At 62.3% G+C, this 54,371-nt stretch carries 61 protein-coding genes, 1 tRNA gene and 1 riboswitch (2 of these 63 running past the window's edge); of the genes, 34 read left to right on the top strand and 28 right to left on the bottom strand.

Features of this window, described 5'->3' with window-relative positions:
- The 5 genes from LCM4573_RS11380 to lipA all read left to right on the top strand — a co-directional run.
- Positions 1-949 carry the 3' portion of a pyruvate dehydrogenase complex dihydrolipoamide acetyltransferase gene (locus LCM4573_RS11380; RefSeq protein WP_071006404.1) on the top strand. It extends 416 nt beyond the left edge of the window, so 949 of the gene's 1,365 nt are visible here — the last part of the coding sequence; its start codon lies off the left edge, out of view; it ends in the stop codon at positions 947-949.
- Between the two features lie 63 nt (positions 950-1,012).
- Complete coding sequence (locus tag LCM4573_RS11375) at positions 1,013-1,651, top strand: SGNH/GDSL hydrolase family protein (RefSeq protein WP_071006403.1); 639 nt, start codon at positions 1,013-1,015, stop codon at positions 1,649-1,651.
- A 76-nt stretch (positions 1,652-1,727) separates the two neighbouring features.
- Positions 1,728-3,173: a dihydrolipoyl dehydrogenase gene (gene lpdA / locus LCM4573_RS11370; RefSeq protein ID WP_071006402.1), complete on the top strand. Its 1,446-nt coding sequence runs from the start codon at positions 1,728-1,730 to the stop codon at positions 3,171-3,173.
- An 80-nt stretch (positions 3,174-3,253) separates the two neighbouring features.
- Positions 3,254-3,502 (top strand): GlsB/YeaQ/YmgE family stress response membrane protein, encoded by a 249-nt coding sequence (locus LCM4573_RS11365; protein ID WP_071006401.1) that lies wholly within the window; start codon positions 3,254-3,256, stop codon positions 3,500-3,502.
- Between the two features lie 30 nt (positions 3,503-3,532).
- Positions 3,533-4,507 (top strand): lipoyl synthase, encoded by a 975-nt coding sequence (gene lipA / locus LCM4573_RS11360; RefSeq protein WP_071006400.1) that lies wholly within the window; start codon positions 3,533-3,535, stop codon positions 4,505-4,507.
- 46 nt (positions 4,508-4,553) lie between these two features.
- Here the strand turns inward: lipA and LCM4573_RS11355 are convergent, their stop codons facing one another.
- The gene (locus LCM4573_RS11355; RefSeq protein WP_071006399.1) at positions 4,554-4,739 is read right to left on the bottom strand and encodes a hypothetical protein; all 186 of its coding nucleotides are present in this window, start codon (positions 4,737-4,739) and stop codon (positions 4,554-4,556) included.
- Between the two features lie 122 nt (positions 4,740-4,861).
- On the opposite strand from LCM4573_RS11355, the gene LCM4573_RS11350 reads away from it, so the two are divergent.
- The 3 genes from LCM4573_RS11350 to LCM4573_RS11340 are packed head-to-tail and all read left to right on the top strand — an operon-like array spanning position 4,862 to position 6,492.
- Positions 4,862-5,431 carry an AAA family ATPase gene (locus LCM4573_RS11350; RefSeq protein WP_071006398.1) on the top strand — a complete coding sequence of 190 codons (570 nt, stop codon included), beginning with the start codon at positions 4,862-4,864 and terminating at the stop codon, positions 5,429-5,431.
- A gap of 14 nt (positions 5,432-5,445) precedes the next feature.
- Positions 5,446-6,036 carry an AAA family ATPase gene (locus LCM4573_RS11345; protein ID WP_071006397.1) on the top strand — a complete coding sequence of 197 codons (591 nt, stop codon included), beginning with the start codon at positions 5,446-5,448 and terminating at the stop codon, positions 6,034-6,036.
- 9 nt (positions 6,037-6,045) lie between these two features.
- Positions 6,046-6,492 carry a type II toxin-antitoxin system RatA family toxin gene (locus LCM4573_RS11340; protein ID WP_071006396.1) on the top strand — a complete coding sequence of 149 codons (447 nt, stop codon included), beginning with the start codon at positions 6,046-6,048 and terminating at the stop codon, positions 6,490-6,492.
- Between the two features lie 3 nt (positions 6,493-6,495).
- On the opposite strand, the gene LCM4573_RS11335 is transcribed toward LCM4573_RS11340, so the two are convergent.
- Both LCM4573_RS11335 and LCM4573_RS11330 read right to left on the bottom strand, forming a co-directional pair.
- Complete coding sequence (locus LCM4573_RS11335; protein WP_071006395.1) at positions 6,496-6,996, bottom strand: CinA family protein; 501 nt, start codon at positions 6,994-6,996, stop codon at positions 6,496-6,498.
- Complete coding sequence (locus LCM4573_RS11330) at positions 6,993-8,186, bottom strand: bifunctional 2-C-methyl-D-erythritol 4-phosphate cytidylyltransferase/2-C-methyl-D-erythritol 2,4-cyclodiphosphate synthase (protein WP_071006394.1); 1,194 nt, start codon at positions 8,184-8,186, stop codon at positions 6,993-6,995. The genes LCM4573_RS11335 and LCM4573_RS11330 overlap by 4 nt, the downstream gene beginning before the upstream one ends.
- A gap of 168 nt (positions 8,187-8,354) precedes the next feature.
- On the opposite strand from LCM4573_RS11330, the gene dusB reads away from it, so the two are divergent.
- The 10 genes from dusB to LCM4573_RS11280 all read left to right on the top strand — a co-directional run bounded on the left by dusB (position 8,355) and on the right by LCM4573_RS11280 (position 20,996).
- Positions 8,355-9,374: a tRNA dihydrouridine synthase DusB gene (gene dusB / locus LCM4573_RS11325; RefSeq protein ID WP_071006393.1), complete on the top strand. Its 1,020-nt coding sequence runs from the start codon at positions 8,355-8,357 to the stop codon at positions 9,372-9,374.
- Positions 9,371-10,507, top strand: a complete 1,137-nt coding sequence (locus LCM4573_RS11320; RefSeq protein WP_071006392.1) for a nitrogen regulation protein NR(II) — start codon at positions 9,371-9,373, stop codon at positions 10,505-10,507. The genes dusB and LCM4573_RS11320 overlap by 4 nt, the downstream gene beginning before the upstream one ends.
- Positions 10,504-11,955 (top strand): nitrogen regulation protein NR(I), encoded by a 1,452-nt coding sequence (gene ntrC / locus LCM4573_RS11315; RefSeq protein ID WP_071006391.1) that lies wholly within the window; start codon positions 10,504-10,506, stop codon positions 11,953-11,955. The genes LCM4573_RS11320 and ntrC overlap by 4 nt, the downstream gene beginning before the upstream one ends.
- Before the next feature lie 169 nt (positions 11,956-12,124).
- Entirely contained in the window at positions 12,125-14,398 is a 2,274-nt protein-coding gene (locus LCM4573_RS11310; protein ID WP_071006390.1) for a PAS domain-containing sensor histidine kinase, read from the top strand.
- Positions 14,388-15,752, top strand: coding sequence for a sigma-54 dependent transcriptional regulator (locus LCM4573_RS11305; RefSeq protein ID WP_071006389.1), 1,365 nt, complete (start codon positions 14,388-14,390; stop codon positions 15,750-15,752). The genes LCM4573_RS11310 and LCM4573_RS11305 overlap by 11 nt, the downstream gene beginning before the upstream one ends.
- A gap of 52 nt (positions 15,753-15,804) precedes the next feature.
- Positions 15,805-17,181 (top strand): Trk system potassium transporter TrkA, encoded by a 1,377-nt coding sequence (trkA, locus tag LCM4573_RS11300; protein ID WP_071006388.1) that lies wholly within the window; start codon positions 15,805-15,807, stop codon positions 17,179-17,181.
- 23 nt (positions 17,182-17,204) lie between these two features.
- Positions 17,205-18,068: a D-amino-acid transaminase gene (locus tag LCM4573_RS11295; protein WP_071006387.1), complete on the top strand. Its 864-nt coding sequence runs from the start codon at positions 17,205-17,207 to the stop codon at positions 18,066-18,068.
- 109 nt (positions 18,069-18,177) lie between these two features.
- Positions 18,178-18,420 carry an RNA chaperone Hfq gene (gene hfq, locus LCM4573_RS11290; protein WP_046792193.1) on the top strand — a complete coding sequence of 81 codons (243 nt, stop codon included), beginning with the start codon at positions 18,178-18,180 and terminating at the stop codon, positions 18,418-18,420.
- A gap of 75 nt (positions 18,421-18,495) precedes the next feature.
- Complete coding sequence (gene hflX, locus LCM4573_RS11285) at positions 18,496-19,830, top strand: GTPase HflX (RefSeq protein ID WP_071006386.1); 1,335 nt, start codon at positions 18,496-18,498, stop codon at positions 19,828-19,830.
- 146 nt (positions 19,831-19,976) lie between these two features.
- A complete protein-coding gene (locus tag LCM4573_RS11280; protein ID WP_071006385.1) occupies positions 19,977-20,996 on the top strand; it encodes an acyltransferase in 1,020 nt (339 codons plus the stop codon).
- A gap of 111 nt (positions 20,997-21,107) precedes the next feature.
- Here the strand turns inward: LCM4573_RS11280 and LCM4573_RS11275 are convergent, their stop codons facing one another.
- The 5 genes from LCM4573_RS11275 to LCM4573_RS11255 all read right to left on the bottom strand — a co-directional run bounded on the left by LCM4573_RS11275 (position 21,108) and on the right by LCM4573_RS11255 (position 24,700).
- A complete protein-coding gene (locus LCM4573_RS11275) occupies positions 21,108-21,998 on the bottom strand; it encodes an arginase family protein (RefSeq protein WP_071006384.1) in 891 nt (296 codons plus the stop codon).
- 18 nt (positions 21,999-22,016) lie between these two features.
- Positions 22,017-22,394 carry a VOC family protein gene (locus tag LCM4573_RS11270; protein ID WP_071006383.1) on the bottom strand — a complete coding sequence of 126 codons (378 nt, stop codon included), beginning with the start codon at positions 22,392-22,394 and terminating at the stop codon, positions 22,017-22,019.
- Between the two features lie 113 nt (positions 22,395-22,507).
- Entirely contained in the window at positions 22,508-23,197 is a 690-nt protein-coding gene (locus LCM4573_RS11265) for an isoprenylcysteine carboxylmethyltransferase family protein (RefSeq protein WP_071006382.1), read from the bottom strand.
- A 75-nt stretch (positions 23,198-23,272) separates the two neighbouring features.
- On the bottom strand, positions 23,273-24,106 hold the full coding sequence (gene mazG / locus LCM4573_RS11260; RefSeq protein ID WP_071006381.1) for a nucleoside triphosphate pyrophosphohydrolase: 834 nt from the start codon (positions 24,104-24,106) through the stop codon (positions 23,273-23,275).
- Positions 24,107-24,121: 15 nt separating this feature from the next.
- Positions 24,122-24,700 (bottom strand): nucleoside deaminase, encoded by a 579-nt coding sequence (locus LCM4573_RS11255; RefSeq protein ID WP_071006380.1) that lies wholly within the window; start codon positions 24,698-24,700, stop codon positions 24,122-24,124.
- 245 nt (positions 24,701-24,945) lie between these two features.
- Here LCM4573_RS11255 and cysG point away from each other — a divergent pair, with 245 nt between their 5' ends.
- From cysG to LCM4573_RS11230, 5 genes are all read left to right on the top strand, one after another.
- A complete protein-coding gene (gene cysG / locus LCM4573_RS11250; RefSeq protein ID WP_071006596.1) occupies positions 24,946-26,400 on the top strand; it encodes a siroheme synthase CysG in 1,455 nt (484 codons plus the stop codon).
- The gene (locus tag LCM4573_RS11245) at positions 26,397-26,711 is read left to right on the top strand and encodes a DUF2849 domain-containing protein (protein ID WP_071006379.1); all 315 of its coding nucleotides are present in this window, start codon (positions 26,397-26,399) and stop codon (positions 26,709-26,711) included. Before cysG ends, LCM4573_RS11245 begins: the two co-directional genes overlap by 4 nt.
- A 7-nt stretch (positions 26,712-26,718) precedes the next feature.
- Positions 26,719-28,392: a nitrite/sulfite reductase gene (locus LCM4573_RS11240; RefSeq protein WP_071006378.1), complete on the top strand. Its 1,674-nt coding sequence runs from the start codon at positions 26,719-26,721 to the stop codon at positions 28,390-28,392.
- On the top strand, positions 28,392-28,904 hold the full coding sequence (locus LCM4573_RS11235; RefSeq protein WP_071006377.1) for a DUF934 domain-containing protein: 513 nt from the start codon (positions 28,392-28,394) through the stop codon (positions 28,902-28,904). Before LCM4573_RS11240 ends, LCM4573_RS11235 begins: the two co-directional genes overlap by 1 nt.
- A gap of 144 nt (positions 28,905-29,048) precedes the next feature.
- Positions 29,049-29,864 (top strand): ferredoxin--NADP reductase, encoded by an 816-nt coding sequence (locus tag LCM4573_RS11230; RefSeq protein WP_071006376.1) that lies wholly within the window; start codon positions 29,049-29,051, stop codon positions 29,862-29,864.
- A 707-nt stretch (positions 29,865-30,571) separates the two neighbouring features.
- On the opposite strand, the gene LCM4573_RS11225 is transcribed toward LCM4573_RS11230, so the two are convergent.
- The 5 genes from LCM4573_RS11225 to gcvT all read right to left on the bottom strand — a co-directional run bounded on the left by LCM4573_RS11225 (position 30,572) and on the right by gcvT (position 36,006).
- A complete protein-coding gene (locus LCM4573_RS11225) occupies positions 30,572-31,015 on the bottom strand; it encodes an SRPBCC family protein (RefSeq protein WP_071006375.1) in 444 nt (147 codons plus the stop codon).
- Positions 31,016-31,108: 93 nt separating this feature from the next.
- The gene (locus LCM4573_RS28065; protein WP_157895499.1) at positions 31,109-31,246 is read right to left on the bottom strand and encodes a hypothetical protein; all 138 of its coding nucleotides are present in this window, start codon (positions 31,244-31,246) and stop codon (positions 31,109-31,111) included.
- 218 nt (positions 31,247-31,464) lie between these two features.
- On the bottom strand, positions 31,465-34,329 hold the full coding sequence (gcvP, locus tag LCM4573_RS11220; RefSeq protein ID WP_071006374.1) for an aminomethyl-transferring glycine dehydrogenase: 2,865 nt from the start codon (positions 34,327-34,329) through the stop codon (positions 31,465-31,467).
- On the bottom strand, positions 34,326-34,688 hold the full coding sequence (gcvH, locus tag LCM4573_RS11215) for a glycine cleavage system protein GcvH (protein ID WP_071006373.1): 363 nt from the start codon (positions 34,686-34,688) through the stop codon (positions 34,326-34,328). Before gcvH ends, gcvP begins: the two co-directional genes overlap by 4 nt.
- A gap of 169 nt (positions 34,689-34,857) precedes the next feature.
- Positions 34,858-36,006: a glycine cleavage system aminomethyltransferase GcvT gene (gene gcvT, locus LCM4573_RS11210; RefSeq protein ID WP_071006372.1), complete on the bottom strand. Its 1,149-nt coding sequence runs from the start codon at positions 36,004-36,006 to the stop codon at positions 34,858-34,860.
- Between the two features lie 159 nt (positions 36,007-36,165).
- A riboswitch (glycine riboswitch) is annotated at positions 36,166-36,253 on the bottom strand.
- A 162-nt stretch (positions 36,254-36,415) separates the two neighbouring features.
- Between gcvT and LCM4573_RS11205 the strand changes: the two genes are divergently transcribed.
- Both LCM4573_RS11205 and LCM4573_RS11200 read left to right on the top strand, forming a co-directional pair.
- On the top strand, positions 36,416-36,790 hold the full coding sequence (locus LCM4573_RS11205; RefSeq protein ID WP_071006371.1) for a hypothetical protein: 375 nt from the start codon (positions 36,416-36,418) through the stop codon (positions 36,788-36,790).
- A gap of 74 nt (positions 36,791-36,864) precedes the next feature.
- Complete coding sequence (locus LCM4573_RS11200; protein WP_071006370.1) at positions 36,865-37,854, top strand: copper chaperone PCu(A)C; 990 nt, start codon at positions 36,865-36,867, stop codon at positions 37,852-37,854.
- A 60-nt stretch (positions 37,855-37,914) separates the two neighbouring features.
- On the opposite strand, the gene LCM4573_RS11195 is transcribed toward LCM4573_RS11200, so the two are convergent.
- Complete coding sequence (locus LCM4573_RS11195) at positions 37,915-38,331, bottom strand: DUF2000 domain-containing protein (RefSeq protein ID WP_071006595.1); 417 nt, start codon at positions 38,329-38,331, stop codon at positions 37,915-37,917.
- Between the two features lie 149 nt (positions 38,332-38,480).
- On the opposite strand from LCM4573_RS11195, the gene LCM4573_RS11190 reads away from it, so the two are divergent.
- Complete coding sequence (locus LCM4573_RS11190) at positions 38,481-38,966, top strand: Lrp/AsnC family transcriptional regulator (RefSeq protein WP_071006369.1); 486 nt, start codon at positions 38,481-38,483, stop codon at positions 38,964-38,966.
- Positions 38,967-38,973: 7 nt separating this feature from the next.
- Here the strand turns inward: LCM4573_RS11190 and LCM4573_RS11185 are convergent, their stop codons facing one another.
- The gene (locus LCM4573_RS11185) at positions 38,974-39,249 is read right to left on the bottom strand and encodes a hypothetical protein (RefSeq protein WP_071006368.1); all 276 of its coding nucleotides are present in this window, start codon (positions 39,247-39,249) and stop codon (positions 38,974-38,976) included.
- A 115-nt stretch (positions 39,250-39,364) separates the two neighbouring features.
- Between LCM4573_RS11185 and crcB the strand changes: the two genes are divergently transcribed.
- The 5 genes from crcB to LCM4573_RS11160 all read left to right on the top strand — a co-directional run bounded on the left by crcB (position 39,365) and on the right by LCM4573_RS11160 (position 42,770).
- Complete coding sequence (gene crcB, locus LCM4573_RS11180) at positions 39,365-39,742, top strand: fluoride efflux transporter CrcB (protein WP_071006594.1); 378 nt, start codon at positions 39,365-39,367, stop codon at positions 39,740-39,742.
- A gap of 37 nt (positions 39,743-39,779) precedes the next feature.
- On the top strand, positions 39,780-40,769 hold the full coding sequence (locus tag LCM4573_RS11175; protein WP_071006367.1) for an RluA family pseudouridine synthase: 990 nt from the start codon (positions 39,780-39,782) through the stop codon (positions 40,767-40,769).
- Positions 40,769-41,440 carry an HAD-IA family hydrolase gene (locus LCM4573_RS11170; protein ID WP_071006366.1) on the top strand — a complete coding sequence of 224 codons (672 nt, stop codon included), beginning with the start codon at positions 40,769-40,771 and terminating at the stop codon, positions 41,438-41,440. The genes LCM4573_RS11175 and LCM4573_RS11170 overlap by 1 nt, the downstream gene beginning before the upstream one ends.
- Positions 41,433-42,224 carry an ATP12 family chaperone protein gene (locus LCM4573_RS11165; protein ID WP_071006365.1) on the top strand — a complete coding sequence of 264 codons (792 nt, stop codon included), beginning with the start codon at positions 41,433-41,435 and terminating at the stop codon, positions 42,222-42,224. Before LCM4573_RS11170 ends, LCM4573_RS11165 begins: the two co-directional genes overlap by 8 nt.
- 138 nt (positions 42,225-42,362) lie before the next feature.
- Positions 42,363-42,770 (top strand): hypothetical protein, encoded by a 408-nt coding sequence (locus LCM4573_RS11160; protein ID WP_131818955.1) that lies wholly within the window; start codon positions 42,363-42,365, stop codon positions 42,768-42,770.
- Between the two features lie 7 nt (positions 42,771-42,777).
- On the opposite strand, the gene fghA is transcribed toward LCM4573_RS11160, so the two are convergent.
- From fghA to lipB, 7 genes are all read right to left on the bottom strand, one after another.
- Positions 42,778-43,611, bottom strand: a complete 834-nt coding sequence (fghA, locus tag LCM4573_RS11155) for an S-formylglutathione hydrolase (protein ID WP_071006363.1) — start codon at positions 43,609-43,611, stop codon at positions 42,778-42,780.
- Positions 43,612-43,629: 18 nt separating this feature from the next.
- Entirely contained in the window at positions 43,630-44,289 is a 660-nt protein-coding gene (locus LCM4573_RS11150) for a DUF1345 domain-containing protein (protein WP_071006362.1), read from the bottom strand.
- Between the two features lie 12 nt (positions 44,290-44,301).
- Positions 44,302-44,748 (bottom strand): YaiI/YqxD family protein, encoded by a 447-nt coding sequence (locus LCM4573_RS11145; RefSeq protein WP_071006361.1) that lies wholly within the window; start codon positions 44,746-44,748, stop codon positions 44,302-44,304.
- A 116-nt stretch (positions 44,749-44,864) separates the two neighbouring features.
- Positions 44,865-45,053, bottom strand: a complete 189-nt coding sequence (locus tag LCM4573_RS11140; protein ID WP_071006360.1) for a YegP family protein — start codon at positions 45,051-45,053, stop codon at positions 44,865-44,867.
- A gap of 144 nt (positions 45,054-45,197) precedes the next feature.
- Positions 45,198-46,325 (bottom strand): S-(hydroxymethyl)glutathione dehydrogenase/class III alcohol dehydrogenase, encoded by a 1,128-nt coding sequence (locus LCM4573_RS11135; RefSeq protein WP_071006593.1) that lies wholly within the window; start codon positions 46,323-46,325, stop codon positions 45,198-45,200.
- A gap of 111 nt (positions 46,326-46,436) precedes the next feature.
- Entirely contained in the window at positions 46,437-47,360 is a 924-nt protein-coding gene (locus LCM4573_RS11130) for a DMT family transporter (protein ID WP_071006359.1), read from the bottom strand.
- Positions 47,361-47,410: 50 nt separating this feature from the next.
- Entirely contained in the window at positions 47,411-48,139 is a 729-nt protein-coding gene (lipB, locus tag LCM4573_RS11125; RefSeq protein ID WP_071006358.1) for a lipoyl(octanoyl) transferase LipB, read from the bottom strand.
- A 177-nt stretch (positions 48,140-48,316) separates the two neighbouring features.
- Between lipB and LCM4573_RS11120 the strand changes: the two genes are divergently transcribed.
- Positions 48,317-48,401: transfer RNA gene (locus LCM4573_RS11120), tRNA-Leu, on the top strand.
- A 121-nt stretch (positions 48,402-48,522) separates the two neighbouring features.
- Here the strand turns inward: LCM4573_RS11120 and LCM4573_RS11115 are convergent.
- From LCM4573_RS11115 to LCM4573_RS11105, 3 genes are all read right to left on the bottom strand, one after another.
- Positions 48,523-49,806 carry a TRAP transporter large permease gene (locus tag LCM4573_RS11115; RefSeq protein ID WP_071006357.1) on the bottom strand — a complete coding sequence of 428 codons (1,284 nt, stop codon included), beginning with the start codon at positions 49,804-49,806 and terminating at the stop codon, positions 48,523-48,525.
- A gap of 55 nt (positions 49,807-49,861) precedes the next feature.
- On the bottom strand, positions 49,862-50,371 hold the full coding sequence (locus LCM4573_RS11110; RefSeq protein ID WP_071006356.1) for a TRAP transporter small permease: 510 nt from the start codon (positions 50,369-50,371) through the stop codon (positions 49,862-49,864).
- A 94-nt stretch (positions 50,372-50,465) separates the two neighbouring features.
- Complete coding sequence (locus LCM4573_RS11105; protein ID WP_071006355.1) at positions 50,466-51,458, bottom strand: TRAP transporter substrate-binding protein; 993 nt, start codon at positions 51,456-51,458, stop codon at positions 50,466-50,468.
- 180 nt (positions 51,459-51,638) lie between these two features.
- On the opposite strand from LCM4573_RS11105, the gene LCM4573_RS11100 reads away from it, so the two are divergent.
- Positions 51,639-52,061, top strand: coding sequence for an OsmC family protein (locus tag LCM4573_RS11100; RefSeq protein ID WP_071006354.1), 423 nt, complete (start codon positions 51,639-51,641; stop codon positions 52,059-52,061).
- Here the strand turns inward: LCM4573_RS11100 and LCM4573_RS11095 are convergent.
- The 3 genes from LCM4573_RS11095 to LCM4573_RS11085 form a co-directional block, all read right to left on the bottom strand.
- Complete coding sequence (locus LCM4573_RS11095; RefSeq protein WP_071006353.1) at positions 52,058-52,555, bottom strand: BON domain-containing protein; 498 nt, start codon at positions 52,553-52,555, stop codon at positions 52,058-52,060. The two genes, LCM4573_RS11100 and LCM4573_RS11095, sit on opposite strands and share 4 nt — an antisense overlap.
- An 84-nt stretch (positions 52,556-52,639) precedes the next feature.
- The gene (locus LCM4573_RS11090) at positions 52,640-52,903 is read right to left on the bottom strand and encodes a BON domain-containing protein (RefSeq protein WP_071006352.1); all 264 of its coding nucleotides are present in this window, start codon (positions 52,901-52,903) and stop codon (positions 52,640-52,642) included.
- 53 nt (positions 52,904-52,956) lie between these two features.
- Positions 52,957-53,448 (bottom strand): peptide deformylase, encoded by a 492-nt coding sequence (locus LCM4573_RS11085; RefSeq protein ID WP_071006351.1) that lies wholly within the window; start codon positions 53,446-53,448, stop codon positions 52,957-52,959.
- Between the two features lie 219 nt (positions 53,449-53,667).
- On the opposite strand from LCM4573_RS11085, the gene mgtE reads away from it, so the two are divergent.
- Positions 53,668-54,371: the start of a magnesium transporter gene (gene mgtE, locus LCM4573_RS11080; protein WP_071006350.1), read on the top strand. 715 nt of this gene lie beyond the right edge of the window; 704 of the gene's 1,419 nt are visible here — the first part of the coding sequence; its start codon is at positions 53,668-53,670; the stop codon falls past the right edge of the window.

The following is a 54,371-nucleotide window of genomic DNA, read 5'->3' as shown; positions in this document are numbered from 1 at the left end:
CGATGGCAAGCGCGTCTTCTCTTCGCCGCTCGCCCGCCGTCTGGCGAAGGAGGCTGGCCTCGAGCTTTCCGCCGTCACCGGTTCCGGTCCGCATGGCCGCGTCGTGAAGGCCGATGTCGAGAAGGCAGTCGCCTCCGGTACCGGCAAGGCCGCTCCGGCCGCTGCCGCACAGGCTGGCGCTCCGGCGCTTGCGAAGGGCCCGTCGGACGATGCCGTCCTCAAGCTCTTCCCGGAAGGTTCCTACGAGCTCCTGCCGCATGACGGCATGCGCAAGACGATCGCCTCGCGCCTCACCGAGTCGAGCCAGACCGTTCCGTCCTACTTCATCTCGATGGATTGCGAGATCGACGCGCTTTTGAAGCTCCGCGCCGATATCAACAAGTCCGCCCCGGTGAAGAAGACGGAAAAGGGCGAAATCCCGGCCTTCAAGCTTTCGGTCAACGACTTCATCATCAAGGCGATGGCACTCGCGCTCCGCGATGTCCCCATGGCGAACGCCTCCTGGACCTCGACCGCGCGCGTTCTGCACAAGCACGCCGATGTCGGCGTCGCCGTGGCGATCCCGGACGGGCTGATCACGCCGATCGTCCGCAAGGCCGAAGAGAAGGCATTGTCGGTCATCTCTAATGAGGTGAAGGATATTGCCAAGCGCGCCCGCGACAAGAAGCTGAAGCCGGAGGAATACCAGGGCGGCACCACGTCGGTGTCCAACCTCGGCATGTTCGGCGTCTCCAACTTCACCTCGATCATCAACCTGCCGCAGGCATCGATCGTCTCGATCGGCGCGGGCGTCGAGAAGCCGGTCGTCAAGAACGGCGAGATCAAGGTGGGCACGGTGATGACGGCGACCTTCGCCTTCGACCACCGCGTCATCGACGGCGCGCTCGGCGCGGAACTGGCTTCCGCCTTCAAGCGCTACATTGAAAACCCGATGGCCATGCTGGTTTGATCCGGATTTCCCTCCCCCTTGCGGGGAGGGGGTCCACACGGGAGGGGAAACCGAGGTGCGTCCATGAAAACCGTTCTCTGCTATGGCGATTCACTGACCTGGGGCACGGATGCCGAGACCGGCGGCCGGCATGCCTTCGAAGACCGCTGGCCGGGCGTGCTGCAGGCCGCACTCGGCCCTTCCGTCAATGTGATCGCCGAGGGGCTTGGCGGGCGCACCACCGCCTATGACGACCAGTTGGGCGATTGCGACCGCAACGGCGCGCGATTGCTGCCGACCGTGCTTCATACGCACGGCCCGCTCGAGCTTGTCATCATCATGCTCGGCACCAATGACATGAAGCCGATCATCCATGGCACGGCAATCGGAGCGCGTCAGGGCGTGAAGAAGCTCGTCAGTCTCGTCCGTTTTCACGATTGGGCGCGCGAATGCGAACCGCCGGAAATCCTCATCGTATCGCCGCCGCCGCTCTGCGAAACGGCGAACCCGTTGACCGGTGCCCTGTACAAAGGCGCGATCGAACAGTCCCTGATGCTCGCCTCTCTCTATCGCGATCTCGCGGATGAATTGGGCTGCGGCTTCTTCGACGCCGGATCGGTCGCGCGCGCCACGCCCGTCGATGGCGTGCACCTCGATGCGGAAAACACCCGCGCCATCGGGCGGGGCCTTGAGCCCATCGTCCGGATGATGCTGGGGCTTTAAACACCTTCCCCGGAAGCAGGCCGCGTGATCCGCTGGCCGCCTCCAAGGAAAAGCACAAGGAAAAGGCAGGAAGAGAATGGCTCAATCCTACGACCTCATCGTCATCGGTTCCGGCCCCGGCGGCTATATCGCCGCCATCCGCGCCGCCCAGCTCGGGATGAAAGTCGCCGTCGTCGAGCGCGAGCATCTCGCCGGCATCTGCTCCAACTGGGGCTGCATCCCGACCAAGGCGTTGCTGCGTTCGGCCGAAATCTTCCACTATGCCCAGCATCCGGGCGATTATGGCGTGAAGATCGAAGGAACCGTGACGCCGGACCTGAAGGCGATCGTGGAGCGCTCGCGCGGCATCGCGCACCGGATGAACAACGGCGTCGGCTTCCTTTTCAAGAAGAACAAGATCGACATCATCTGGGGCGAGGCGAAGATCACCAAGCCAGGTGAAATCCTCGTTTCCAAGCCCACCAAGAAGCCGGTCGAGCCGATGGGTCCCGTGCCGAAGAACACGCTCGGCGAAGGCACCTATACCGCCAAGCACATCATCGTCGCTACCGGCGCTCGCCCGCGCGCGCTGCCCGGCATCGAGCCGGACGGCAAGCTGATCTGGACCTATTTCGAAGCCATGAAGCCGGAGCAAATGCCGAAATCGCTGCTGGTCATGGGCTCGGGCGCGATCGGCATCGAGTTCGCGAGCTTCTACCGCACGCTCGGCGTTGACGTCACGGTCGTAGAGGTCATGAAAACCGTCATGCCGGTGGAGGACGTTGAAATCTCGACGCTCGCCAAGAAGCAGTTCGAGAAGCAGGGCATGAAGATCCATCTGGAGGCCAAGGTCACCAAGGTGGAGAAGGCCGCCAACTCCATCACCGCGCATGTCGAAATGAAGGACGGCAAGGTCGAGAAGATCACCGCCGACCGGATGATCTCCGCCGTCGGCGTCCAGGCAAACATCGAGAACCTCGGGCTCGAGGCGGTCGGCGTGAAGACCGATCGCGGCTTCATCGTCATCGATGGCTACGGCAAGACCAATGTGCCCGGCATCTATGCGATCGGCGACGTCGCCGGCCCGCCGATGCTGGCCCACAAGGCTGAGCACGAGGCCGTCATCTGCGTGGAGAAGATCGCTGGCCTGCCGAACGTCCATCCGATGGACAAGCTGAAGATCCCCGGCTGTACCTATTGCCATCCGCAGGTCGCCTCCGTCGGTCTCACCGAAGCCAAGGCCAAGGAACAGGGCCGCGATATCCGTGTCGGCCGCTTCCCGTTCGTCGGCAACGGCAAGGCGATCGCGCTCGGCGAGGACCAGGGCATGGTCAAGACGATCTTCGACAAGAAGACCGGCGAGCTCCTCGGCGTGCACATGGTCGGGGCGGAAGTCACCGAGCTCATCCAGGGTTTCGTGGTTGCCATGAACCTCGAGACGACCGAGGAAGAACTGATGCACACGATCTTCCCGCATCCGACGATTTCCGAAACCATGAAGGAAAGCGTGCTCGACGCCTATGGCAGGGCACTGAACGTCTGATAAGGCCCTTGGGGCTCGCACCATTGTTCCAGGCTGCGCGCCCCACCATATGAAGGGTTCGGAAAGAACAGGAGAAGCGGATGGAAGGTGTGGGTTTGGTTGCCACGGTCGTCATCGGCGGCATAGCGGGCTGGATTGCCGGCAAGCTGATGGATATCCGCTTCGGCGTCTTCATGAACATCGTCATCGGCATTCTCGGCGCGCTGCTCGCCAATGCCATTTTCGATCGCTTCGGAATCCATGTCGCCAGCGGATGGCTGGGTTACCTTGTGCAGGGTTTCGTGGGTTCGTGCATTTTGCTATTTCTGGCCAAGATCGTCCGGCGCTGACAGGCTGACGCGGACTAAAGGCAGGTTTTTATGGTCACCATTCTCGACAGGATCGGCACGGGCGAGGAAAAGCGCGTCCGTCATCCGGAAAAGGCGCATCGCCCCGATACCGAGGTGCTTCGTAAGCCCGAATGGATTCGCGTCAAGGCTCCGGTTTCCAAGGGTTACATGGAAACGCGCGATCTCGTGCGTTCCCACAAGCTCGTGACTGTGTGCGAGGAGGCGGGCTGCCCCAATATCGGCGAGTGCTGGGACAAGAAGCACGCCACGTTCATGATCATGGGCGAGATCTGTACCCGCGCCTGCGCCTTCTGCAATGTCGCGACCGGCAAGCCGAATGCGCTCGACATGGACGAGCCGGAAAACGTCGCCAAGGCCGTCAAGCAGATGGGCCTGTCCCATGTCGTCATCACCTCGGTCGACCGGGACGATCTGGATGACGGCGGCGCCGAGCATTTCGAGAAGGTGATTTTCGCGATCCGCGCCGCTTCGCCGACGACGACGATCGAAATCCTGACGCCCGATTTCCTGAAAAAGCCCGGCGCTCTGGAGCGCGTCGTCGCCGCCAAGCCCGACGTCTTCAACCACAATCTGGAGACCGTGCCGGGGAATTACCTCACCGTTCGTCCGGGTGCCCGCTATTTCCACTCCGTCCGGCTCCTGCAGCGGGTGAAGGAACTGGACCCGACCATGTTCACGAAGTCCGGCATCATGGTGGGGTTGGGCGAGGAGCGCAACGAAGTGCTGCAGCTCATGGACGACCTCAGGACCGCCGACGTCGATTTCCTGACGATCGGCCAGTATCTGCAGCCGACCCGCAAGCACCACAAAGTCGATCGCTTCGTGACTCCGGAGGAATTCAAGTCCTATGAGACGGTGGCCTATACCAAGGGCTTCCTGATGGTCTCCTCCAGCCCGCTCACCCGTTCGTCGCACCACGCGGGCGATGACTTCGCCCGTCTGAAGGCCGCGCGGGAAAAGAAGCTTCTGGCCGCCGCCGAATAGCGCGAAGCTCCCGCCGAACTTCCCGATGCCGCAGCCGCGCCGATCCTCACTCGGCGGCCTGCGGCTTTTCCTTCTTGTCCTGGCCGCGCTTTCTATCACGCAGTGTGAAGCGGTTGCCGCGCGCCTCGGCCTTCGCCATTTCGATCAGATAGGCCAGCATCGGCATCTGGTTCATGTCTGCGAGCTGCTTTGCTGATTCGAGCAGCTTTATCATCTGGGAGAAGTCGTCCATCGGTCTTGTCTTTCGGATTCTTTTGGATGCTGGCTGCAACGCCCCTCATGTCTTGACTGCGCTCGAGGATCATAGCAAACGGTTTGCCCTTCACCGTCTTCTGATTGAATCCCGGCAGACTTATGGTTCGTTATATAATCGATCGCGGCGAAGCTGTAAGCCTTCTTGGAAGCTCTGAACGCATACTTGTGATCGGTTGCTCCGGAAGCGGCAAGAGCACCTTTTCGCGCAAGCTCGCGGGCCTGCTCTCGCTTCCCTATATTTCGATGGATCGCGAAATCTTCTGGCTGCCTGGCTGGCAAGCGCGGCCGCGGGCCGAAGCCATGGAGCTGATCCGCAAGGCGGTGGCGGAACCGCGCTGGATCATGGACGGCACGAGCCCCGGTTCGCTGCCGCTCCGCCTGCCGCGCACCGAGCTGGTGATCTGGATGCGCCCGCCTCGCCTCGTCTCCCTCTTCGGGATTATCTTCCGCTGGGCGCGCTATCGGGGGAAGGAGCGGCCGGAGATGGCGGAAGGCTGTCCCGAAAAGATCGACCGCGAGTTCCTACGCTACGTCTGGAATTTCGAGAAGACCGAGGTGCCCGAGATCGAGGAGATGCTGGCCCTCCACGGCGGCCATCTTTGCGTGCATGTGGTGAAATCCTACCGTCACGCCGATAGATTACTGGAGCAGCTCGTCCGCAGGACCTGATTCGGAGCCGGGATATGGATGAAACGCCGCGATCTTCCGTCGATTACGCCAGCAATGAGACTGCCGCCGCGCTGATCCGGCGGGCGAACCGCATTCTTGTGGTCGGTTCTTCGGGCGGCGGCAAGTCGACGCTCTCGCGGAAGATCGCCGCTCGGTTCGATCTCCCCTATGTTTCGATGGATCGCGAGTTCTTCTGGCTGCCGGGATGGGTTGCGCGTGAGCGCGCCGAGCAGAGGAGCATGATTGCCGCAAGGGTGGCGGAGGATCGCTGGATCATGGACGGCAGCAATCCTTCCAGTTTCGATATCCGGCTGCCGCGAACCGATCTCGTCATCTGGGTGAGGTTGTCTCGGTTCATTTGCCTATGGGGAATTTTCAGCAGAGCCATTCGCGGTTTTGGCCGCACGCGCCCCGATATGGCGCCCGGCTGTCCGGAGAAGCTGCCCGATGGCGTTTTCATCAGCTACGTCTGGAAATTCGAGGAACGGCATGCGCCGATCTTCATTCAAAACTTCGAGCGATACGGGCGAGGCGTTCCGGTTCTCGTGTTGAAATCGCGCCGCCAGATGCGCCATCTGCTTGATCTTCTCGATGGGGAGGCTTAACTCCCCTCCATGCCAAAGTTCGAAGTCCACCGCCACGTCAAGCAGCACACGCCGGAGCAGATGTACGCTCTGGTCGCCGATATCGAGAGATATCCGGAATTCCTGCCGCTCTGCGAAGCGCTTACGGTCCGTTCCCGCAAGGAGCGGGACGAGAAGGCGCTGCTCGTCGCGGATATGACGGTCGGCTACAAGGCGATCCGGGAGACCTTCACCACGCAGGTCCTGCTCAACCCCACGGAACGGGTCATCGACGTCAAATATATCGAGGGGCCGTTCAAGTATCTCGACAACCGCTGGCGCTTCGAGCCGGTGGCTGACGGCTGCAAGGTGCATTTCTTTATCGATTACGAGTTCAAGAGCATGATCCTCGGCGCGCTGATGGGCTCGATGTTCGACCGCGCCTTCCGCATGTTCGCCGAAGCCTTCGAGACGAGAGCGGACAAGATCTACGCCTGATTCCTATTCTCGGGCGGTTTCCACCAGCATGTCCAGAGCCGTCCTCACGGTCGCGAGCCGCACCTCATCGCGGCCGATATCGCCGTAGCGCATCTCCCGGTGGATGAGTTTTCCCGCGCGGGCCTTCGCGGCGAGGTGGACGAGGCCGACCGGCTTTTCCGCCGATCCGCCGCCGGGGCCGGCAATGCCCGTGACCGCAACCGCCAGCGAGGCGCGCGACCGGTAAAGCGCGCCATGGACCATCTGCAGCGCGGTTTCCTTCGACACGGCTCCGAAAGCGGCAAGCGTGCCTTCGGTCACTCCGAGCATGTCGGTCTTGGCCTGGTTGGTGTAGGTCACGAAGCTGCGGTCGACCACGGCCGAGGAGCCGGAAATCTCTGTCAGCGCACCGGCGATCAGCCCGCCGGTGCAGGATTCCGCTGTGGCGACCATCAGCTTGCGTGCCGAAAAATCGGCAATGATGCGCTTTGCCTGTTCCTCGATATCGGCCGGAAAGATGCTCACCGGCTTTCTCCGCGATAGACGACCGTCGCAGTCGCGATCGCGGCGATGCCTTCGCGGCGGCCGACGAAGCCGATCTTTTCGTTGGTCGTCGCCTTGACCGAGCAGCGGTCGAGGGAGATTTCGAGGATCGCGGCGAGATTTTCGCGCATTGCCTGCCTGTACGGGCCGACTTTCGGCGCCTCGGCGATCAGCGAAACATCCGCGTTCATGATCGTTCCGCCGTGCTCGCGTACGACCCGTGCGGCATGCTCCAGGAATATCTTTGACGGCGCGCCTTTCCACTGCATGTCGGAGGGAGGGAAGTGATCGCCGATATCGCCCGCGCCGCAGGTGGCGAGCAGGGCGTCGGTCAGCGCATGCAGCGCGACGTCGGCATCCGAATGTCCCTTGAGCTTCTGATCGTGCGGAATGAATACGCCGCAAAGGATCACGCCATCGCCCGGCTCCAGCTGATGCACGTCGTAACCGTTGCCGGTGCGCACGTCCGGAAGCGCCATGCGGGAAAGTTTTTCGTCAGCCAAATCGATATCCCGTTTGAGGGTGAGCTTGATATTGTCGGGCGAGCCCTCCACCATCCGGACCGCAAGCCCCGCCCATTCGGCGATGGAAGCGTCGTCGGTGAAGTCGGCGCGCCGCAGGGCGGCTGCCTTTTCGTGCGCCGCGCGAATGGCCGCAAGATGGAAACCCTGCGGCGTCTGAGCCGAGTAGAGCCCGGCGCGCGGAACAGTCTCATGCACCAGGCCATCGGCGCTGCCGCGCTTCAGAGTATCGGTGACCGGCATGAGCGGCAGCGCGCCGTCCTCTCCGGCCGCAAGCGCATCCGCTACCCGGTCGAGCAGCGCATGGTCGCAGAAGGGGCGGGCGGCATCGTGGATCATCACATGGGTGGCGTCGGTGCCGGAAAGCACCCGCAGGCCCTCGAAGACCGAACGCTGGCGGGTGTCGCCGCCGGATGTGGTGATGACGCGCCCGACATCGGCTACCCCCGAGGTCGCGGCGGCGAACAGTCCGTCATCGTCCGGGTGGGTTACGACGACCACCGGCCCGCTCCGTGGCCAGGAAAGGAAGCATTCGAGCGTGCGGGCGATCACCGGCCGGCCGCCGATCGGACGATATTGTTTCGGCCCTTCCTCGGGCGCGCCGGCCCGCTCGCCGCGGCCGGCCGCGACGATGACGATGCCGATTGTCATGGATTTGTCGCTCACGCGGCTTAACCCGTTTCTCGTCCTCAAGGAATTGACAGGCGAGCACTATAGACTCAAAACGCCGTTTTCCAGCAGGGCGCACAAAAATATCGCAATCAGGGAATTGCTCTTGGCAAACGCCTGCAAGCTGAATAAAAATAGTGCAGAAATCTCATGTGCCCGAAAGATCATCATTTGTTTTTTCAAGATCTCGCCAAGCCTTTCCGGATTGGACCGGTCGCCATCCGCAACCGTGTCGTGCTGGCTCCGATGTCCGGCGTGACCGATTTGCCCTTCCGCAGGCTTGCCTGGCGCTTCGGGGCAGGGCTCGTCGTGACCGAGATGGTCGCCAGCCGCGAGCTCGTGCTGAACCGCGGCGAATCCTGGGCGCGGCTGAGGAATGCCGGCATGACCCCGCATATGGTGCAGCTTGCGGGACGCGAGGCTCAGTGGATGGCCGAGGCCGCCAGGATCGTGGTCGATAACGGTGCCGATATCGTCGATATCAACATGGGATGTCCGGCGAAGAAGGTGACGGGCGGTTATTCCGGCTCCGCGCTGATGCGCGATCCCGACCATGCGCTCTCGCTGATCGAGGCGACGGTGAAAGCCGTTAACGTACCGGTGACGCTCAAGATGCGGCTCGGCTGGGACGAAAACTCCATCAATGCGCCGGAGATTGCGCGGCGCGCCGAGGAGGCGGGCATCCAGCTCGTCACCATTCACGGCCGTACCCGCATGCAGTTCTATGAGGGTCGCGCGGATTGGGATGCCATCCGCCTCGTCCATGATGCGGTCTCCATTCCCCTTATCGCCAACGGGGACGTGGAAAGGCCGGAGGATGCCGAGGATATTCTGAAGCGCTCCGGCGCCGATGCGGTCATGGTCGGGCGTGGCGCGCAAGGGCGGCCCTGGCATGTCGGCGCGCTTGCCGGCCATCCGGGCCCGATCGGCGATGACATCGCAGCGCTGGTTGCGGAACACTACGAAATGATGCTCGAATTCTATGGCCGCGAAGCCGGCCTTCGCCACGCGCGCAAACATCTCGGCTGGTATCTGGACCGCTTCGCTGCGGACCTCCCGGTCGACGAAAAAGCGGCGATCATGGTGTCGAAAGACCCCGCCGAGGTGACGCGGCGCATGGTCTCGGCCCTGACCGAGACGGCTGGTCTTGCCCGCAGGGAGGCCGCATGACGAAGTCGTCCGTCCAGACGGACGGCCTTGCCATGGCCGTCCTCAATTCCGTGCAGAATCCGGTCATCCTGGTGGATGCCGTAGGCCGGGTGGCCTTCGCCAACTGGGAGGCGGAGGCCTTTTTCGGCGCTAGCGCCTCGCATCTGGCCAAGCAGAAGATTTCCACCTTCATTCCCTTCGGCAGCCCGCTTCTGGCGCTGATCGACCAGGTGCGCGAGCGCAGGGCGCCGGTCAACGAATATCGCGTCGACCTCTCGTCGCCGCGCCTCGGCCAGGAAAAGCTGGTCGATCTCTATGTCGCGCCGGTGGTCAGCGAGCCCGGCTCGGTCGTGGTGGTGTTTCAGGAGCGCTCGATGGCCGACAAGATCGACCGGCAGCTCACCCACCGCGCCGCCGCTCGTTCGGTCACCGGCCTGGCCTCGATGCTGGCCCACGAGATCAAGAACCCGCTTTCGGGCATTCGCGGCGCCGCGCAGCTGCTGGAAACGTCCGTTGCCGATGAGGACCGCGCGCTGACGCGGCTCATCTGCGACGAGACCGACCGCATCGTCTCGCTGGTGGACCGGATGGAAGTCTTTTCCGACGAGCGCCCGGTGGATCGGGTACCGCTCAACATCCATTCCGTGCTCGACCACGTGAAGGCGGTCGCCAAGGCGGGCTTTGCGCGTGATATCAAGATTTCCGAGCTTTACGATCCATCGTTGCCTCCGGTCTATGCCAATCGGGACCAGCTCGTGCAGGTCTTCCTGAACCTCATCAAGAATGCGGCGGAAGCGGTCGGCGACCAGCCGGACGGCGAGATCATGCTGACGACGGCCTACAGGCCGGGCATCCGCTTGTCCGTTGCGGGCACGCGGGAGAAGATTTCCCTGCCGCTCGAGTTCTGCGTCATCGACAACGGACCGGGCGTTCCGCCCGACCTGTTACCACATCTGTTCGATCCCTTCATCACCACCAAGACCAACGGTTCCGGCCTCGGGCTCGCGCTCGTGGCCAAGATCATCGGCGGGCATGGCGGCATTGTCGAATGCGACAGCCAGGCCCGCCGCACCATCTTTCGCGTTCTGATGCCCATGCATAGGGAAGACAGCCTCGAAGGCCGACCCCTGAACTCCACAGGAACTGCTATATGACTGCCACGATCCTTGTCGCCGACGACGACGCGGCCATCCGCACCGTTTTGAACCAGGCGCTGACCCGCGCCGGCTATGACGTGCGGATCACGTCCAACGCCGCCACCCTCTGGCGGTGGATTTCCGCGGGCGAGGGCGATCTGGTGGTGACCGACGTGGTGATGCCGGACGAGAACGCCTTCGATCTTCTGCCGCGCATCAAGAAATCGCGGCCGGAGCTGCCGGTTCTGGTCATGAGCGCTCAGAACACTTTCATGACCGCCATCAAGGCCTCGGAAAAGGGGGCCTACGACTATCTTCCGAAGCCTTTCGACCTGACCGAGCTGATCGCCATCATCGGGCGGGCGCTCGCCGAGCCGAAGCGCAAGCCGGCGCGGCTGGACGACGAGATGCAGGACGGCATGCCGCTCGTCGGCCGCTCCGCCGCCATGCAGGAAATCTACCGCGTGCTGGCGCGTCTCATGCAGACCGACCTGACGCTGATGATCACGGGCGAATCGGGTACGGGCAAGGAACTCGTCGCCCGCGCCCTGCATGATTACGGTAAGCGCCGGAACGGGCCGTTCGTGGCCATCAACATGGCGGCGATCCCGCGCGACCTCATCGAATCGGAACTCTTCGGCCATGAGAAGGGCGCCTTCACCGGCGCGCAGAACCGCTCCACCGGCCGTTTCGAACAGGCCGAGGGCGGCACGCTCTTCCTCGATGAAATCGGCGACATGCCGATGGATGCCCAGACGCGTCTTCTTCGCGTCTTGCAGCAGGGCGAATACACGACCGTCGGCGGGCGCACGCCCATTCGCACCGATGTCCGCATCGTCGCCGCCACCAACAAGGACCTGAAGCAGCTCATCAACCAGGGCCTGTTCCGCGAAGACCTCTATTACCGGCTGAACGTCGTGCCGCTGCGGCTGCCGCCTCTTCGCGACCGGGCAGAAGATATTCCGGATCTCGTCCGTCACTTCATCCAGATGGGCGAGAAGGAAGGGCTTGACCCCAAGCGTTTCGATATCGAGGCGCTCGACCTGATGAAGGCCTATGCCTGGCCGGGCAATATCCGCGAACTCGAAAACCTCGTGCGGCGCCTCATGGCGCTCTATCCGCAGGACGTCATCAGCCGCGAGATCATCGAGACGGAATTGCGTGCCGACGTGCCGGATAGCCCGATCGATAAGGTGGGCCCCCGTACCGGCTCGCTCACCATCGCCCAGGCGGTGGAGGAAAACATGCGGACCTATTTCGCGGGCTTCGGCGATAACCTGCCGCCTCCCGGCCTCTACGACCGCGTGCTGACCGAAATGGAATATCCGCTGATTCTCGCCGCGTTGACCGCAACTCGCGGCAACCAGATCAAGGCGGCCGATCTCCTCGGCCTCAACCGCAATACGTTGAGGAAAAAGATCCGCGAACTCGGCGTATCGGTCTATCGCAGCTCCCGCGCGAGCTGAGCTCCGCTTGACACCTGCTCGGAATTCGTTGCATTTTCGCCACAATGCGTTGCTTAAAGGTCACGCATGGCGGACTTGGAATTTCCGGTGGCGGCAGACCGGCGACTTCCTCGAACGGCGTTCGTTTCACCCGATGAAATGATTCCGCGAGGAATGGGGAGTTTATTCGATGACGCAGCGTGCGACCGCGCCGATGGCTGACGAGGAGCCGTCAGGGGCCGTRCAGGACCGGAGAGCCTCCTTCGCTCTGCCGGGGCTTCTGCTTGGCGGCGGCGCGCTCATCTGCGCCATGCTCACCCTTTTCGTGCTGCTCGGGCTTACCCCGATCGCGCCGACCACGAACGTGGTGATCGCTTCCGCAGTCCTCAATTCCTTCTTCATTCTGGGCCTGATGTACCTGATCGGCCGCGAGGTCTCGCGCCTCGTCAAGGCGCGGGCCAGGGGGCGTGCCGCCGCACGCCTTCACGTGCGCATCGTCGTGCTCTTCTCCATCGTCGCCATCACGCCCGCCGTATTGGTCGCGATCTTCGCCAGCCTGACGCTCAATGTCGGTCTCGATCGCTGGTTTTCGCTCCGCACCCAGGCGATCGTGCGCTCGTCGTCGGACGTGGCGCGCGCCTACCAGCTCGAAAATGCGAGCTACCTTCAGGGACAGACGGCCTCGATGGGCAATGACCTGGAGCGCAACCGGGCGATGTTCTACCTCGACCGTACCGGCTTCATCGAGCTGATGACGCGGCAGGCGCGCGGGCGCGGCATGCTCGGGGCCTTCCTCGTGCGCGAGGACGGGCAGGCGGTCGCGCAGGCCGATATCAAGACCGAGCGGCCGCTGCCCGCGATCCCCCAGGATGCGCTGCAAAGCGCCGCCAAGGGGCAGCCGACGCTCATTCCCCCCGGTGTCACCAATCTTGTCGGCGCGGTCATCAAGCTCGACGGAATATCCGGCACGCTTCTCTATACGATCCGGGCCGTCGATCCGAAGGTGATGTCGGCGATGCGGCTCATGGAGGAGAATACGGTCGAGTACCAGGCCATGCAGGCAGGCCGGACCTCGCTGCAGCTCGCCTTTGCGGTGCTCTATCTCGGCTTTGCGCTGATCGTGCTTCTCGCCGCGATCTGGGCCGCCATCGCGGTGGCCGACAGGATCGTCCGGCCGATCCGCCTGCTGATCAGCGCGGCCGACAGCGTGTCGACCGGCAATCTGGACGTGGTGGTGCCGGTGCGCGCCGCCGACGGCGATGTCGGGAACCTTTCGCGCACCTTCAACAAGATGATTTCGGAAATCCGCAGTCAGCACGACGAAATCCTCGAGGCCAAGGACGAGGTGGACGATCGCCGCCGCTTCATCGAGGCGGTGCTTTCGGGCGTGACAGCTGCCGTGATCGGCGTGGAGGACGATCGCCGCATCACGATCGCGAACCCTTCCGCGGAAGAGTTCCTCGGCCTTCCGGCAGAGAAGCTGGTGGGCGAGCGGCTGCAGGATCTCGCGCCCGAGATCGATCAGGTCCTGACGGAGGCGGCGGCGCGTGCCCGCGGCGAATTCCGCAAGCAGGTGAACCTGATGCGCGGGGGCAAGGAGAGGACGCTTTCCGTGCAGGTGACGCGGGAGGAGCAGCGCTCCCCGAACGATTCCTACGTGATCACGCTCGACGACATCACCGATCTCGTCATCGCCCAGCGCTCCACCGCCTGGGCGGACGTGGCGCGCCGCATCGCGCATGAGATCAAGAATCCGTTGACGCCGATCCAGCTTTCCGCCGAGCGCCTGAAGCGGCGCTACGGCAAGCAGATCGACGAGAGCGACCGCGCCGTCTTCGACCAGTGCACCGATACGATCGTGCGCCAGGTGGGCGATATCGGCCGCATGGTCGATGAATTCTCCTCCTTCGCGCGCATGCCCAAGCCCGCAAAGGAGGAGGCCGACCTCAGGGATATCCTGCGGGATGCGGTTTTCTTGAGGGAGATGGGAACCACCCATATCGACTTCCTCAAGGATCTCGGCGAGGAGCCGTTGGTCGGCATGTTCGATGCGCGCATGCTCGGCCAGGCTTTCGGCAATCTGGTGAAGAACGCGGTGGAGGCCATCGAGGCGGTTCCCAGCGATCAGGAGCGCGACGGACGCAAGGTGCTTGCGCGCGCCCGCTTCGATCACAACCGCGATCTGTTCGTGGTCGATATCGTCGATAACGGCAGCGGCCTTCCGACCGAGAACCGGCATCGGATTCTCGAACCCTACATGACCATGCGTGAGAAGGGCACGGGCCTCGGACTCGCGATCGTCAAGAAGATCATCGAGGAACATGGCGGGCAGCTCGAACTGCACGACGCGCCCGCCGATTTCGATCATGGCCGCGGCGCCATGATCAGGGTGCTGCTGCCGCATGTCGTGYATGCGGCCGCGCCCGGAACCGAMAATAACAAGGAAGTGGCATATGGCGTCTGATATTCTGGTCGTGGATGACGAGGCGGATATCCGCGATATCGTTTCCGGCATTCTGTCCGACGAAGGGCACGAAACGCGCACCRCTTACGACAGCGACAGCGCGCTTGCGGCCATTTCGGACCGCGCGCCGCGGCTCGTGTTCCTGGACATCTGGATGCAGGGCTCCAAGCTCGACRGCCTGGCCCTGCTGGACGAGATCAAGAGCCGCCATCCGGAGCTGCCGGTGGTGATGATCTCCGGTCACGGCAACATCGAAACCGCTGTTTCGGCGATCAAGCGCGGCGCCTTCGATTTCATCGAAAAGCCGTTCAAGGCGGACCGGCTGATCCTGATCGCCGAACGGGCGCTCGAAAATTCCAAGCTCAAGCGCGAAGTCAGCGAGCTCAAGAAGYGCGCCGGCGATGCGGCGGAGCTCGTCGGTACCTCGGTTGCCGTCTCGCAGCTTCGCCAGACGATCGACAAGGTGGCGCCGACCAACAGCCGCATCATGATTTTCGGACCGTCCGGAGCCGGCAAGGAACTCGTCGCCCGGATGATCCACAAGAAGTCGTCCCGCGCGGGCGGGCCCTTTGTGGCGCTGAATGCCGCTACCATCACTCCGGACCGGATGGAGGTCGCGCTGTTCGGCACGGAAGGCGCTCCCGGCCAGCCGCGCAAGATCGGCGCGCTGGAAGAGGCCCATCGCGGCATTCTCTATCTCGACGAAGTGGGGGAAATGCCGCGCGAGACCCAGAACAAGATCCTGCGGGTGCTGGTCGACCAGCAGTTCGAGCGGGTCGGCGGTTCCAAGCGGGTGAAGGTGGACGTCCGCATCATCTCGTCTACCGCCTACAATCTGGAGAGCCTGATTGCCGAAGGCTCCTTCCGCGAGGACCTCTATCATCGTCTCGCGGTGGTGCCGGTCAAGGTGCCGGCGCTCGCCGAGCGGCGGGAGGACATACCCTTCCTCATCGACATGTTCATGCGCCAGATTTCCGAGCAGGCGGGCATCCGTCCGCGCAAGATCGGCGAGGATGCGCTTGCCGTCCTGCAAGCGCATGACTGGCCGGGCAATATCCGCCAGCTGCGCAACAATATCGAGCGGCTGATGATCCTTGCCCGCTCCGATGGCCCCGATACGGCGATTTCGGCCGACATGCTGCCCACCGATCTGGGCGACATGCTGCCCAAGGTTTCCTCCAAGGGGGATTACCACATCATGACGCTGCCGCTTCGCGAGGCGCGGGAGATGTTCGAGCGGGACTATCTCATCGCCCAGATCAACCGGTTCGGCGGCAATATCTCCCGCACGGCCGAATTCGTCGGCATGGAGCGCTCCGCCCTGCATCGCAAACTGAAATCGCTTGGCGTATAACCGTCCGCATCCTTGAGTCTACAGGCGGCGCGCCACCGATGAAAGTCCAGTCATGAAAGTCATCATTTGCGGAGCGGGGCAGGTGGGCTACGGCATCGCTGAGCGCCTGTCGCAGGAGGACAACGACGTTTCGGTGATCGACACCGAGGCTTCGCTGATCAACGTGATCACCGAGACCCTGGATGTGCGCGGCTATGTGGGCCATGGCGCGCATCCGGACGTGCTTGCCAAGGCGGGTGCGGAAGACGCCGACATGATCATCGCCGTCACCCTGCACGACGAGGTCAACATCGTCGCCTGCGAGGTGGCGCATGCGCTTTTCAGCGTGCCGACCAAGATCGCCCGCATCCGCGCGCAGAACTATCTGCAGCCGGAATATGCCGATCTCTTCAGCCGCCAGAACATGGCGATCGACGTCACGATCTCGCCGGAAGTCGAGGTCGGCAAGATGGTGCTGCGGCGCATCTCCTTTCCCGGCGCGACCGATGTCGTGCGGTTCGCGGACGACCGCATCTCTATGGTGGCGATCGAATGCATGGAGGATTGCCCGGTCGTCAACACGCCGCTCCAGCAGCTTTCGCAGCTCTTTCCGGATCTGATGGCGACCGTGGTGGGCATCTACCGCAACGGCCGCGTGCTCATCCCCCGCTCGGCCGACCAGCTCGAGGTCGGCGATCTTGCCTATGTGATAGCCCAGCGCGAGCATGTCCGCCGCACGTTGGGCCTGTTCGGGCACGAGGAGCAGGAAGCCGGCCGCATCATCATCGCCGGCGGGGGCAATATCGGCTATTACGTCGCCCGCACGATCGAGGAGCATCAGCCGCGCACGCGCATCAAGATCATCGAGAGCAATCGCGAGCGCGCGCTTGCTATCTCGGAGCAGTTGCGCAACACGATCGTGCTGCACGGTTCGGCCCTCGACCAGCATATCCTCGCCCAGGCGGATATTCAGGAAACCGATTTGATGGTGACGCTGACCAACAGCGACCAGATCAACATTCTCTCGGCGGTCATGGCCAAAGCCAATGGCTGCAAGTCGAACCTGGTGCTGATCAACAGTTCCTCCCTCAACCAGGTGACGGATTCGCTCGGCATTGACGCGCAGATCAACCCGCGCGCCGTCACCATTTCGCGCGTCCTCCAGCATGTCCGCAAGGGGCGCATCCGCTCCGTGTATTCGGTGCAGCAGGGAACGGGCGAGGTGATCGAGGCCGAGGCGCTGGAAACCTCTCCGCTCGTCGGAAGGCCGTTCCGCGAACTCGATCTGCCGGACGGCATCCGCATCGGCGCGATCTATCGGGGCGGCGAGGTGCTTCGCCCGAGCGGCGATACGAAGATCAAGTCGCGCGACCGGATCGTTCTCTTCGCCGTTCCCGAGGCCGTTCGCGACGTCGAGCAGCTGTTTCGCGTTTCCATTCAGTATTTCTGACAGATTTCGAGCAAGGAAAGTCCATGTCGAGGATTGCGTATGTCAACGGCCAATATGTGCCGCATTCGGACGCTGCGGTGCATGTGGAGGATCGCGGTTTCCAGTTCGCCGATGGCGTCTACGAGGTCTGCGAGGTCCGCAACGGCTTCATCGTCGATCTGACGCGGCATCTCGATCGTCTCGACCGCTCCTTGCGGGAACTGCGCATGGCATCCCCCATGGGCCGCGCGGCGCTGACTTTCGTGCTCCGCGAAGTGCTAAGGCGCAACCGGGTGAGGAACGGCATCTTCTATCTGCAGGTGACCCGCGGGGTTGCGCGGCGCGACCACTATTTCCCCGCCGAGACGACCCCGCCGACGCTGACGATCACCGCCAAGAGCACCGATCCTTCGGTCGCCGCCCGCAAGTACGCGAATGGCATCAAGGTTATCACGGTTCCGGAAAACCGCTGGGACCGGGTAGACATCAAGACCGTCGGCCTGCTGCCGAACGTGCTTGCCAAGCAGCAGGCGAAGGATGCCGGCGCGCAGGATGCCATTTTCATCGATGCCGCTGGCAACGTGATGGAGGGCGCCTCTTCCAACGTCTGGATCGTCGATGCCGATGGCGTTCTGGTCACCCGGCCCGCCGAGCACGGCATTCTCAGGGGAATCACCCGCACCACGGCCATGGACGTGGCCGATAAGCTTGGGCTGCGATATGTCGAGCGGGAATTCTCCGTCGAGGAGATGATGTCGGCGCGCGAAGTGTTCTTCACCTCCGCCACGGGTATTTGCGTTCCGATCATCGAAGTGGACGGCAAGCCCATCGCAAACGGCCATCCTGGCGGCGTTTCCCAGGATATTCGCGACGCCTTTTTCGAAGTTGCGGAAAAGACAGCGATTTGATAACCAAGGCATCCGGGGGGAAGGGGAAGCACGAGGCATTCCCACCCGTCTCTAAAAGCGTGATCACTCCCGGTCTTCATCGGCCGGCAAAAAAGAAAGAAGCGGCGCTATGGCGGAACGTTCTCAGAACCTGCAGGATTTATTTCTCAATACAGTTCGCAAGCAGAAGATCTCTCTCACGATTTTCCTGATCAACGGCGTCAAGCTGACCGGTGTCGTAACCTCTTTCGACAATTTCTGCGTCCTTCTTCGCCGTGACGGCCATTCTCAGCTCGTGTATAAGCATGCGATTTCGACCATCATGCCGGGCCAGCCCCTGCAGATGTTCGAAACCGAAGAGAACGCGGCTTAAGGACAGATAGAGATAGTCATTCGCGATACCTCGAACGATTCGCTGATCCCGGAGGCCAAGCGTCACCGGGACGATATGCGCGCGGCCGTCGTCGTGCCTGTCCTGAAACAGGGCAAGGCGCGGGCCGGGCAGGGGGATGCCTTGCCCGCTCCCCAGCGCTCCAACGAGGCGCGCCTGGAAGAGGCGGTCGGGCTTGCAAAGGCGATCGATCTGACGATTACCGAGGGAATGATCGTGTCGGTCGGCCAGCCGCGACCGGCGACCCTCATCGGCACCGGCAAGATCGAGGAGATCAAGGCGCTGCTCGACGAGCATGATGCCGGTCTCGTTATCGTCGATCATCCGCTGACGCCGGTGCAGCAGCGCAATCTCGAGAAGGAATGGAACGCCAAGGTCATCGACCGGACGGGCCTCATCCTCGAAATCTTCGGCCGGCGGGCTTCCACCAAGGAAGGCACGCTGCAGGTCGATCTGGCGCATCTCAACTACCAGAAAGGCCGCCTGGTCCGAAGCTGGACCCACCTCGAACGCCAGCGCGGCGGCGCGGGCTTCATGGGCGGTCCCGGTGAAACCCAGATCGAGGCCGACCGCCGGCTCCTGCAGGAGCGTATCGTCAGGCTCGAGCGCGAGCTGGAGCAGGTCGTTCGCACCCGCCAGCTTCATCGCGCCAAACGCCGCAAGGTGCCGCATCCGATCGTGGCGCTGGTGGGCTATACGAACGCCGGAAAATCGACCCTCTTCAACCGTATCACCGGTGCGGGCGTGCTTGCCGAGGACATGCTCTTCGCCACGCTCGACCCGACGCTGCGCCGCATGAAGCTGCCGCATGGCCGCACCGTCATCCTTTCCGATACGGTCGGCTTCATCTCTGACCTGCCGACGCATCTCGTCGCCGCCTTCCGCGCGACGCTCGAAGAGGTGCTGGAGGCGGACCTCATCCTGCATGTGCGCGATATGTCCGATCCGGACAATGCCGCCCAGGCGGGCGACGTGCTTCGCATTCTCGCCGATCTCGGCATTGGCGAGAAGGAAGGGGCCGAGCGCATCATCGAGGTGTGGAACAAGGTCGACAAGCTCGACCCCGAAACCCACGAGGCGATCACGGAGAAGGCTTCTGCCCGTGAAAACGTCATGGCGGTCTCCGCCATTTCGGGCGAGGGCATCGACGCGCTGACGCAGGAGATCGCCAAGCGGCTTTCGGGCGTGCTGACCGAAACCACGATCACCATTCCGGCAGACAAGCTTTCCCTGATTTCCTGGATCTATGGCGATGCCGTGGTGGATGACCGTCAGGACAACGAGGACGGTTCGGTGACGCTCGATGTGCGGCTGACGGAGCGCCAGGCCGCGGAACTGGAGCGCCGGCTCGGCAATGGCCCGAAACCTGTCAAGGAAGACTGGGAGCGGTAGGGCGTTTTCCCTGTGCGGATCGCCTGTCCGGAAGCGGCCGCTCGCCGCGTCATGATATTGCCCGTTTTTTGCAGTGCAAAATGAAACGTTGACGACGGCCGGGATTTTTGCAGTATCGTTGCGGGGCCGGCAATAATGGTATTTGCATGGTACAAACTCAGCCGCGTGAAGAAACCGGAACGCATCTTGCCTATCTGGATGGCTGGCGCGGTATAGCGGTACTCTTCGTAATATTGGGCCATTTCTGGCTTGATGAAATCAAGCCCGGTATTAGTACATTCGGCGTTGATCTGTTCTTCGTTTTATCGGGCCGACTGATGTCGGAAATACTGTTCGTCAAGCGAGCAGAATTGCCTACTTTCTTCTTCAGGCGTTTTTCCCGAATTTACCCGGCTCTCCTTGCGTTTGTAGTCATCACCACGCTTTTCTTTCAGGGTACCGAGTTGTCGCACGGTCCCGTGGCGGCGCTGCTTGCTTTGACGTTCACGATCAACTACGCGATGATCTATACCCATACGGTGGCATTATATGATCACCTATGGTCACTCTGCGTCGAAGAGCATGCCTATATTCTCCTGGCAGGTATCGCGTTTCTATCCCGCCGCTGGTTGTTTCCGGTCGGCGCCCTGGTCGTCGCACTCGGCGCGGCGGCGATGCTGAACGGAATCGTCCGCACGGAACTCGGCGCGAGCGTCCTTTATACCCATTGGCGCAGCGACGTTTCGGTCGCGGGCATATTCCTGGCAGGCGGTCTGTGGCTCATCCTCCGCGGGCGCCAGAGCCCGTGGTGGCTGTCGCCTGTGGCGCTGCTGCTCGCGGTCGTGGCGAAGATGCTGCCCGATCACACCCTCTCCTTCGGCCTGTCGACCTCCATGCTTGCGCTTTCGATCACCACGATCGATTCCTCGGCGGACGCTTTCCGCAAAGTCCTGTCGACCAGGGTGCTGACCTATGCGGGGCTGTGGTCGTATTCGCTCTATCTCTGGCAGCAGCCGTTCTACAAGCTCTACCGGGCTGAAACAGCTCCGACGCTTCTGCTGCTCCTGGCCGCCTTGCTGGCCGCCTTGGCGAGTTTCTATCTTGTCGAGAAACCTTCAAGAAAGGCGCTCAACAGCTTTTTCGAGAACCATCTGCGGAGGCGCATCACCGGGGAGCGGACGGTATAGGCTGCTGTCCTGTTCGAGGTCGTGGACTCATAGCGCGGTGCCAAAGCCCCATTGAGGCGAGCTGAACCATAGCAAGAAAGTTGGCAGCGAAACGCTCGATGCTCGCCGTGTTCAGGCCGCTGTTCCGAGCGCCGCGGCTAGCACGTCGGCCAGACCGCGCCCGGCACTGCCGTCCTCATCGAGGCGCGGATTGTAGATGGTGACCTCGATGCCGACTGCCTTGCCGTTCGCCAGGGCAATCCGGAGCGCTGTCTCCAGCTCGTCCCACGATAGACCGCCGGGCACGCGAAAATCGACAGCCGGCATGATGGCGTCGTCAAGACAATCGGCATCAAGGTGGATGAAGAAACCGTCGAGTTCCTCCCGCGTCAGGTGATCCACCGCTTCGCGTGCGGCGGCCTTGATGCCCATCATGCGCACGGCGGGAAGATCGAGGGCTTTGAGCTCTTCGGGGAGGGGTTGGCTTCCATACTCCTCCTGGTCTTTGTGATCGCGATACGCGAACGCGACGGCGTCTTCAGGACGGACCAGGGGACCCCGGCCCTCGATGTCAGATAGGAGCGAGGGACCGTAACCGGTGACAAAGGCGAGATCCATCGAGGCGCCCTCACCATTGGGTTCCGCTTCGGGCTGGAAGAAATCGGCGTTGCCGTCGATGAAGAGCAGACCGTAGCGGCCACGCCGCCGAAACGCGAGCATCGAGCCCAGCAGGATCGTGCAATCGCCGCCCAGCACGATCGGAAATTCGTCCGCGTCGAGCACCGCTTCCACCGCGTCGGCGAGTTTGGGCGACCACGCCGCAATCGCACCGGCGTTCAGGATGCCGGTCGCGGAATCGGGCACAGGATCCTTGGCGGGCACCGCCAGCCGCTCGGCGCGGCGCGCTTGGATACGCTCTGCAAATCCGAAATCCAAGAGCTGCTCGGGCAAGCGCTCCACTCCGTCCGTCGCCAGGCCCAATGTGGAAGGGGCTTGGAGAATTGCATAGGGAAGGGTCGGCATGCGCGCCTCCGATAGCGGCTATTTTGCAGAGTAGGTCACTGCCTCGATCTTGTGACCGTCCGGATCGCGGACGAAGGCCCCATAGTAGTTGGCATCATAGTTCGGCCGCAGCCCCGGAGCGCCATCGTCGCTGCCACCATGTTTCAATGCTGTTGCGTAAAATCGATCGACCATCGATCGGTCCTCAACGGCAAAGGCGATATGCGTGCCGTTGCCCACGGTTGCAGGCTTTCCATCGATCGGAACCTGAACACTGAAGTGAAACGTGCCGCTTCCGTAGCCTAGTCCGCCTTCGTCCTCGGTCATCGGCCCAATGCCGACGATGGGCAAAACGGCATCGTAGAAGCGCTTCGAACGTCCAACATCATTCGTACCTACCGAGACATGGTGGATCACAACTGCCTCCGTTCCAGCTTTGTCCCGTAACGGCAGCTTCCGGTTATTGTTCCCTCTAAGCCGAGTGTCGTTTATGCACCAATTCCGCTTTTTGCGTTCATAGATGCTTTGCTCTAGTAGAACAGCGGGATCAGCCGGTATCGCACTTTCTCGCAATAGGCTGCGTATCCTTCCAGTTTCAGGCGCAGGTGCTTTTCCTCGTCCGTCAGCCGCGCCACCAGCCCGCCGACAATGAGCAGCACTGGCAGCAATCCCCAGTACGATCCGAGAGCTAGTGGCGTGCCGACGAAAAGGAGCAGTGCGGCGCTGTACATCGGGTGCCGCACGATGCCGTAGAGGCCGTCGGAAACAACGGTCTGCCCGGCTTGCACGCCGACAGTCGCCGCCGCATACGAGTTCTGCCGGAAGACGATCAGGCAGCCGATGAAGCCCAGGGCGGTGAGGATATTGCCGATGATGACGATCGCCGTCGGCACCGACGACCAGGAGAACCGGTAGTCCAGGCAGGACACCAGGTAGAGCGCGATCATGACGACGCTGTTGTAGGCCTGAATGCGTTTCTGTGCCGGCTCGGTTTCCGCCGTCGGTCCCGATCTCATTCGCCTTTGCGCCAGCGCAGGATCGTATGTCACCACATACCAGCTGCTAACAGCGAGCCAGAAGGTGAAGTTTGCCAGATAAAGCCAGCCTTGCCAGTAGTTCAGCGTTCCGGCCGTGGCGAATATCAGAATGGCGAGAAAGACGATGAAAAGCACCGTCGCCCGCGCGGCGCTGGCGCCTAGCCGGACGCGATCTTCCTGCATGCCGTTCTCCTGACCCAATCCGATCAAGGATTAGATATCGCTGGGTTCCGGCAAGGCAAGCGCCGGCGGGAATGCTCAGCCGATCTGCCGCTCGATCGCCTTGGCCGCCTGCCAGAGCTCTTCCATGCGCTCCAGCGTGGCGGCCTCCAGAGTCTCGTTCGATTGTTGAAGAGACTTTTCTATATGATTGAATCGACGCCGGAACTTCGTATTCGTGCTGCGGAGCGCCTCTTCCGGATCGGCCTTCACATGCCGGCCGATATTGACGAGTGCGAAGATGAGATCGCCGAGTTCGTCGGCCACCTTGTCTTGGCTGCCGCTGTGCAGCGCCTCGCGAAGCTCGCCGATCTCCTCCTCGATCTTGTCGAGGATCGGTTCGGCCTCCGACCAGTCGAAGCCCACCTTGGCGGCTTGGCTCTGAAGCTTTACCGCCTCGGTCAGCGCGGGCTGGCTGCGGTGGACGCTGCCGAGAAAGCCCAGTTTGAAGTCTTCCGTGATGCCGCGCTTGGCCCGCCGCTCGGCGCGCTCGCGCTTTTCCTCGGCTTTTACCGCATCCCACTGCACCTTTACCGCGTCCGGCGTCGCGGCGTCCGAAACCGCAAAGACATGAGGGTGCCGGCGGATCATCTTCCTGGTGATCGCCTCGACGACGTCCCCGAAGGAAAATTCGCCGGCTTCCTCGGCCATGCGGGCGTGAAAGACAACCTGGAGCAACAGGTCGCCCAACTCCTCGCAGAGGTCGTCCATGTCGTTGCGCTCGATCGCGTCGGCAACTTCATAGGCTTCCTCGATCGTATAGGGTTTGATCGTCGAGAAATCCTGCTCGAGATCCCAGGGGCAGCCGGTTCCGGGTGTGCGGAGTGCCGCCATGATCTCGATCAGCCGCGAAATATCCTTGGATGCTTCCATGATCTTGTCCTGATCTCAGGCGAGAGGGATTTTGTTTTCGTCCTTGCCGGACTGGTAAATGCCGGAAAGCCCGTCATAGGCCGCTCTTATATGCGCAGCTTGCGTCTTCAGCGCGGCGCGCTGCGGCTCGCTTTCGGTCTCGACGAGGTCGCTGATGGCGTGGGAGTGCCAGAACGCGTTGCTGCGCCGGTAGCCGCCTGGCTCCAGGCCGAAGACTTCCTTCAATATCTTGAGGTCATGGGGGATCGCGAAGGCGTCGCGCGAATCCTCATTGCTGAAGAAATAGTAGAAATTGTCGAAACCGGCCCAGGTGATCGCCGACATGCACATCGTGCAGGGCTCGTGGGTCGAAAGGAAGATCAAATCTTTTGTCGGGATGCCCGGAGTGGTCTCGTAGAACCGCTTCAATGCGTGGACTTCGCCATGCCAGAGCGGATTTTCGAGCTCGTTATTGGTCTCGGCGATCACCAGCGAAAGGTCGGATTTCCTGAGGATCGCGGCGCCGAAAACCTTGTTTCCGGCGGCGACGCCTTGTCGGGTCAAAGGCAGGATATCGTGCTCGATCACGTCGAGCAGGCGGGCGGCAATCGTCATCGATGTTCAGCTTCCGGATTGTGCGTTGCAGTCTAGGCGGACGAGGTTGATGGCGGAAGGCAAAATTTGCGATTCCCCTTAAACCCCGGTGGAAAAGGAGCGGATTTCCGCCAGGCGGTGGCTTTTACTCCAGATCGTGCGCTTGCGAGAAGGAAAATGCTGTAGGTGCAATCTCTTGGCACATCCGTTTCTTCATTTTGCAGCCGTGTTCGCGATAGTGTGCGCGCATGGATCAGGATGTCCGCATGTTCAATAAATCCGAGCGCCTTTCGGTTTTTCCCGCCTTCTTCCGCGTCAGCGGCAAGAGGGTTTCCGTGTTCGGGAATGGCGAGGAAGCCTTTGCGAAGGTCCGGCTTCTGTTGAACACGGATGCGAAGATCGTTGCCTATGCCTCTGAACCGAAAGCGGATTATGCCGTTTTCCTTTCAGGGCAGGGGATCGAGGTCGTCGCGGATGAGTTTTCTTCCGAGCAGGTGGAAAATGCCGCTCTCGCATTTGCCGCTACCGGCGATGCGGCCCTGGATCGCGAGATCGTTCTTGCCGCCCGAGCGCGAAAAATTCCCGCAAATGCCGTCGACCAGCCGGAATTCTGCGATTTCTACACGCCCGCGCTGGTGAACCGTGCGCCGGTGGCGGTTGCGATCGGCACCGAGGGGGCCGGGCCGGTTCTCGCCCAGATGATCCGCGCCCGCATCGACCAGATGCTGTCGCCCTCGCTCGGCCGGCTTGCAAGCCTCGCCGCCGAATATCGGGACGCGGCCGAGCGGCTGGTGCCGCGCGGCGTCTCCCGTCGCATCTTCTGGCGCCGCTTCTTCTCCGGCGATGTCGCAGGCGCAGTGGATACGAACGATCTTGCCGGCGCCCGCCGCTCGGCCAATGCGCTGCTTTCGGGTTCCGGCCGCGCCGAGGGCCATGTCTGGCTGGTTGGCGCGGGTCCAGGCGCTGAAGACCTTTTGACGCTGCGCGCCCAGCGCGTTTTGATGGAGGCCGATGCGATCGTCTATGACGCGCTCGTGCCGCAGACGATCGTCGACATGGGGCGGCGCGATGCGGAACGCCTTTCCGTCGGCAAGCGCAAGAACTGCCATTCGAAATCTCAGGAAGAGATCAACCGGCTGCTGGTCGAGCTTGGCCGGCAAGGCAAGCGCGTGGTGCGGCTGAAATCCGGCGATCCGCTCGTCTATGGCCGCGCCGGCGAGGAAATGGCGTCGCTCCGCGAAGCGGGCGTGTCCTACGAGATCGTGCCGGGCATTACTTCGGCCTTCGCCGCCGCTGCCGATTTCGACCTGCCGCTGACCCTGCGCGGCGTAGCCTCGTCGCTGATCTTCACGACCGGCCATGACCTCACCGGCGACGTCCTGCCGGATTGGGCAAGCCTTGCCGTTTCCGGTGCCACCATCGCCGTCTATATGGGCCGCACGGTTGCCGCCTCCGTCGCCGAGCGGCTGATGGGAGCCGGGCTTGCAGCTGAAACGACCGTTGCGGTGGTCGAGAATGCCAGCCGCGCCGACCGGCGGCTCTTCCATGGTGTCCTGCGGGAACTGCCCGATCTGGAAGTGCGTGAGGATCTCTCCGGCCCGGTGATGGTGATTATCGGCGAGGCTGTCGCCGGTGCGAATTTCGAGAAGTCCGAGCCGCTTTCGGCGTTCAAGACCGAATATGATGCGAAGGCTCGCGAGGAAGTGGGAATGAGAGGATGACCGACAAGGTTCTGACCGCCAACCGCCTGTCCGACGGCATCGCCGTCTGGCTCGATGCGAACGGCCAATGGACGGAGAAGCTGCAGGACGCTCTGGTGGCGCGCCATCCCGAGGCCATCGCCTCGCTGGAAGCGATCGGCAAGCGCGATTTCGCCGCCAACCGCGTCGTGGATGTGAACGTCATAGAGGTGCAGGAAGCCGGCGGCCAGATCTGGCCGCTCCGCCTGCGCGAGCGCATTCGGGCCCAGGGCCCGACCATGGAATATGCCGCCGGCTTCCGCCCCGCCGATCCGGCATTCATCGCAGTCTGAGGAAATCATGTACCGTTACGACGAATTCGACCACGCTTTTGTAACGAGCCGCGTGGAGCAGTTCCGCGATCAGGTGGCGCGTCGCCTTTCCGGCGAGCTGGAGGAGGACGCCTTCAAGCCTCTGCGCCTGATGAACGGGGTCTATCTTCAGCTGCATGCCTATATGCTGCGCGTCGCGATCCCCTATGGCACGCTGAACGCGAAGCAGATGCGGATGCTTGCCCACATCGCGCGCAAGTATGACCGCGGCTATGGCCATTTCACCACCCGCCAGAACATCCAGTACAACTGGCCGAAGTTGTCCGATACGCCCGATATCCTGGCCGAGCTCGCGACCGTCGAGATGCATGCACTGCAGACTTCCGGCAACTGCATTCGCAACGTCACCGCCGATCATTTCGCCGGCGCCGCGGCCGATGAGGTCGCCGATCCGCGGCCTTACGCGGAAATCCTGCGCCAGTGGTCTTCCGTCCACCCGGAATTCTCCTTCCTGCCGCGCAAGTTCAAGATCGCGGTCACCGGCGCAGAGCGCGACCGTGCCGCGATCCAGGTGCATGACATCGGCCTGCATCTTAAGCGCAATGAAGCCGGCGAACTCGGTTTTGCCGTCTATGTGGGCGGCGGGCAGGGGCGCACGCCGCTGGTTGCCAAGAAGATCCGCGACTTCTTGCCGGAGGAGGATCTGCTGTCCTACATCACCGCGATCATGCGGGTGTACAACCTCCATGGCCGACGCGACAACAAGTACAAGGCCCGCATCAAAATCCTCGTGCACGAGACCGGCGTCGAAGAGCTGACCCGGCAGGTCGAGGAGGAATTCGTCCATCTGCAGGGCACCGAACTCAAGCTGCCGGAAGCCGATGTTCAGGCGATCGGAGCCTATTTCGCTCCTCCGGCGCTGGCCGACCGTGCGGAAGGCTGGGCGCAGCTTGCCGGCTGGAAGAAGACCGATCCGGATTTCGCCCGCTGGGTGCAGCAGAATGTGCAGCCGCATAAGCATCCGGACTATGGCATGGTGACGATTTCGCTGAAACCCATCGGTGGCATTCCGGGCGATGCCACGCATGAGCAGATGGATGCGATCGCCGACCTCGCCGAGGAATATGCCTTCGACGAAATCCGCATCAGCCACGAGCAGAACGTCATCCTGCCGCATGTCGCGCTGGCGGATCTCGAGCCGGTCTACCGCGCGCTGGTGGCGCAGGGGCTTGCGACCCCCAATGCCGGGCTCATCACCGATATCATCGCCTGTCCGGGGCTGGACTACTGCGCGCTTGCGAACGCCCGTTCGATCCCGGTGGCGCAGGAAATCTCCACCCGCTTCGGTTCGCCCGAGCGCCAGGCGGAGATTGGTGAGCTGAAGATCAAGATCTCCGGCTGCATCAATGCCTGCGGGCATCACCATGTCGGCCATATCGGCCTCTTGGGCGTCGAGAAGAAGGGTGCCGAGCTCTACCAGATCACCCTCGGCGGTTCCGGCGACGAAAACACCTCGATCGGCGAGATCATCGGCCGCGGCTTCGAGCCCGACCGGGTGACGGATGCCATCGAGACCATCGTCGATACCTATCTCGGCCTTCGCCTCTCGAAGGATGAGATCTTTCTCGAAGCCTATCGCCGCGTCGGGCCGCAGCCTTTCAAGGATGCGCTCTATGGCGATGCCAAGGCGGAGGCGGCGTGATGACGAAGATATGGAGAGAAACCGGCTTCGTCGCCAACGATCCGTGGGTGATCGAAACCGAGGAGCTGAAGGCGACAGAAGAGCAGAAAGTGCTGCTGCCGCTCGATGAGCTGATCGCCAGGGCAGAGGAAAGCAACGATGTCGGGCTCGGCGTGTTGGTCAAGCCCGCCGATGACGTGCGCAAGCTCGAACCCTATCTTTACCGCCTCGAGATCGTCGCGGTGGCCTTTCCGGCCTTCAACGACGGCCGGGCGTTCAGCCATGCCTCGCTGCTGCGCGAGCGGCTCGGTTATCGCAACGAGCTTCGCGCGGTTGGTGACGTATTGATCGACCAGATCCCGCTGATGCTGCGGGTTGGGATCGACAGCTTCGCCGTCAAGAACGAAACCGCGCTGAAGCGGCTGGAAGAGGGGCGCTTGCCGGGGATCGCCGTCCATTATCAGCCGACGGCGCGGCCGGCCGAGGGCCAGCAGGCCTATAGCTGGCGGCGAAAGGCCGCGGCTGCCGGTTAAATCCGGCGGGCCTCTTTCAAAACCGGAGAATGAGGCACATATTTTGCGCGAGGCGGCGACAAAGGCATTGTGATGCCTTCAAAAGCGGCCTCGCATGGTATAATTCGCTTGTCGCGAACCGAAGAAGACCAAGACGGACCAGGCATGAACGCTCCAGCAAAGAATGAAGATTTCGTAGCGGCCAAGATCCCGGACGGCGTCTATGCCGAGACGGTGCTTGACGTCGAGCATTACACCGAGCACCTGTTCCGCTTCCGGATGACCCGCCCCGACGCATTCCGCTTCCGTTCGGGCGAATTCGCGATGATCGGCCTGATGGTCGGCGATAAGCCGATCTACCGCGCCTATTCGGTCGCAAGCCCCGCCTGGGACGAGGAACTGGAATTCTTCTCGATCAAGGTGCCGGACGGCCCGCTCACTTCGCATCTCCAGAAGATCAAGGCGGGCGACACGGTACTGATGCGCAAGAAGCCGACCGGCACGCTCGTGCTCGATGCACTGACCCCCGGCAAGCGTCTCTACATGTTCTCGACCGGCACCGGCATTGCGCCGTTTGCGAGCCTCATCCGCGATCCGGAAACTTACGAGAAGTTCGACGAGGTGATCCTCACCCATACCTGCCGCGAGGTGGCGGAGCTGAAATACGGCTTCGACTTGATCGAGGAAATCCGCAACCACGAATTCCTTTCCGAGATCGTCGGCGACAAGCTCAAGCATTACCCGACCGTGACCCGCGAGGACTATCCGTTCCAGGGCCGTATCACGGACCTGATCGAGAGCGGCAAGCTTTTCACCGATCTCGGCGTCCCGCCGCTCGATCCGGCGATCGATCGCGGCATGATATGCGGTTCTTCGGCCATGCTGAAGGACACCAAGGAACTGCTCGAAAAGGCTGGCCTTACCGAAGGTGCCAACAACAAGCCGGGCGAATTCGTTATCGAACGCGCGTTTGTGGGGTGAGGAACGGTCGGGCGTAGCCCGAGCAATCGATCCAGTGAATCGATTGCAGTGACGAACGCCCGGAGCCCAAGCGAAGGGCCGGGCAGCACAGGATGCCGAGAGGGCATTGGTGGGGACAAAACCGCCACCCCACTCCAATCCCATCAACTACTTACCCCCTTTCTCATCCCCGCTCTTCAAACCTATGCCTACAATTACCCCGTTCCGTCGCGGATACACCGGCAGGCGTGCCGGCGAGGCGGAACCGGCGCGGGTCATGAGGGTCAGACGCAAAACCTCATGATCCGGGTTCGCGGAAAATGGTCTCCCTCCGGCGACACGGGGAGAGATGACGGTTTCGGACCGGCCTGTCATCTCTTGATGCCCCGAAAGAGCGCGCCGGGCGTGCCTGTGCGGCACACATGGTGGCGTCAGTGAATGGGTGGCGAGAAGGTTCGGCCTAAAAACGGCAAGTTCTTCGCCTTAATCTCCCTTGCGCGGCCACGGCAGAGAGACCGAAGTCGCGGGCAAAAACCGCCGAACGGGGCGCTGAGAGGTGTCACCTAAAACTAAAACTTAAGAGGCAGCTTTCAGCGCCCCATCCGATCCTCGGGTCAAGCCCGAGGATGACTACAGCCCTCGCCCTCGGGCGAGCGGTCCTCGGGTTCAACCCGAGGAAAGACCCGATGATCGCCAAGGGAGGAATCCGCGTTTTAAAAGAGGTGGGCCTATTGATTGATCTCCGGCTCGACAAGCTTCGCCAGGTTTCGCAGCGATTCCTGCCAGCCGAGATAGCAGGCTTCGGCGGGGATGAGGTCCGGCACGCCGGCCTGGGTAATATCGATCTCGGTCCCGACCGAAACCTTCTTCAAGGTCACGGACACCTGCATCTCGCCCGGCAGGTTCGGATCGTCGAACCTGTCCGTATAGCGCACCCGTTCGCCCGGCACGAGTTCCAGGTATTCACCACCGAACGAGTGGCTGTTGCCGGTCGTGAAATTGCGGAAGGACATTTTGAATTTGCCGCCTTGCGTTCCCTCGAACTGGTGAACGGTGCAGGTAAAGCCGTTCGGCGGAAGCCATTTGGCGAGCGCATCCGCCTCGATGAAGGCGCGATAGACCTTCTCCGGGCTGGTTGCGAGGACGCGGTGCAGACGAATGGTGCTTGGCATGGTCGTGATCCTTCTGAATTGATGGAGCGTACGACACGAGGACGAACCAAAGTTCGCCGATCCGACAAGGCCGGTTAAAAAATCAGGCGTGGTTCAACCGAAAAGCCAGGAGGCCCCTCCGCCGATGACGACGAAAACGAGGATCAGGCCGACGATACGGCCGGTTCCGGCGATCGAATCGGTATTGAAGACCTTGTTCCAGAGCGAGTTTCCGTTCGCGTTATCGTCCATGATTAGGATTCCTATCATTATCTGCCGGGACCAAAGCCATTTATAGCATTCATTCCGGCGAGAAATCTGCCCCTCACCCTAAACCTTTCCCCGTTTTGACGGGGAGAGGGGACCTGCCCTACGTGACGGCGAGAACTGGCGGAGCGGGTGCTGCATGTTTCCTTCTCCCCGTCGAAACGGGGAGAAGGTGCCCGGCAGGGCGGACGAGGGCATCGCCGCTACTCCGCCGCCTCCTGATAGGCCTCCATCGGCGGGCAGGTGCAGACGAGATTGCGGTCGCCATAGACGTTGTCGACGCGGTTGACCGGCGACCAGTACTTGTCCACGCGGAAGGCGCCGGGCGGGTAGCAGGCCTGCTCGCGGCTGTAGGGACGATCCCATTCGCCGACCAGGTCTTCCACCGTGTGGGGCGCGTTCTTGAGCGGATTGTTGACCTTATCCATGCGGCCTTCCTCGATGTCGCGGGCTTCCTCGCGGATCGCCAGCATGGCATCGCAGAAGCGGTCGAGTTCGGCCTTGGTCTCGCTCTCGGTCGGTTCGATCATCAGCGTGCCGGCGACCGGCCAGCTCATGGTGGGCGCATGGAAACCGCAGTCGATCAGGCGCTTGGCGACATCGTCCACCGTGACGCCCGCCGATGCATTGAGCGGGCGCGTGTCGATGATGCATTCATGCGCGACGCGGCCGGCTTCCGACTTGTAGAGCACGTCATAGGCGCCCTTCAGCCGTGCGGCGATATAGTTGGCGTTGAGGATCGCCACCTTGGTCGCCTGAGTCAGCCCTTCGCCGCCCATCATCAGGCAGTAGGACCAGGAGATCGGCAGGATCGACGGCGAGCCGAACGGAGCCGCCGAAACGGCACCCTCACGGCCGTCTGCCTCTGGATGGCCCGGCAGATAGGGCGCCAGATGCGCCTTCACGCCGATCGGGCCCATGCCGGGGCCGCCGCCGCCATGCGGGATGCAGAAGGTCTTGTGCAGGTTCAGGTGGCTGACGTCGGAACCGATGTCGCCGGGCCGCGCAAGGCCGACCATGGCGTTCATGTTGGCGCCGTCGAGATAGACCTGGCCGCCGTGCTTGTGGGTGATCGCGCAGATCTCCTTCACCGTTTCCTCGAACACACCATGCGTCGAAGGATAGGTGATCATGCAGCACGACAGGTTTTCCGCATACTGCTCTGCTTTTGCTCGGAAATCCTCGAGATCGACATCGCCATTTTCGCGAGCCTTCACCGGGACCACCTTCATGCCGACCATCTGCGCCGAGGCGGGATTGGTACCATGCGCGGAGGTCGGGATGAGGCAGACATCGCGGTGCGTGTCGCCGTTCGCAATGTGATAATTGCGGATGGTGAGCAGGCCCGCATATTCCCCTTGCGCGCCGGAATTCGGCTGCATGGAGAAGGCGTCGTATCCGGTGATCTGGCAGAGCTTTTGCGAAAGATCGTCGATCATCTCCTTGTAGCCGAGCGCCTGATCGGCGGGCACGAAGGGATGGATGTCGGAAAATTCCGGCCAGGTGATCGGCAGCATTTCCGCGGTGGCGTTCAGCTTCATCGTGCAGGAGCCGAGCGGGATCATCGCCCGGTCGAGCGCCAGATCGCGGTCCGAGAGCCGGCGGATATAGCGGGTCATCTCGCTTTCGGCGCGGTTCATATGGAAGATCGGATGCGTCATGTATTCCGATTTCCTGAGCAGCGCGTTGGGCAGGCGGTATTCCGGCTCGAAATCCGAGACCTTGAAATTGCCGCCGAAGGCGCGCCAGACGGCTTCCAGCGTCGCGGGACGGGTACGCTCGTCGAGCGACATGCCGATCTTGGTGTTGCCGACCTTGCGCAGGTTGACGCCCTCGGCGACGGCGGCGCGCAGGATGAGACCCTGCATATGCCCCACCTCGACGGTGATGGTGTCGAAGAAGGTGTCGGGTTCGATCTTGTAGCCGAGCTTTTCGAGGCCCTTGGCCATCAGCACGGCCTTCTTGTGGACCTGCTGGGCGATCGCCTTTATGCCATCGGGGCCGTGGAAAACGCCGTACATGGAGGCCATAACGGCAAGCAGCACCTGGGCGGTGCAGATGTTGGAGGTCGCCTTTTCGCGGCGGATATGCTGTTCGCGGGTCTGCAGCGACAGGCGATAGGCGCGGTTGCCGCGGCTGTCCACCGAGACGCCGACGAGACGGCCGGGCATGGCGCGCTTGTGCGCATCCTTGACCGCCATATAGGCCGCGTGCGGGCCGCCATAGCCGACGGGCACGCCGAAGCGCTGCGAGGAACCGATCGCGATGTCGGCGCCCATTTCGCCGGGGGATTTCAGCAGCGTCAGCGCCAGCGGGTCAGCGGCGACGGCGGCGACCGCGCCGGTTTGGTGCAGGCGGGCGATCAGGCCGGAGAAGTCGTGCACATGGCCGTGCGTGCCGGGATATTGGAAGATCGCGCCGAAAACATCGACCGGGTCGAGATCGGTCATGGGATCGCCGACGATGACGGTCCAGCCGAGTGGGGCGGCGCGCGTCTCGATCAGCGCGATGGTCTGCGGATGGCAGGCGCTATCCACGAAGAAGGCGGTCGCCTTCGACTTCGCCTGACGCTGGCAGAGCGCCATGGCTTCGGCCGCCGCCGTCGCCTCGTCCAGCAGCGAGGCATTGGCGACGTCGAGGCCGGTCAGGTCGCAGATCATGGTCTGGAAGTTGAGGAGCGCTTCGAGACGTCCTTGCGAAATCTCCGGCTGATAGGGCGTATAGGCCGTATACCAGGCGGGGTTTTCGAGGATGTTGCGCTGGATGACCGGCGGCGTGATGGTGCCGTAATAGCCTTGGCCGATCAGCGAAACGAGCGCCTGGTTCTTATTGGCGGTCTCCCGCAGCTTGTCGAGCGCTTCGCGCTCCGTGAGCGCCGCACCCCAGGTGAGCGGCACCTGCTGGCGGATCGAGGAGGGCACGGTGGCATCGATCAGCGCATCGAGCGAGGGATAGCCGATCACCTTCAGCATCTCGGCCATTTCCGACGGCGAAGGGCCGATATGCCGCCGGTTGGCGAAATCGTAAGGCTGGTAATCGGTGAAATGGAAATCGGTGCTGTCGGTCATCCGATCAGGTCCTTGTATGCGGATTCATCAAGCAAAGCATCGGCATCWCCGGGGTTCTTCAGCTTGAGCTTGAAGAACCAGGCAGCACCCTGGGGATCGGAATTGACGAGCGATGGGTCGTCCACGATGGCTTGATTGATCTCGATGACTTCGCCATCCAGCGGACAATAGACGTCGGAAGCTGCTTTCACGCTCTCGACGGTCGCGGCATTGCCGTCCTTGACAAGCTCGGCGCCCACTTCCGGCAGCTCCACGAAAACGAGATCACCGAGCTGTTCGGCGGCGTGGCTCGTGATGCCGACGGTGGCGATATCGCCCTCGAGCTTCAGCCATTCATGTTCGGCGGTGAATTTCAGCATGGATTTGTTCCTCTCGTGATATTGGTTCGGCTCTTTGCCCCTCACCCTAACCCTCTCCCCGCAAGCGGGGAGAGGGGACTAGGCGGGCGTTCGCGGCAGGCGTCCTTCTCCCCGTCTCGACGGGGAGAAGGTGGCGGCAGCCGGATGAGGGGCAATTCTGGCCATGTGGTTAACGCTTGTAAGTCGGTGTGATGAAGGGAAGTGCGGCGACGGCGACGGGCAGATACTTGCCGCGCACCTCTGCGAAAACCTGTGTGCCGGCTTCAGCGAAATCGGTCGGCACGTAGCCCATGGCGACCGGGCCTTCGACCGAGGGACCGAATGTGCCGGACGTGACTTCGCCGATCTCCCGGCGGCCTTCCGCATCGGCATAGAGCTTGGCATGCGACCGGACAGGGGCCTTGCCTTCGGGCTTCAGACCGACGCGGCGTCGCGAAGTGCCGTTCGTCAATTCATCGAGGATGCGGGAAGCGCCGGGAAAGCCGCCCATGCGGGCGCCTGAGGCGCGGCGAGCCTTCTGGATCGCCCATTCGAGCGCTGCCTCGATCGGGGAAGTATCGGTGTCGATGTCGTTGCCATAGAGACAAAGACCGGCTTCGAGGCGCAGCGAGTCGCGCGCGCCGAGCCCGATCGGCATGCAGTGCGGATCTTCAAGGAAAGCCTTGGCGATCTGTTCGGCGCTTTCGGCGGGAACCGAGATTTCGAAACCGTCTTCTCCGGAATAGCCGGAGCGGGAGATGATGCACGGAACATCGTGGAGGCTGGCGTCAGAGACATCCATGAATTTCATGTCGACGACGTCCGGCCAGAATTCGGCCAGCACCGCCTCGGCGCGCGGACCCTGAAGGGCGAGAAGAGCGCGATCCTCAAGCAACGTCACGTCGCAGCCGGAAAGATGCGCCTCCATATGGGCGACATCAGCTTCCTTGCAGGCTGCGTTGACGACGACGAGCAGGTGGTCGCCGCGATTGGTAATCATCAGATCGTCGAGAATGCCGCCGTTCTCATCGGTGAAGAAGCCGTAACGCTGGCGGCCTTCCTTTAGGCCAAGAATATCGACCGGAACGAGGCTCTCTAGGGCGAGCGCGGCATCCTCATAGGCGCCGGACTTTGCTTTGACGATCACCTGGCCCATGTGGGAGACGTCGAACAGGCCGGAGGCGGCGCGGGTTTGAAGATGCTCCTTCAGCACGCCGGCCGGATATTGCACCGGCATGTCATAGCCCGCAAACGGCACCATCTTCGCACCGAGCGAAACATGCAGCGCATGAAGCGGGGTTTTCTTGAGGACGGTCGGATCGTTGGTCTTATCGTCCAAGGGGACGCCTCCAGGTTTGGCGCCCAATATCGAACGGCGCGCCGGCTCAGTTTCAGGCGCGGTGAAGCGCCGGTTTCGAGCCCCCTCTGTCCTTTTCGCCTGAGATTGTTATCCCTTCGGCGAGCCTTCCTTGCGAAGGCTTCTCTCCAGAGTCCTGTCGGTTGCCTGCTGGTCCTTTTGCCTGAGAGTTTCCGGGGCGGTTGCTCCTTCGGCACCGCATCGAAGCGGCTTCTCCCAGCGGGCTGGCCGTCATTATCGGCGAGGGTATCCGCTTGGCAAGAGCCAAATGTCGCTGTCAGCAAGATTTTCGTCGCGTCGCTTCAAGGCGAAGGAAGAGAGGACGCGACAATTCATCTTTTGCGCTTGCCCCGGAACTGCGGTATCGGAGCATGGTCAAACAGGTGAGGGCATGACGGGTGGAATGAAGACAGCGGCGAAGCTTTTGCGCATTCTCTGCGCAGCGGTGCTGCTATCGCTTGGATTCGCCCATCAGCCGGTCATCGCCGCCGCGCCGCTTGCCTCCTATGACGAGGCCTACCGGCTGCCGGACGGTACCTTCGCGGAGATCTGCACCGAAGGCGGGCATCGCGAGTTACCCGCTGCAAAGCCGGTCTGCGAAGCCTGCCTGCTCGCCGGCTCGATCATCCTGCCGCCGCCGAGCGACGAGGCCTGGCTTGCACGGAAACAGGCGTCCCTTTTCAGCCCGCTGACGGGCGAGGCGCCGATCCTTGGCGGAAGATCGCTCATCCGGCCAAACTCCCGCGCGCCGCCGCCGGCGGCCTGACTGCTTTACCCGAACGCATCACATCATTCCCGGATCGATGGCCGAAACGCGCCTTTGCCGGAAGAGGACATCCGATGAAGACCATCAACACGATCGCCCTGACGGGCATTTTCGCCGCCGCCGGCATTGCCGGGGCTCAAGCGCACGCAACCTTCACCCAGTCGTCTGCGACCGAGGAAAGCTATGTCGTGGCGGCGCTGCAGGTGCCGCATGGCTGCGACGGCAAGGCAACAACCGAGGTGCAGATCAAGCTGCCGGAAGGCTTCATACTCGCCAAGCCGCAGCCGAAGCCCGGCTGGGAACTGGAGGTCATCTCCGGCGACTACGCAAAGACCTATGACGACCATGGCGACAAGGTGACGTCCGGTCCGGTGGAGATCCGCTGGAAGAACGGCGACCTGCCGGATGCCTATTACGACACCTTCGTCGTTCGCGGCAAAATCTCGGGCGTGGCAGCCGGCACCGCGCTGGCGTTCCCGACCGTTCAGCTTTGCGGAACCGATGGCAGGGTTGCATGGGATGAGGTTGCCGCAGCAGGGGTCAATCCGCATTCGCTGGAAAGCCCGGCTCCGGTGATCGAAGTCGCCTCCAAGGCGAAAGAAGGGCATGGCGAACACGCCGGCCATGGGGATCACGCCGCCACCGCTCCTGCCCATGAGGAAGCGGTGAAGGTCGGAGATATCGAAGTGACGGGCGCCTTCACCAAGGCGATGCTGCCCGGCCAGCCGGTCGGCGGCGGCTATTTCACCGTGAAGAACAACGGCGGTGAGGATGACGTTCTGGTCTCCGCATCCTCCTCCATCGCCGGCACCGTCGAGCTGCACGAGATGGAAATGCAGGGGCAGGTGATGAAAATGCGCAAGCTGGAAACGGGCATTCCGGTTCCGGCCGGCAAGACGGTTGAACTCACGCCGGGCGGCCTGCACCTGATGTTCATCAAGGTGAAGGAGCCGTTCAAGCAGGGCGCAAGCGTGCCTTTGACGCTGACATTCGAAAAGGCCGGCAGCGTCGATCTCGTGCTGCCGGTGGAAGCGGCCGGACCCGGCGGGCACCAGCATAACTGAACAGGAACAGGGCCGCGTCGATCGCGGCCCTTTTTCATATTGAGCCCAAGAGCTTGTTGTTTAACGCAAGAGCTTGAGGCTGCCGGTCAGCGACTTCACCCATTTCGCCGGTCCGGCGATGCCGAGACCGTCTATGGTTTCCGCCGTCAGGTTCCGATCCGGGAACGTAGCCTCGTATTCCCGGTAATCGTGGAGCGAGCGGGCGAAGGCCGGAAAGGCGACGACCGAACGCCGCTCGGGATAGTCGATCGCCTTCAGCATGATCGAGCGGATCGCATCCGCATCGGCCTGGAGGATGGGAACGGGGTGGTTCGAGCTGATATCGATGGCGCGGCCATCGCGATCCGTCAGTTGCCGGGCGGCAAGAAGCGGCAGCTTCGCCCCGAGGCCGATGGAGACGGCGCCGACCGTATTTGCGAGAAAGCCGAGGGAAAGGGCAGGGTTCACGATAATCGCGAGGCGGATGTCGTCGTTCATGGCAATGTTCATGGGGATCTGGATAGCTTCCGTGAGGGTTGGCCCCTGAAACTACAGCCGATCTTCGGGACGATCCTGCCTTTTCGTTTTCTCTGCGCCTCAAGTTTGGTAGTTTCTACCAGAAATCACGGCTTGAAAGGTGAACGATTGTGGGAAATGAGCTTGAGCCGGTAGATCTGCGAATCCTGGAGGCCCTGCAGGAGGATGGCCGCCTGACCAACCAGGCGCTTTCGGAAAGGGTGGGGCTTTCGACCTCTCCGAGCTGGAGACGGGTGCGCCAGCTCGAGGAAAACGGCGTGATTCAGGGATATCGCGCCGTGCTCGACCGGCGGGCGCTGGGGCTCGGTGTGCTGGCCTTCATCCGCGTGAAGATCGACAGCCACAGCGCCGAAGAGGCCGAAGCCTTCGCGGCGGAGGTCATCGGTCTCGAGGAGGTGGTGGCCTGCTACAGTATCGCGGGGGACGCGGATTTCCTGCTGCAGGTGGTGGCGCCCGACCTCGACCATTATGCGGATTTCGCGATGTCGACGCTCCGGCGGCTGCCGCGCATCAAGGAAATGCAGACGACCTTCGTTCTCAAGGAGATCAAGCGGTTCGACGGGTTGCCACTTCGCTTTGCCGGCGAGCGGGGATAGCGAAGGCTCAGAAATCCAGCTCGCGATAGGCGGCTTCGGCCTGGCGCAACGTCGTCTGCTGCTGCGGCTGGCGGCCCGAACTCAGGACGTCGATGGAGACCGCGGCCGGAGGAACGAGGCCGGGGGCCGCGGGATCGCTGACGTTTTCGGCCCGGCGCACGTTGCGATCGGCATCGGCCTTCGTATCGGCGACCTGATCCTTGATCGATACGCGACGGACATGCCGCAGCGTTTCCGCCGCATAGGCAGCCGTATTGGCCGAAACACTCACCACCAGCGTCATAGCAATCCTTCCTCCATTCGGGAGAAGGTAAGCCGCCGCGGTTTGTTCACCGTTTAACCGGAAAGCCGGCATTTTATCGATTTCACCTTTTTTCTTTTTGGCTTACATGGGTTCCATGAACCACATTCTGCTCGTTGCCCTCGGCGGGGCCATAGGTTCCGTCTGCCGCTATCTCGTCGGCCTCTGGACGCTCCGCCACCTGGGAGCTGCGTTTCCGTGGGGAACGCTCGCCGTCAACGTGATAGGCTCCTTCATGATCGGCCTGCTGGCGGAAATCATCGTCCGCAGGTTCAATGCCTCGCCGGAAATGCGGCTTCTGCTGATCACCGGGTTCCTCGGTGGGTTCACGACCTTTTCCGCCTTTTCGCTGGATATCGTGGCGCTCTTCGAGCGCGGCGCGATGCTGATCGGCGCGGTCTATATCGGTGCGAGCATCGCCGTTTCGCTGGGCGCCGTCTTCGGCGGACTGGCGCTCGGGCGGGTAATGTTCTAAGGACCGCACAAACCTTCTAGATAACGAAAGAGCTTTGATGTCAGGCATCGAGCATATCCGCGTCGGGGCGGACGAGGGAGGCATGCGCCTGGACCGCTGGTTCAAGGTGCATTATCCCGGCCTCGGTTTCGGGGCATTGCAGAAATTGCTGCGGTCCGGCCAGGTGCGCGTCGATGGCGGCCGCGTGAAGAGCGACACCCGCGTGCAGCCCGGACAGACGGTGCGCATTCCGCCGATGGACGTGGATGCCAAGAAGGCCGGGCCGATCGCAGGCAAGGACCTCAAGCATGCGGGCGACTACGAGCTGTTGCAGCGCATGGTGCTGCACGAGGACGACAAGGTGATCGTTCTCAACAAGCCGGCCGGGCTTGCCGTTCAGGGCGGCTCGGGCGTGACGCGCCATATCGATCAGATGCTTGACGCGTGGATAAGCCCGAAGGGCGAGAAGCCGCGCCTCGTCCACCGGCTCGACCGCGATACATCCGGCGTGCTGGTGATCGCCCGCACGCGCGGGGCGGCGCAGAAGCTGACGGCCGCCTTCCGGGAACGCGACACAAAGAAGACCTACTGGTCGCTGGTGAAGGGCGTGCCGCGTAAGCACGAGGACAAGATTTCCACCTGGCTGGTGAAGGAGCAGACGCCGGATGGCGACCGCATGCGCATCGCCAAGCATGGTGAAGAGGGCGCCGATCATGCGGTGTCCTACTATCGCGTGCTGGAGACGGCGGCGCAGACGCTCGCCTGGCTGGAAATGGAGCCCTATACGGGGCGCACCCATCAGCTTCGCGTCCATGCGTTGCATATCGGCCATCCGATCATAGGCGATCCGAAATATTTCGACGACGACCACAACTGGGCCTTTCCGGGGGGCATCCAGAAGCGGCTGCATCTTCATGCCCGCCATATCGACATTCCGCATCCGAGCGGAGGGCGGCTGAGGGTCACGGCGCCGCTGCCGCCGCATATGGTGCAGAGCTGGAACCTTTTGGGGTTCGACATGGAAAATGGATTGAGAGACGACGACTGATGAAATTGGTGCTTTTCGATTGCGACGGCACGCTGGTCGACAGCGCCGGTTTGATCCACGAAACCATGCGTCGCACCTTCGTCCAGTTCGGCAAACCCGAACCGACATTCGAGGCGACCAAGTCGATCATCGGGCTCACCCTCGATATCGCGATCGCCCGCATGGACGGCAAGGAGCATGTCGACGACGAGGCGATCGAGATGATGGCCTATTACAAGTCGCTGTTCACTGTCGTGCGGCAGGATCTCGATTTTCGTGAGCCGCTGTTTCCCGGCATCCGCGAGGTCATCGATGCGATCGGGCCGCGCGAGGATCTGCTGATCGGCGCGGTCACCGGCAAGTCGCGGCGCGGGCTGAAGCTTGTCATGGAAACGCACGGGTTCGACAAGTATTTCGTCGTGGGCCGCACGGCGGACGACTGCCCCTCCAAGCCGCACCCCGCCATGGTGACGGAATGCTGCGATGAGACGGGCATGAAACCTGCCGACACTCTTGTCATCGGTGACGCGATTTACGATATGCAGATGGCAAAGGCTGCGGGTGCAACCGCGATCGGTGTCTCCTGGGGCTATGCCTCGGTCGAGGAATTGAGACAAGCCGGTGCCGACGCGATCGTCCACCATCCGAGCGAGCTGTTGAGCCATATCGGCCGGGAACATTCTCATGCGTGACATCTTCCCCGATCCATCCGAAGTGCTGAGCCATGCCGACCCGACACGGCGGGCGCAGATCCAGATGCAGAAGCCGCTGCCGAAGCGCTTCTACAAGGACGTGACGGTGGCGGAGAGCGAGGAGGGCCATGCCGTCCAGCTCGACGGCCGCGCGGTCAAGACCCCGGCGAAGAAGCCGCTTGCCGTGCCGACTGCCGCGCTTGCCGAGCTGCTGCGCGAGGAATGGGCGGCTCAGACGGATGTGATCGACCCCGCCACCATGCCGGTGACCCGGCTCGTCAACACGGCGATCGATGGCGTGGCCGCAGACACGCAGGCCGTTTTCGAGGATATTCTGCGCTTCTCCGCAAGCGATATGCTCTGCTACCGGGCAGAAGGGCCGGAAAACCTGGTCGCCCGGCAGAACGAACAGTGGGACCCCATCATCGACTGGGCGGCGAACGAGCGCGGCGCACGCTTCATCCTGATAGAGGGCATCATGCCGCAGGAGCAGCCGAAGGAGGCGATCGCCGCCCTAGCGGTGACGCTCGGGAAGTACGGCACGCCGATCGCGCTTGCCTGCCTGCACACCATCACGACGCTCACGGGGTCCGCCCTGCTTGCACTTGCCTTTGCCGAAGGCCGCATCACGGCCGAAGAGGCCTGGACGCTCGCACATCTCGACGAGGACTGGACCAACGAGCATTGGGGCATCGATGCGGAGGCGGAACATCGCCGCGCCAAGCGGCATGAGGAGATGCTGGCGGCGGTGAAGGTCTTCGCGGCGCTGAGGGCTGCCGCTTAATTCTTCTCTAACCCCGATCTGGGAACATTCGGAAAAGCCGTTCTTGCGGATTTTCCGATGTGCCGTTGTATTTCGCGTTCCTTTCTTATCCTGTCTTGCGTCCTGCCGCTGATGTCGTTCCGGATGGAACAGGCGAACATGCCGGCGGACAACCTGCTTTATGATGTACGTGGCGCCGTCGTGACGGCGCGGGCGGATGTCGCACACAAATTGGTGGCGGAGACCGACCGGCTGGTCGAAGAAGCAATCAGCGCTACCGTGAGGCAGGTATCCTTGCCGCGTACAATCCTGGCAGTCCGGATCGACCATACCGCCTATATGCCGCTCATTATCGGCGGCCGGCATGAGGCGAAGGTGATCGTCGAGGCGATCTCGGTTGGCAATGGCGAACCGATTGCCGAAGGCAGCTTCAAGGCTTCCGCCTTCGCGCTCGACCGGACGGATGGCGACACGCTTCTGGCGGAAAGGATCGCGCGGCGCATCGCGGCGGAATTCCGGCTGAAGGAGCGGGGAGGAACGACGCTCGCGACGGCTCTGTTTCCTTAAATCCCTGTCAGCCCAACCGCTCCGCGTGCCAGCGGAGATGGTCGTCCATGAAAGTCGAGATGAAATAGTAGGAGTGGTCGTAGCGCTCGTGCATTCTGAGCGTCAGGCGGATATCGGTGCCCTTGACGGCATCCTCGAACAGCCAGGGACGCAGACCGGTTTCGAGAAATCCGTCGGCCTTGCCCTGGTCGATCAGGAATTCCGGGAAGCGGGCGCCGTCCTCGACCAGCGCGCAGGCATCGTATTGCCGCCATGCGGCACGGTCCGAACCTAGATATTTTTCGAAGGCGGGCGCCGACCAGTCGGCGGTCGAGGGCTGCACGATCGGCGCGAAGGCGGAGCAGCTTTTAAAGCGCTCAGGATTTTTCAGCGCGATGGTCATGGCGCCGTGACCGCCCATGGAGTGACCAAAGATGCCCTGACGCCCCATGTCGATGCGGAAGTGCTGACGGACGAGGGCCGGAAGCTCCTCGGTGACATAGGTGTACATCCGGTAGTTTTCCGCCCAGGGCTTTTCCGTGGCGTCGAGATAGAAGCCCGCGCCCTTGCCCATCTGCCAGTTGGTGAGTTCATCCGGCACGTCGTTGCCGCGCGGGCTCGTATCCGGACAGACGATGACGAGGCCGAGTTCGGCAGCCAACCGGCGGTACTCGCCCTTTTCCATGACATTGGCGTGGGTGCAGGTGAGGCCGGAGAGATACCAGAGAACCGGGCAGGGCTCCTTGATCGCCTTGGGCGGGACGAAGACGGCAAAGGTCATCTCGCAATTGCAGGCTTCGGAATCATGCGCGAACACGCCCTGCATTCCGCCGAAGGCGGTGGTTTGCGAAATTATCTTCATCGGAAATTCCCTTGCATATCAGCCCGCCAGCGCGACGACGGCATTGACCGAGGCGGCGACGAGCACGGTGTTGAAGAAGAAGGATACGACCGCATGCACCATGTTGACACGGCGCATCGCGGTGGTCGTGATCACCACATCGGAAGTCTGGGCGGTCATTCCGATGACGAAGGCGAAATAGAGAAACTCCCAGCCGCTGGGGTCGGCGGTTTTGGGAAAGGTCAGCCCTCCGCGCTTGCCCGTGCCGTCGGCGGCCGGTTCCGGACGCCAGTAGAGATGGGCGTAGTGCATTGCGAACATGATGTGGATCGTGAGCCAGCCGAGCGCCACCGAAACGAAGGCGATGACGATTTCGAAAGGGCCGGCGGGGAGCTGGCGATTGAGGACGCTGAAAAGCGAAATGATGGCGGTGACGACCGTCAGAAGGGTGACGGCGAGGATGACGGGGGCGGGTTCGTCATCGCGCTCGGCGCGCCGCTTGAGAAGGGATGGGGTGAGCCGGGGAATGCGCTCCGCCATCAGCCCGAGATAGATCAGGAAGAAGACGACCACGGTCAGGCCGGGAGCGAGCCTCGGCAGGTAGAAAAGCAGGAAGGGCAGGCAGATGAGCGCGGTGACGGTGCCGGCGTAGAAAGGACCGTGCCGCTGATGCCTCAATCTTTGCCACAGCGCGTTCATCGTCCGGGCTCCTCAGGTGCCGGACTTGGCGCGGCGGCAAAGCCTGTCCAGGGTTTCGAGGAACTTGGATCGGTCGCGGGCCGTGAAGGCGGCATTGTAGCCCTTGCTTTCGCCGGTCTCGCGCAGATGCGCGCCGAGATCCCGCATGGCGGAAGCCATGCCGATATTCGTGTCGTCGAAAACACGGCCGCTGGGACCCGTTACGAGCGCGCTCTTGGCGACGCAGCGGACCGCCAGAGGCACATCCGCCGTGACGACGATATCGCCGGTGCCCGCACGTTCGGCAATCCAGTCATCGGCGGCGTCGAAGCCGGCGGAAACGATGACGTTGTGCACCATCGGATCGCGGGATGGCCGAAGGCCCGAATTGGCGACGAACGTCACTTCAAGGCCATGACGTTCGGCCACTTTCAGGATTTCCGGTTTGACCGGACAGGCATCAGCATCGACATAGATCATTCCACTGTCCCTCAGGCACGCATCACATCAATGCCGCGTATGACACATGCCGGGCATGTTCAAGTCGATCGCGGCTCGAGAGAGTATGTCGCAAGCATGAAGGGAGGGGAAATCACTCAGGCGAGGGCCACCGTCTGATCGTCGGTCGTCGCGCCGGGGGCGTTCTTCTGGATGGATTCGATGGCGGAGACGGCGGAAGACTTGGCCGAATAGCCTTCGGAGGAGAACATGATCTGGCCGTTCGGAGCCTTGAAGCGGAAACGGAACTCGCCGGCCTTATCCTTGTAGATTTCGAACTTGTACATCTGGGATGCCCCCGTTTGTTGGAACAATGGGATGATAGATGCGCTTGCCGGAATTGCAAGCGCGGCGCGAAATCCCGCGAGAGAGCGGGGTTTCGCACGATCCGGAGCGCCGATGGGCCGCTCCGGACGGCGAATCACAGGGCCTCAATAAACCACGACGCTTCGGATGCTTTCGCCGCCGTGCATCAGCTCGAAGCCCTTGTTGATGTCCTCGAGGGCCAAGGTGTGGGTGATCATCGGATCGATCTCGATCTTGCCCTCCATGTACCAGTCGACGATCTTCGGCACGTCGGTACGGCCGCGCGCGCCGCCGAAGGCCGTACCCATCCAGGTGCGGCCGGTGACGAGCTGGAACGGACGGGTGGAGATTTCCTGGCCGGCGCCGGCAACGCCGATGACGACCGACTTGCCCCAGCCGCGATGCGAGCTTTCGAGCGCCTGGCGCATGACCTTGGTGTTGCCGGTGCAGTCGAACGTGTAGTCGGCCCCGCCGATCTGGTCGGCGCCGCGCTTCGTCATGTTGACAAGATAGGGCACGATGTCGTCGCCGACCTCCTTCGGGTTGACGAAGTGGGTCATGCCGAAGCGCTCGCCCCAGGCCTTCTTGTCGTTGTTGAGATCGACGCCGATGATCATGTCGGCGCCGGCGAGGCGAAGGCCCTGGATGACGTTCAAACCGATGCCACCCAGCCCGAAGACGATGGCGGTCGCGCCGATTTCCACCTTGGCGGTGTTGATGACCGCGCCGATGCCGGTGGTCACGCCGCAGCCGATATAGCAGACCTTGTCGAAGGGCGCGTCCGGATTGATCTTGGCAACCGCGATCTCCGGCAGGACCGTGTAGTTCGCGAAGGTGGAGCAGCCCATGTAATGGTGGATCTTGTCCTTGCCGATCGAGAAGCGCGAGGTGCCGTCCGGCATGAGGCCCTGGCCCTGGGTGGAGCGGATCGCGGTGCAGAGGTTGGTCTTGCGGGAGAGACAGGAGGGGCATTCCCGGCATTCCGGCGTATAGAGCGGAATGACGTGGTCGCCTTTCTTCACCGAAGTGACGCCCGGGCCGACATCGACGACGATGCCCGCGCCCTCATGGCCGAGGATCGCGGGAAAGAGGCCTTCCGGATCGGCACCCGAGAGCGTGAAATCGTCGGTATGGCAGAGGCCGGTCGCCTTCACCTCGATCAGCACCTCGCCGGCCTTCGGGCCTTCGAGCTGCACGGTCATGACTTCAAGCGGTTTTCCTGCCTGAACGGCGACGGCGGCGCGGACGTCCATGATTTTCTCCTTCATGCATTTTCGAATCCGGGCGGACTTTGACACGCGCGGGCGGCGCGCCTCAAGCCGGAACCGACGATCTGGCGTCGCAAAGCGACAGGCGCCTCCTCATCAGGCGATTGCCGGTTCTTTCGTTTTCAGACGCTCCCGCCAGATGATGAAGAGGCCGGAGGCGACGATGATGGCGATGCCGATCCATTTCGAGAGCGTCGGAAAGTCGCCGAACAGTGCATAGCCGAGCACGGTTGCGGAGATAATTTCGAAATACTGGAAGGGCGCCAGCAGCGAGAGAGGCGCCAGGCGAAAGGCGCGCACGACCAGCAGATGCATGTAGCCGGATATCGAGCCGAGCAGGACAAGCAGGAAGAGGCCGAGCGCCGAGGCGGGCAGGGACGGTTCGAATTCCGCTCCGCCGAGACCGTGGCCCAGTCCGAGCCCCGCCGCCATGAACAGCGTTCCGCCGATGCCGGCCATGACCTGCATGGTGAGCGGCGAATCGGCCTCGCCGATGGCGCGGTTGAGGAAGAGATAGAGCGTATAGAGGAAGGCGCAGGCGACCGGCAGCAGCGCGGTCCAGCCGAAGATCGCATAGCTCGGCTGGATGACGATCATTGCTCCGCCGAAGCCGACAATGATGGCGAGCCAGCGGCGCCAGCCCACCTTGTCGCCAAGGAAGAGCGCCGACATCATGGTGAGCATGAAGGGCTCGACAAAATAGATCGCGAAGACATCCGCGAGCGGCATGTATTTGACCGCCGCGAAGAACATCAGGCTCGCGGATGCGTGAAGCGCGCCGCGCAGCAGGTTCATCCAGGGACGCCGCGCGCGGAAGATCGATCCGCCGGCGAAGAACACCAGCGGCAGCATGCAGACGAACTGGAAGAAGAAACGGTAGAAGGTGACCTGGCCCGGCGACATGCCCTCGAAGGTCGCCATGTATTTGGCGATCGCATCCATGAGCGGCAGGACGACCATGCAGGTGGCCATGATGGCCATGCCCTTCAGGGGATTTTCAGGCGTCGGGGCAGGGTGCATGTGGGCGCTTTCCGAAGAATGCGCCTTTCAATCACAGCCGCCGACCGTCTTCAAGCGGAAGCGTTCTCGATGACGCTCTCGCCGAAAACTTCCTCGAATGCCTCGCGCAGCCGCATATCGACATCCGCCATCATCACCGGCAGGCCGAGATCGACCAGGCTCGTCACCCCATAGGCGCTGATTCCACACGGAACGATCCCCGAGAAATGGGAAAGGTCCGGGTCTACATTGAGCGACAAACCGTGGAAGCTCACCCATCGGCGAAGCCGGATGCCGAGCGCCGCGATCTTGTCCTCCGCCATGGAGCCGTCGGGCAGGGCGGGCTTTTCCGGCCGGCGCACCCAGACGCCGACGCGATCCTCCCGCCGCTCACCGCGGACATTCATCATGTCGAGGGTGCGAATCACGAGCTCTTCCAGCGCGGCTACATAGGCGCGGACATCCTGGCGGCGGCGTTTCAGGTCCAGCATCACATAGGCGACGCGCTGGCCGGGGCCGTGATAGGTGTATTCGCCGCCGCGCCCGGTGGAAAATACCGGGAAACGGTCGGGCTCTATGAGATCGGAGGCGTCCGCGCTGGTGCCGGCGGTATAGAGCGGCGGGTGTTCTAGAAGCCAGACGAGTTCGTCAGCCTTGCCGTCGGCGATGGCGGCCACTTCCCGTTCCATTTCGGCGACCGCCTGCTCATAAGGAACGAGTCCTTCCGAAATGCGCCAGCGCACCGGCGGGGAACCGGAGACGGGGTGCATGGAAATCTGAAGATCGGTGCGGGTCAGCATGGAATTCTTCTGGCAAAAACGAAGGATGGCGGCAAGAGGCCGGGCGAAAGCCCTGTTCCATATAGGTATTCCACAGCCCGATTTTTATCCTTCAAAAATGTGTCACGGCAGGCTTGTGCACCCGGAATCCTTTTGCTACATGCTCGCTCGCCGGCGCAAATCGGCACCTACCACGATGCGGTCGTGGCGGAATTGGTAGACGCGCAGCGTTGAGGTCGCTGTGGGGCAACCCGTGGAAGTTCGAGTCTTCTCGACCGCACCATAATACAAGAACCCGCTTCGGCGGGTTTTTTGTTGCCCGCTTTTCAAACCGTACCGAAACGTAAAAAAGCGACCGGCAGCTTCCTGCCGATCGCCTTGAAGATTGCGTGTTTCTTTGGGGGTCAGAAGCCCGTCGCGTGAGGCAGCCAGGTGGAGAGCGCCGGGATGAAGGTTATCGCCAGCAGGATGACCAGGTAAGCCAGCAGGAACGGCGCCATCTCGCGCGTGATCTCGCTGACCCTGATCTTCACCACGGATGACACCACGAAGAGGAGCGCCCCGACCGGCGGGGTGATGAGGCCGATCGTCAGGTTGAGGATGACGATCATCGCGAACTGGATCGGATCGATGCCGAGCTGGAAGGAGATCGGCGCCAGGATGGGCACGAGAATCATTACGCCCGGCAGCGGATCCATGAACATGCCGAAGATCAGAAGCAGCAGGTTGACCGCCAGGAGGAAGGCGATCGGGCTCAGATTCCAGCCGATGATGACATCTGCCAGGAACTGCGGCACGCCCTCTATGATGAGCACCCAGGCAAAGGCGCGGGCGGAGGCGAGGATCAGCAGGATGCCGACCGTGACCATGGCTGAGCGGAAGATGATCTCCGGCAGGTCCCTCACCTTCAGCGAGCGATAGATGAATATGCCGCAGAAGAGGGCATAGAACACCGCGATGACCGAGGCTTCCGTGGGCGTGAACCAGCCCATGCGGATGCCGCCGACGACGATGACGATGAGCGCCATGGCGGGGACGGCATAGAGTGTGTTCAGGACCATTTCTCGCGCGGACGGGCGGATATCCATGGAGCGGTAGTCGCGTTTGCGGGAGATGTAGAAATTCACCGCGCACATGGCGACCGAGATGAGGAGGCCCGGCACGACGCCGGCGATGAAGAGCGAGCCGACCGATACGCGGCTGTCCTGCAGGGCGTAGATGATCATGGTGATGGAGGGCGGGATGATCGGGTCCACGACCGCGACGGCGGCGGCGAGCGCCGAGGCATAGCGCTTCTCGTAGCCGCTTTTCTCCATCATGCGGATGGTCATGGCGCCGGGGCCGGCGGCTGCGGCGAGCGCTGAGCCGGAAATGCCGGCAAACAGGGTGGTCGAGATGATGCTGGCATAGCCCAAGCCGCCGCGGGCGCGGCCGACGAATTGGGCGGCAAGGCGCAGGAGGTGGTGCGTCAGCGCGCCGCCGGTCATCAGTTCGGCGGCAAGGATGAAGAAGGGCACGGCGAGCAGCGGAAAGCTGTCGACGCCGGTGAACATCTCCTTGATCACCACGATCTGCGGGTAATTGCTGCCGAGGATGACGGCGAGCCAGGTGGAGATCGCCAGCGTGAAGGCAACCGGAACGCCGAGCGCCAGGAGAAGGAAGAAGGAGACGAAGAGAATGATGATCATGGATGGAAACTTCGAAAGGCGGCATCAAACGCCGCGCTGCAGTTTGCCGTGAAGCCTATGCGGCGACGGGCGGCGCGTCGCTTTCACCCTGCAAGCCGCTCATGCCGCCTGCCAGATAGGTTCTGAGCACGAAGAGGAAATGGACGATCAGCAGCCCGAACCCGATCGGCATGGCGAGATAGATGTAGCCGAAGGGAATGCGTGTGGAGGGCGTCGTCTGGAACATGGTGCGTTCCACATAGGTCTTGCCGACCCAGATCATCATCACGAAGAAGGCGAGCATGATGGCCGCCACGACGAGGCGGAGGAGGCGGGCCTTCCGGTCGCCGAGGGCCGCCTGCAGATTGTCGATCGCGACGAGCCCGCCATGCCTGAGCGTGATGCCGGCGCCGATGAAGGTGAGCCAGATCATCAGGTGGCGCGATACCTCATCGGACCAGGTGATGGAATGATTGGTGAGATAACGCAGGATGACGTTGAGGAAGACGAGGACCGCCATGGTGCTCAGGATGGCGATGAGCGCCCAGCGATTTGCCTCGACGAAAATGCGTTCGATCTTCTGCATGTGAAATTCCCCCGAGCGCGGCAGTCTGGCGGCAGCGCCGAAACGGAAGCACCCCGCAACGCTGCGGGGTGCCCCTGATCCGCTCCAAATCGGATTACTTGGTCGCGACGATCGAGTCGACCAGATCCTTGCCGTAGGTTTCGTAATAACCGTCATAAGCGGCCTGGATGGCCTTCTGGAACTCGGCCTTCTGGGCGTCGCTGAGCTCGTTCACCTGCATGCCGTTCTTCTTCGCGGTCTCGATGCCGTTCTTCTCCGACTGATCGACAAACGCGCGCATGGCTTCCTTGCCCTTGGTGGCGCCGTCGGCGAAGAGCTTCTTGTCTTCGTCCGAAAGGCTATCCCAGAAAGTCGGGGAAACGATCAGCATGGCCGGCGAATAGACGTGGCCGGAAACCGTGAGGTACTTCTGGACCTCCCAGAGCTTGGCCGAAACGATGACCGAGAGCGGGTTTTCCTGGCCGTCGATGGCGCCCTGCTGCAGGGCAGGGATGACTTCCGGCCAGGACATCGGCGTCGGTGCGGCGCCCGCCGTCTCGAAGGCGGCGATATGGACAGGATTTTCCATGGTCCGGATCTTGAGGCCCGCGAGATCTTCCGGCTTTTCGATCGGCTGGCGGTTGTTGGTGATGTGGCGGAAGCCCTGCTCGCCCCAGGCAAGCGCGATCAGCTGCCGGTCCTGGAACTTGGCGAGGATGTCCTGGCCGACCGGGCCGTCGAGCACGGCGCGGGCATGGGCGAGGTCGCGGAACAGGAAGGGAATGTCGGTGACGCCGATTTCCGGAACGAAGTTCGAAAGCGCGCCGGAGGAAACGACGACCGCCTGGACACCGGTGCCGAGCTGCAGGCCCTCGATGACTTCACGCTCGCCGCCCTGGGCGGAGGAGGGGAAATGGGTGAACTTGAACCGACCGCCGCTGGTTTCCGTCACGTATTTGTCCCATGCGTCGGCGGCTGCGCCATAATGGGAATCACGGGCAAGAGCATAGGCGATCTTGACCTCGGTGGATTGGGCGAATGCGCCGCCCGTCCAGGCGGTGGTGGCGACGATGCCTGCGATGGCCAGGCGACCGAAGAACGAATTCATACTATATGTACCTCCCTGAAGCGCAGACCTTGATCGGAATGCTTATGGAATTTCGGGTGCCCCTCCATCCGCGAAAATTCAAATCCGGTCAAGTTCCGGCAAGCTTATGACAAGAAGCTGCAGCTTTTTATTGGATTATGTCGCAGACAAGCCCCGCTTCGGGCGGATCATGAGGAAGAAATGAGCGAGATCAGGATCAAGCCGCGGCCGGTTGGAGTCACGGCGACGCTGGGGCGCACGGGCCGCCCGCAGGTGAGGACGGAGACCGGCGGCTCACTGGAACTCGTCAGCGGCGCGAGCGATCCGGGGTTCAATCCGCTCGATCTTCTCTATTCCTCGCTTGCGGGATGCCTCGTGCTGAGTGCGCGCATCGCCGCGAGCCGGCTCGGCATCCTCAACCGCTTCGACGAGGCGCGGGCGCATGTGACGGGAGAAAAGGCGGGCGAGGAGCCTTCGCGCGTGGTGCGCTTCACCGCCCGTATGGAGATCAAGGGGGAGTTCACCGAACTGGAAAAGCAGGAGATTGCCCATATGGCGGAGGATATCTGCACCGTCAGCAACACGTTGCGCGGCTCGCCGGAGATCGCGTTGCAGGTCGGCTAATCTTCATCGGGAATGTGGCTGTCGATGCCGGCAAGCCGCATATTGTTGACGACGCGGCGGACACCGGCAATGCCCTGGATGTGCCGCCCGATCCTGCGGGAGGTTTCGGCCTCGTCGACCACGCCTTCGAGAATTACGACGCCCTTCTCCACATGCACGTCGATGGAATCCATGTCGATGATGCCGAGATTGTCGATCGCATCGCTGACACGCTCCTCGAGGTCATCAGAGTCTTCCAGGCCCTCGGTGCCGGGAAATATGCTATCGGCCTGACGTTCCTCCAGCCCATCGAAATCAGCCTCGTCCACGCGATAGCCGCGATTGCGCTCCCTGTCGAAATTGGCGGAAGGTTGGCCATAGGGGGCATTGTCGACCGGGCGCTTGCCGGCGCCGGCTGCATCGTCATAGGGCCATCCCTCGTCGATGTTCCGGTCATCGTAGTCGCGGAAATCTTCCTCGCGGGAGATGTCGTCGGCGTTCTTCTTGGTCGGCATGGACGCCTCCTGTCATTTCAAACTCGGTCGAGCTTGGATGGAGTCGGGGCCGGCGCACCCGCTCGTGCGCCGGCTTCATCGAGATCAATGGCTTGTCGCGGATGGATCGCCATCCTTTCTGCCTGTCAATTTCAGATGGCTTTCGACGTCATGCACTCCATCCACGGCTTCCGCGCTCAGCACCGCCTTGCGGGCTGAAAACACGGTATCAACAGAACCTTCGAGTATGATCTTGGTTCCCTCGGCATGCGGGTGGATGGCGGATGCGTCGACGTCCGGCAAGCTCRCCAGCCGTGCGGCGACATCCTGTTCGATCTGGGCCTCGGTCTTGTCGTTGTTCGCAGTCATGATCGCAGCTCCTCCTGGTCGAGACAGGAGAACGAACAACGGCGCTTTTGGTTCTATCGGCTCTTTTCCCATTTGCGGACGAGCCGGTCACGCTTGAGCCGGGAAAGCCGTTTCAGCCAGAACACACCGTCGAGCTGATCGATTTCGTGCTGCATGCAGATGGCATGAAAGCCTTCGCAGTTTTCCTCATGCCGTACTCCATCCAGATCCTGGTAGCGGAGGCGGATTTTTCGCGGACGCTCGACCTCGTCGGTCGCTCCGGGCATGGAGACGCTGCCTTCGACATGCCGCATGGTTTCGGTCGAGATTTCAAGAATTTCCGGATTGATGTAGAAGAGCGGGCCCTGTTCGCGCGAAAGCTCGAGGACCACGAGCCGGACGTGTTCGCCGACATGGGCGGCGGTGATGCCGACGCCTGGAGCCGCCCGCATGGTCTCCAGAAGATCGAAGGCGAACGTGCGCAACTGTTCGTCGAAGCTCCGTACCGGCTCGCAACGGACCGAGAGGCCGGGATCGGGATATCTGAGGATGTTCAAAAGGGCCATGGAAGCTTCCGTGGAAGGGTGGTTGGGCACTCAGATAAAGCCGAAATTTCCATTGCTCAACCTTCTCCGGGAAGCGGGGGTGGACCGGCGAAGGCAATTGGTCTAGCAGGGAAGTGCTCGGGACCGGCAGAGCTCCCTGGCAAAGCGCTATCCGGTTGTTGACAATGGGCTTTCCGCCGCCATCCTCCTGGCGTCGGGCAAAGCAGGCGAGGGCGGCAGATGAGCAATATCGGCGAAGACGACCGCGTCCGCGTCCATGCCGGGGAGGCCGGCGAGGACATCTATGCCGAGGACGGCTCGATCCGCAGCGATTTCCTCGCCATGGTGGGCGCGGCGATTGCCGATCGCGACGTGCTTTTCCTGCGTCAGCATGTGGCCCGCCTGCACGAATCGGAACTCGGCGACCTTCTCGAGGCGATCCAGCCGGACCAGCGCCTCGCACTCGTCAGGCTGCTCGGTGACGATTTCGACCTTACCGCGCTCACCGAGGTGGACGAGGCGATCCGCCTCGAAATCGTCGAGCAGATGCCGAACGCGCAGATCGCGGCGGCGATCGGCGATCTCGATTCGGACGATGCCGTCTACATCCTGGAAGACCTCGACCACGAGGACCGGGAGGAAATTCTCGCCCAACTGCCCTTCACCGAGCGGGTGCGGCTTCGCCGGGCGCTCGATTATCCCGAGCAATCCGCCGGCCGGCGCATGCGCTCGGAATTCGTCGCCGTGCCGCCGTTCTGGACGGTCGGCCAGACGATCGACTACACGCGCGAGGACGCGGATCTGCCTGAAAGCTTCACGGAAATCTTTGTGATCGATCCGACCTTCAAGCTGCTCGGAGTGGTCGATCTCGACCGGATTCTCCGCACCAAGCGGCAGGTGCGCATCGAAAGCATCATGCGCGAGACCAACCATCCGATCCCGGC

It is taken from the genome of Rhizobium sp. LCM 4573 (assembly GCF_001854865.1).
In the GTDB taxonomy this organism is placed as follows: Bacteria; Pseudomonadota; Alphaproteobacteria; order Rhizobiales; family Rhizobiaceae; genus Neorhizobium.
This window is presented reverse-complemented; position numbering and strand designations above follow the sequence as displayed.

Coding starts and splice junctions, on each gene's coding strand:
- dusB (WP_071006393.1), top strand. CDS start 8,355: ATGTGCCCGAAAGATCATCATTTGTTTTTTCAAGATCTCGCCAAGCCT.
- LCM4573_RS11225 (WP_071006375.1), bottom strand. CDS start 31,015: ATGCCAAGCACCATTCGTCTGCACCGCGTCCTCGCAACCAGCCCGGAG.
- LCM4573_RS11345 (WP_071006397.1), top strand. CDS start 5,446: ATGGATGAAACGCCGCGATCTTCCGTCGATTACGCCAGCAATGAGACT.
- LCM4573_RS11195 (WP_071006595.1), bottom strand. CDS start 38,331: ATGAACGACGACATCCGCCTCGCGATTATCGTGAACCCTGCCCTTTCC.
- LCM4573_RS11245 (WP_071006379.1), top strand. CDS start 26,397: ATGACCGACAAGGTTCTGACCGCCAACCGCCTGTCCGACGGCATCGCC.
- LCM4573_RS11185 (WP_071006368.1), bottom strand. CDS start 39,249: ATGACGCTGGTGGTGAGTGTTTCGGCCAATACGGCTGCCTATGCGGCG.
- LCM4573_RS11240 (WP_071006378.1), top strand. CDS start 26,719: ATGTACCGTTACGACGAATTCGACCACGCTTTTGTAACGAGCCGCGTG.
- lipB (WP_071006358.1), bottom strand. CDS start 48,139: ATGCTGACCCGCACCGATCTTCAGATTTCCATGCACCCCGTCTCCGGT.
- lipA (WP_071006400.1), top strand. CDS start 3,533: ATGGTCACCATTCTCGACAGGATCGGCACGGGCGAGGAAAAGCGCGTC.
- lpdA (WP_071006402.1), top strand. CDS start 1,728: ATGGCTCAATCCTACGACCTCATCGTCATCGGTTCCGGCCCCGGCGGC.
- LCM4573_RS11275 (WP_071006384.1), bottom strand. CDS start 21,998: ATGCCGACCCTTCCCTATGCAATTCTCCAAGCCCCTTCCACATTGGGC.
- mazG (WP_071006381.1), bottom strand. CDS start 24,106: ATGGAAGCATCCAAGGATATTTCGCGGCTGATCGAGATCATGGCGGCA.
- LCM4573_RS11160 (WP_131818955.1), top strand. CDS start 42,363: ATGCCGGCGGACAACCTGCTTTATGATGTACGTGGCGCCGTCGTGACG.
- hfq (WP_046792193.1), top strand. CDS start 18,178: ATGGCGGAACGTTCTCAGAACCTGCAGGATTTATTTCTCAATACAGTT.
- fghA (WP_071006363.1), bottom strand. CDS start 43,611: ATGAAGATAATTTCGCAAACCACCGCCTTCGGCGGAATGCAGGGCGTG.
- LCM4573_RS11175 (WP_071006367.1), top strand. CDS start 39,780: ATGTCAGGCATCGAGCATATCCGCGTCGGGGCGGACGAGGGAGGCATG.
- ntrC (WP_071006391.1), top strand. CDS start 10,504: ATGACTGCCACGATCCTTGTCGCCGACGACGACGCGGCCATCCGCACC.
- LCM4573_RS11105 (WP_071006355.1), bottom strand. CDS start 51,458: ATGAATTCGTTCTTCGGTCGCCTGGCCATCGCAGGCATCGTCGCCACC.
- crcB (WP_071006594.1), top strand. CDS start 39,365: ATGAACCACATTCTGCTCGTTGCCCTCGGCGGGGCCATAGGTTCCGTC.
- LCM4573_RS11145 (WP_071006361.1), bottom strand. CDS start 44,748: ATGATCTATGTCGATGCTGATGCCTGTCCGGTCAAACCGGAAATCCTG.
- LCM4573_RS11130 (WP_071006359.1), bottom strand. CDS start 47,360: ATGCACCCTGCCCCGACGCCTGAAAATCCCCTGAAGGGCATGGCCATC.
- LCM4573_RS11110 (WP_071006356.1), bottom strand. CDS start 50,371: ATGCAGAAGATCGAACGCATTTTCGTCGAGGCAAATCGCTGGGCGCTC.
- LCM4573_RS11200 (WP_071006370.1), top strand. CDS start 36,865: ATGAAGACCATCAACACGATCGCCCTGACGGGCATTTTCGCCGCCGCC.
- LCM4573_RS11140 (WP_071006360.1), bottom strand. CDS start 45,053: ATGTACAAGTTCGAAATCTACAAGGATAAGGCCGGCGAGTTCCGTTTC.
- LCM4573_RS11340 (WP_071006396.1), top strand. CDS start 6,046: ATGCCAAAGTTCGAAGTCCACCGCCACGTCAAGCAGCACACGCCGGAG.
- LCM4573_RS11295 (WP_071006387.1), top strand. CDS start 17,205: ATGTCGAGGATTGCGTATGTCAACGGCCAATATGTGCCGCATTCGGAC.
- LCM4573_RS11150 (WP_071006362.1), bottom strand. CDS start 44,289: ATGAACGCGCTGTGGCAAAGATTGAGGCATCAGCGGCACGGTCCTTTC.
- cysG (WP_071006596.1), top strand. CDS start 24,946: ATGTTCAATAAATCCGAGCGCCTTTCGGTTTTTCCCGCCTTCTTCCGC.
- LCM4573_RS11205 (WP_071006371.1), top strand. CDS start 36,416: ATGACGGGTGGAATGAAGACAGCGGCGAAGCTTTTGCGCATTCTCTGC.
- hflX (WP_071006386.1), top strand. CDS start 18,496: ATGCGCGCGGCCGTCGTCGTGCCTGTCCTGAAACAGGGCAAGGCGCGG.
- LCM4573_RS11170 (WP_071006366.1), top strand. CDS start 40,769: ATGAAATTGGTGCTTTTCGATTGCGACGGCACGCTGGTCGACAGCGCC.
- LCM4573_RS11280 (WP_071006385.1), top strand. CDS start 19,977: ATGGTACAAACTCAGCCGCGTGAAGAAACCGGAACGCATCTTGCCTAT.
- LCM4573_RS11365 (WP_071006401.1), top strand. CDS start 3,254: ATGGAAGGTGTGGGTTTGGTTGCCACGGTCGTCATCGGCGGCATAGCG.
- LCM4573_RS11350 (WP_071006398.1), top strand. CDS start 4,862: ATGGTTCGTTATATAATCGATCGCGGCGAAGCTGTAAGCCTTCTTGGA.
- LCM4573_RS11320 (WP_071006392.1), top strand. CDS start 9,371: ATGACGAAGTCGTCCGTCCAGACGGACGGCCTTGCCATGGCCGTCCTC.
- LCM4573_RS11355 (WP_071006399.1), bottom strand. CDS start 4,739: ATGGACGACTTCTCCCAGATGATAAAGCTGCTCGAATCAGCAAAGCAG.
- LCM4573_RS11165 (WP_071006365.1), top strand. CDS start 41,433: ATGCGTGACATCTTCCCCGATCCATCCGAAGTGCTGAGCCATGCCGAC.
- trkA (WP_071006388.1), top strand. CDS start 15,805: ATGAAAGTCATCATTTGCGGAGCGGGGCAGGTGGGCTACGGCATCGCT.
- LCM4573_RS11235 (WP_071006377.1), top strand. CDS start 28,392: ATGACGAAGATATGGAGAGAAACCGGCTTCGTCGCCAACGATCCGTGG.
- LCM4573_RS11095 (WP_071006353.1), bottom strand. CDS start 52,555: ATGCCGACCAAGAAGAACGCCGACGACATCTCCCGCGAGGAAGATTTC.
- LCM4573_RS11265 (WP_071006382.1), bottom strand. CDS start 23,197: ATGCAGGAAGATCGCGTCCGGCTAGGCGCCAGCGCCGCGCGGGCGACG.
- LCM4573_RS11085 (WP_071006351.1), bottom strand. CDS start 53,448: ATGGCCCTTTTGAACATCCTCAGATATCCCGATCCCGGCCTCTCGGTC.
- gcvP (WP_071006374.1), bottom strand. CDS start 34,329: ATGACCGACAGCACCGATTTCCATTTCACCGATTACCAGCCTTACGAT.
- LCM4573_RS11115 (WP_071006357.1), bottom strand. CDS start 49,806: ATGATCATCATTCTCTTCGTCTCCTTCTTCCTTCTCCTGGCGCTCGGC.
- LCM4573_RS11255 (WP_071006380.1), bottom strand. CDS start 24,700: ATGACGATTGCCGCCCGCCTGCTCGACGTGATCGAGCACGATATCCTG.
- LCM4573_RS11135 (WP_071006593.1), bottom strand. CDS start 46,325: ATGGACGTCCGCGCCGCCGTCGCCGTTCAGGCAGGAAAACCGCTTGAA.
- LCM4573_RS11230 (WP_071006376.1), top strand. CDS start 29,049: ATGAACGCTCCAGCAAAGAATGAAGATTTCGTAGCGGCCAAGATCCCG.
- LCM4573_RS11375 (WP_071006403.1), top strand. CDS start 1,013: ATGAAAACCGTTCTCTGCTATGGCGATTCACTGACCTGGGGCACGGAT.
- LCM4573_RS11330 (WP_071006394.1), bottom strand. CDS start 8,186: ATGACAATCGGCATCGTCATCGTCGCGGCCGGCCGCGGCGAGCGGGCC.
- LCM4573_RS11100 (WP_071006354.1), top strand. CDS start 51,639: ATGAGCGAGATCAGGATCAAGCCGCGGCCGGTTGGAGTCACGGCGACG.
- LCM4573_RS28065 (WP_157895499.1), bottom strand. CDS start 31,246: ATGGACGATAACGCGAACGGAAACTCGCTCTGGAACAAGGTCTTCAAT.